The sequence below is a fragment of the Clostridium sp. CAG:265 genome, from assembly GCF_000436575.1.
Lineage (GTDB): Bacteria > Bacillota > Clostridia > Clostridiales > Clostridiaceae > Clostridium > Clostridium lentum.
This window is the reverse complement of the sequence record NZ_FR886613.1, coordinates 1-40,596: the sequence shown is the minus strand read 5'-3', so window position 1 is coordinate 40,596 and position 40,596 is coordinate 1. Positions and strand designations below refer to the sequence as shown.

Here is a 40,596-nt window from a genome sequence, read left to right as displayed (position 1 = left end):
GCACGCAGGGGGTCAAGAGTTCGAATCTCTTTATCTCCACCAAAAAGCTACGAATTATTTCGTAGCTTTTTTTGTTTTATTAAGAATTTTGATTGAAATTAATATGTCGTAAATTGAATAAAAAAATGTTTTGAAATTTATACAGATTAGTTAAATATAATATATAATTATATTAAGGTACGTATACACTAATATAAAGATAAATAATTATGAAATAATTTTACAATTATTTTTATAAAGAATTAGGGATGTGAATATATGGAAAAAAGGACTGAATTGGAGAAAATGATAGTTGAGTTAAAATTAGCAAAAAGAGAATTAGTGTTATTGGGAAAAAGTACAAATATAGTAGATGAAAAAATAAAGAATATAGAAAAGAAATTAGCCAGTGAAAATATAATGTAAGTTGGATAGTTAAAATAAAACTAGATGGTCATTAAAAATATATTTTTAGATATGTGTAATATATAAATAATCAAATGCATAATAATTGATGATAAGAGTATATTGGGATAAGTATAAGGAGGAATCGTAGTGATAAGAACTGTGGTTTGTGAAAAGGAAGGATGTAGTGGAAATATTTTTTCTATAGAATCAGAGGATGGACGATTGAAATTGATATGCAAAAATTGCTTAAGTGAATACTATTTAGATACAAATTATTATGATTTTATTATGTTATCAATTTGTTCCAAGTGTAATAATGATGGTTTTAAAATTTATAGAGATACAGAAAGTAATAATGTTTACCTTAAATGTTCAAAATGTGGCTCACCTCCAGAAAAAATATATATAGATGTGGATGGAAATCAAATATCATATGAAACAAAAGTATTAAATGATGTTAAAGATATTTTATACAAAATTGAACAAAGGATATATGGAATGGAAATAAAGATACAAGATTTGCAAGGAAGCCAAAATATATTAGAGGAATCTTTAGCATATATTAATAAATATTTAGTTGAAAAGAATTAATAAGTTATGTTATGTAACAAATGATTTAGAGAATAGGGAGAAGTAATGAAACAGAAACAGAAAAAGCAAAAGAAGAAATTAATTTCATGGATATTATTATTAGCATGGATGGCTTTTATATTTTATATGTCACAACAAACAGGACAAGTCTCATCAGGGCAAAGTGGAAAAATAGTCTTATTATTATCTAAAATAGGTATTGAAATATCAAAAGATAATATAAGTAATATAACATTTATTATAAGAAAGTCAGCACATTTTACTGAATACTTTATTTTATATATTTTGTTATTTAATGTAATTAAACATTATATTCATACTAAGAAGATAATATTATATTCTATTATGGGAGTTATAATTTATGCTGTTTCAGATGAGCTTCATCAGTATTTTGTACCAGAAAGAAGTTCAACAATTAAGGATGTTTTTATAGATAGTTGTGGTGGAATTGTAGCTTCTATAGTTAATAATTTATTTTATAAGATCAAAAATATGATAAAAATTTAATCTGTGAAACTATCAATAATTAAAAATTGCATTATTGATAGTTTTTTTAATAAAAGAATATAATTATAAATAACTATATTGTTAAAAAATATTTATAATAAGTTGTAAATATCATATTATTAATCATATTATTTAACATATAAATGGGAAAAATGCATAATTTTAATAAAAAATGTTTGATTTTATTACTATATCAATATATAATAAAAACATAGTAAATGAAATTTTAATAAAACTAAATTGCAAAATTAAAATTTGATAAAACTTAGGAGGAGTATGGGATGAATGAGAACAAAAATAAAAAAGGTTTTCTAGGTGCTGTTGAGAGAGTAGGAAACGCTTTACCACATCCAGCAATTATTTTCTTATTATTATGTGTAATAATAGCAGTGGTATCACATATATGTGCTAAATTGGGCGTATCAGTTACTTATACAGGATTAGATAGAGCAACAAATGAAATAAAAGAAATGTCTTCATCAATTGTAAGTTTGCTTAGTCCTGAAGGAATAAGATATATGTTTACTTCAGCTGTAACAAACTTTACAGGGTTTGCACCATTAGGTACAGTGCTTGTTGCAATAATTGGTGTAGGTGTAGCTGAAGGATCAGGATTAATAGGAGCTTGCTTAACAAAACTAGTAAGTAGTACACCTAAAAGATTAATAACTCTAGTAGTTGTTTTTGCAGGAGTAATGTCAAGTATAGCATCAGATGCAGGATATGTAGTTTTAATACCTTTAGGTGCTGTTGTATTTATGAGTTTTGGAAGACATCCATTAGCAGGTATTGCTGCAGCATTTGCAGGAGTATCAGGAGGTTTTAGTGCTAACCTTATGGTTGGATCAACAGATGCTTTATTATCTGGAATTAGTACTGAAGCAGCTAAAATGGCAGATGCAACTGCAAAAGTAGGAATTACTGACAACTGGTATTTTATTATGGCATCAACAGTACTAATAACTATTTTAGGAACAATAGTGACAGAACTTATAGTTGAACCAAAACTAGGTAAATATAAAGGTTCTGTAACGGAAACATTAGAAGATTTAACTGTAGAACAAAAAAGAGGCTTAAGATTTGCAGGAATTGCCTTAGTATTATTCTTAGTAGGTATGGCATTATTAGTTGTACCAGGCAATGGAGTATTAAGAAATCCTAAAACAGGAGAAATTCTTACGTCACCATTTATGTCATCAATAGTTATAATTATTTCTTTATTATTCTTAATTCCAGGGATTGCTTATGGAATTGGTTCTAGAGAAATAAAGAATAGTAACCAAGTAGTTAATTTAATGAGTAAAAGCATGTCTTCTATGGGATCATACATAATATTAGTATTTTTTGCTGCTCAATTCGTAGCATACTTCAGCTATACAAATATTGGGACTGTAATAGCTGTTCAGGGAGCAGATTTCTTAAAGAATATAGGGTTAAAAGGAATTCCGTTAATATTATTATTTATACTTGTTGCAGCATTTATTAATATATTCATGGGATCAGCTTCAGCAAAATGGGCAATAATGGCACCAATATTTGTACCAATGTTAATGGAAATGGGTTATTCACCAGCTCTTACTCAAATGGCTTACAGAATTGGGGATTCATCAACTAATTTAATATCTCCATTAATGAGTTACTTTGCATTAATAGTAGCATTTGCACAAAAATATGATGATGAATCAGGAGCAGGAACTATAATTTCAACTATGTTACCTTATTCTATGGTATTCTTAATAGGATGGTCACTACTATTAGTAGTATGGTTTGTTTTAGGTCTTCCATTAGGACCAGGAGTAGGAATGGGAGTTTAAATTAATGATGAATTATGAGTAATGAATTAATGTACAAGCTATATAAATAGATTACAAATATTTTAAAGAATTATTTAGTATAAAAAAGAACTATATCAGATTAAAATGGAACCTATAAGATAGACACTTATAAAAGAGGTATATATATATAGGTTCTTTTTTATACGTAAAGATAATTTAGGGGTAAGGTATAAGGAGAAATATTAAATAATAAGTAATATAAATTAAAATGGATAAATACTATTAATTAAGGGAATAATTTTATAACAATAGAAAGTAAATAAAATACTTTTAGAAATATTATGAGGCTTGTACTATTTGAACATATTAAAACATAAAAATTTAATAGATATTTATTAAGTTAAATAGTTTTAATATAAATTATATAAATATTATATATAAGAAAGGCAGGTGAAAGATAGTACTTAGGGCAAGTATTATCTAAGATATCATGAAAAACTACAATTTTGAAAGTTTAAGAAATGTAGGTTTGATAGGACATGGTGCTACAGGAAAGACATCATTAGCAGAGGCATTACTATATTATACAGGCACTACTGATAGACTTGGAAAAAATGAAGATGGAACCACTGTAATGGATTACGAAGCAGAAGAAAAAAAGAGAGGTATTTCTTTATCAACTTCTGTAGCTTGTGTTGAATCTAATAATACAAAGATTAATATAGTTGATATGCCTGGATATTTTGATTTTGAAGGCGAAATGATACAAGGAATGAAAGCAGTAGATATAGCAACAATTGTAGTATGCGCTGTATCAGGTGTTGAAGTAGGAACGGAAAAAGCATGGAAGTATTGCAATAAAGTAAATATTCCAAGGGCATTTTTTATTAATAAAATGGATAGGGAAAATGCAGATTTTGATAAGACATTAGAACAAATGAAAGAAAAATTTGGTCTTAGCATAGTACCAATAGAATATCCAATTGGTAAAGAAGAAAATTTTACTGGTGTAGTAAATATAATTTCACAAAAAGCATTTAAATTAGACAATAAAACTAAAAAAATGGTAAGTATAGATATTCCTGCAGATCTTATTGATAAAGTAAATGAATGTAGACAAATGATAATGGAAACAGTTGCTGAGACTGATGAAGAATTATTAGAAAAATATTTAGAAAATGGAAAACTTAGTGATGAAGATATTTATTCAGGATTTATAAAAGGTTGTTCTGATGGAGAGATAGCTCCTGTATTATGTGGAAGTGCTACGAAAGTAGTAGGTATCAAATCAATGTTAGAAAATATTATAGGATGTTTCCCATCACCTAGATACTCACGTGCTCATAAAGCATTAGATATTGATACTGGTGATGAAATTTATATTAAGGTTGAAGAAGATAAACCATTTTCAGCTTATGTATTTAAAACTATAGCTGATCCTTTTGTAGGAAAGATTTCATTGTTTAAAGTAATTACTGGCAAATTAAATGGAGATGCTGTAGTAAAGAACACTAATAGTGGCAAGCAAGAAAAATTATCTCATTTATTCTTTATGAGAGGAAAAAATCAAATTGTTACTGATGAAATAATTGCTGGAGATATAGGTGCAGTAGCTAAATTACAATTCACATCAACTGGAGATACTTTATGTAGTCAAGAGATTAATATTAAATATGATAAGATTAAGCTTCCTGTACCAGTTATGTCAATGGCAATACTTCCCAAAACAAAAGGTGATGAAGAAAAGATTTCTTTAGCATTATCTAAACTTATTGAAGAGGATCCTGTTTTTAAAATTGAAAGAGATAAGGAAAATGCAGAGACAATAATTTGGGGTTTAGGAGAAACTCATTTGGAAGTAATAGCTAGTAGGATAAAGAATAAATTTGGAGCAGATGTTATTTTACAGACTCCAAAGATTCCATATAGGGAAACTATTAAAGGAAAGTCTGATGTTCAAGGTAAATACAAGAAACAATCAGGAGGACATGGTCAATATGGAGATGTTAAGATAAAATTTGAACCAAGAAATGATGGTGAATTTGATTTAGATTTTGTTGATAAAGTAGTAGGTGGAGCTGTTCCAAGAAACTTCATACCAGCGGTAGAGAAAGGATTAAGAGAATGTATGTCCAGTGGTGTCTTGGCTGGATATCCTGTTGTAGGAGTGAAAGCTACATTATATGATGGATCATACCATCCAGTTGATTCTTCAGAAATGGCTTTTAAAATAGCAGCATCTATTGCTTACAAAAAGGGGTTAGAAAGTGCAAAGCCAATCTTATTGGAACCTATAATGAATGTAGAAATTAAGGTTCCAGATGAATACATGGGTGATGTAATGGGAGATATAAATAAAAAGAGAGGTAGAGTTATGGGAATGGAACAAGTAGGTGATGAACAGAAAGTTATTGCGGAAGTGCCTATGGCTGAAATGTTTAATTACGCTACTTCATTAAGAGCAATGACTCACGCAAGAGGAAGTTATGTAAGTTCTTTTGGTAGATATGAAGAAGTTCCTGAATCAGAACTAATAAAGATATTAAATGAAGCAAAGAAATTAAAGGCAGAAGCTTAAAATAATAAGAGGTGGAGTATAATTTCACCTCTATTTTCTATTAAAATATATTACGAATGAATAAAATATAATTTATTTACATAAATTATTATTGAGTAAAAATATAGATGGACTAAAGTAGTAGGAGGATATTAAATATGCCTGACTATAGAATGGATATAAAGGGAAAGTTAGGACTAGGAGAATATAGTGATATATATGACTATATGGGAATAGTTGATAAAAATGATAATTTTACAATTACTTTAGATGCATCAAATAAACAGCACATAAATATAATTACTTCGATGCTAAGAGAAGGAAATTTTGTAATAATAGATCAAGGAATTGATACTCTTGGAGGTTATTATATTAATGCTAATAAGTATAAATAATATATCTCTAGAGCTTTAAGCTTTAGGGATTTTAAATTTGTAAAAATAAAAACATAAAGATTTAATTATATTATGATATTAATTAATTGGATATTGATGGTATAATTCAATTAGAAGTAAATTGAATTGAGGTGAAAAATGTGAAAGCAGAAATAATAGCAATAGGTTCAGAAATATTGTTAGGAGATATTGTAAATACAAATGCACAGTATTTATCTAGAGAACTTGCTACTTTAGGAATAGATGTATATCATCAGCAGGTAGTTGGTGATAATGAGGAAAGATTATTAAAGGCATATGATGAAGCATATAAAAGAAGCGAGCTTGTAATAACAACTGGTGGCTTAGGACCAACACAAGATGACATTACTAAGGAGTCAGCAGCAAAGTACTTTAACAAAAAATTAAAGCTTGATGAAAATACTTTAAAAGGTATTGAGAAATATTTTAATAAGCAAGGTCGTGAATTAAAAGGAAATAATATTAAGCAGGCATATTTTCCAGAAGGTGCGATAATAATGCCTAATAGCTGTGGAACAGCCAGTGGTGTAATTATAGAAGAGGGAAATAAGAAAATGATAATATTGCCAGGGCCACCAAAGGAAATGGAAAGTATGTTTAATGAGCAAGTACTTCCTTACTTAGAAAAGTTAACAGATTGTGTGCTTAGATCAAAGATGCTAAGAATTTTTGGAATAGGTGAAAGCTTCATGGCAGAAGAGCTAGCTTATCTTATTGATAATGGAAAAAACCCAACGGTTGCTCCTTATGCTAAAGGTGTAGATGTTAGCTTAAGGATAACAGCTAAAGGAGAAACTGAAGAGGAATGTTTAAATTTAATTGAACCAGTGGAGGCGGAAGTGAGGAAGACACTTAAAGACAAAGTGTATGGAGAAGGAGAAATTACCTTAGAGTATAAGGTAGCAGAAATGTTATGTAAAAGCAATTTAACCATTTCCACAGCTGAATCATGTACAGGGGGAATGATTGCTGCTAAGCTAATATCATATCCAGGAGTTTCACAGGTATTTCTTGAAGGTGCTGTTACATACTCCAATGAAGCTAAGGTGAGGAGACTTGGTGTTAAGAAAGAAACCTTAAATTTATATGGTGCAGTAAGCAAAGAAACTGCCAGGGAAATGGCAGAAGGTATATGTAGAGAAAGTGGATCAGATATTTCAGTAGTTACAACTGGTATTGCAGGACCAGGTGGTGGAACAAAAGAAAAGCCAGTAGGTTTAGTATATATAGGATTATGCTTTAAAGGGGAAACAGTAGTAGAAAAGTTTATCTTCCAAGGAGAGCGAGATAAGATTAGAGAAAGAGCTACTATGAATGCATTAAATCTATTAAGGCTAAAAATCATTGAAAAAGGATATTGTAGGGAATAAGAAAAAATAATCCCGTTAATCAAATGATTAAGGGGATTATCTTGTATATAAATAAAATGGGGGAGAGGCGATTAATTATGAAGCTTTATCCACTTCATTTATATTATTATCATATAAAACTATAAATATACATTATTGCAAAGTAGATTTACAGTTAGGGGGAATGTTTTTGAAAAAATTGAAGGAGGCTAATATATACTTTTTAGTTATATTGCTATTAGGTATTTTTTCGGCTTATCCATTATCATATATATTTAGTATTTTAAATATTACAGACTATAGAATGAAATTGTTTATTACACATTTAACCATATTTATAATGCCAGCAATTATTTATTTATTATTATCACCAAGAAGTATAAAAGACACTTTAAGGATTAATAAGCTTTATTTTAAAGATGCATTATTATTGATATTATTGGCATTTGTTTGCCAACCAATGGTCACATTGTTATCTTTAATATCACAATTAGTGTTTCCTAATAATGTTGCAATGGTGATTACATCTATTATAGATACTCCATACCTTTTATTCTTGTTATTGTTTGCTGTTATGCCTGCTATAACTGAAGAAATTACTATTAGGGGAGTGGTTTTAGCTGGTTATGATGATGAAAACATCTTTGTATCAGCGGTGGTTACAGGATTGTTCTTTGGAATTATGCATTTAGATGGACAACAATTTTTATATGCAGTAGCATTAGGGATTATATTAGCATTAGTTGTTAGAATTACTAAAAGTATATTTTCTAGTATGATTATTCATTTTATCATCAATGGTACATCTGTAACATTGTCAAAGTTAATGGAGTTATTGCCAGCAAGTGAAGAGGAATTGCAGGCAGTAAGTGAAGTTACTTTAAAAAATGTACCTAATTCAGTAGTTTTAGGAGCAATATTCTTTTATGCTATTTTAACTATAATTTGCTTTGTAGCTATATATTTTATTTTTAAAAAGCTTATATCATTAAATATAAAGAGAAATATACTAACAAGAGAAGAGGTAAGAGTAAAAAATAGTTTGATGAAAAGTATAAAGGATGTAGTAAACTTACCATTAGTCTTAATAATAGGAATATATATTATCTATATGAATTTTTTTAGTTAATTAAAATAAATTATATATTATTTAATTAATCAAATAGGTGAAGAAGTAGTATATTAAGCAGAAAAAAACAATATTAACAAAAATATTGACATAATTATAGGAATATAATATAATAAAATTGTTAAGGCTCGATAGCTCAGTCGGTAGAGCAGAGGACTGAAAATCCTCGTGTCCCTGGTTCGATTCCTGGTCGAGCCACCAGGTATGGCGCTATAGCCAAGTGGTAAGGCAGAGGTCTGCAAAACCTTTATTCCCCGGTTCAAATCCGGGTGGCGCCTCCATAAAACCTACAAGTTAATCTTGTAGGTTTTTTATTTTTTTAAAATAAAATAATAGATAGTTAATAGTTGATAACAGAAAAAAAATTGAAAATATAATATAAGGATTTTAATGAAAAATTATCAATTATAAAGTTATTAACATAAAAACAAAACATATCCACAGGCTCGTGAGAGTTTTGTGTGGATATGTTTTTTATTTTGGAAAGGCATATATTTTGATTAATAATATTATATGTAGAAGAAAAATATATATTTATAAGATAATAAAAATTTTTAATTGAACATATCTTTTTTATATAATATTATAGCTGCTCCGCCAGTTAGCAGAAGGGTAAAGATAATAATGGCATTAAAGGCTCCAGGATTGCTTTCCATATTGCCAGGGAAAGGAACATTCATACCAAAGATTCCTCCTATTATAGTTGGAATAGCCATTAATATAGTAACAGAAGCAAGGACCTTCATTACTATATTAAGATTATTAGAAATTACAGAAGCAAAAAAGTCCATGGTACTAGCTAATATATTACTATATATATCAGTCATTTCGATAGCTTGTTTATTTTCAATTATTACATCCTCTAATACATCTTGATCTTCTTCATACTTTTGCATTATTTCTAATTTAAGCATCTTTTCTAAGGTGATTTCATTTGCCTTAAGAGATGTAGAGAAATAAACTAGTGATTTTTCTAGTGAATGAAGTTGGATAAGTTCACGATTTTTCATAGACTTATGTAATCTTTTTTCAATCATAAGACTCTTTTTATCTATTTGTCTAAGATAAATTAAGTAATAAGTTGAGATTCTATTTAGAATTTGTAATATAAATCTAGATTTTTTATATGAAAAGAATGATTTAACACGTCCATTAATAAAGTCTGTAAGTATTCTGCTGTTTTTTAAGCATACAGTAATTATTTGCTTTTCAGTATGAATTATTGCCAGTGGATATGTATCATAAGTTAGAGAGTTATCCTCCATTTCTGTAAAGGGTATATCTACTACTACTAGTGTACAATTTTCTTCAAAATCTATACGAGAAGTTTCTTCATCATCTAGAGGTGCCCTTAGAAAAGTAAGAGGTACTCCAGTTTTTTTAGATACTAATATAAGTTCTTCCTCAGAAGGGGCAACAATATTGATCCAGCATCCTGGTTCAATAGAATCTAAAGCTTTCAATGTTGAATCAGATTCATTTAAGCTTTTATATATTTGAATCATAAATAACCTCCAGAAACATGTTAATTTTATTTATAGTATATCATAATAAAATTTACCGGTATATAAAAAGAGGCTTAAGGAAAGAATGCTTAAGCCTCTTTAAGAGTTATTTAAAAACATTATAAAATTCTTCTTTAACTTCAGATAAAAGATCGTTTTTTTCAATTAAATCAAAAGCGGTAAATGCTAAAGCAGCAGAAGCTTTAATACATTGATCCATAGCAAATTTACTAATGGTGCAATCACCAAAAGCTTTAGAGCCATATTTGATAGATGCATCTTCTGTAATTCGATAATAAGGATGAATGCAAGGAACTTTTCGGCTTACAGCTCCAATACTTAAACCAGAATGAACATTTTTAGGAGCACCTATAGTTATTTCTCCATTTTCTTTTAAGTTATGACTGAAAAGCCTATTTAAGGTACGATTAGTAAGTAGCTCTTCGTTTGGAGGCTCATATAAAGAAATAGTGTGTTTAACATGAATGAGATTTGAAACATCCTTCACTATTTCTCTTAGCTTATTTTCAGCTAAGGTAGCCATTTCAGTGTTATTAGCCCTTATATAAAACTTAGCTTCACTTTCTAGTGGTAACATTAAAGGTGTATAGCCACCTTGGGAAAGGATCGAATTTATTTCTACTTCTTTTGGGAAGCCCTTTAAGAGAGCATTTAAAATATTAAATGTTAAAAGTACTGCATCAAGGGAAGTATAAACATCATTATTTAAAAAGCTTAGTCCACTATTACCTATAAAGTTAATTTTTAAAGGTATAATTGCAGAAGATGTTCCACTTTCACAAGTAGTTAAATCAGGATGAGTCATCATTACCACATCTATATCATCAAAAATACCTTGTTTAACCATTATAGATTTTGTTCCACCTAGATATTCACCAGGGCAACCAATTAATATTGATGTTCCACCAATTTTATTAATAATGTTTCCTAAAGCTATAGAAGCTGCAATAGAGGTAGTTGCTACAAGATTGTGTCCTGTAATATGCCCTTCTTCAGGAACTGCATCATACTCACATAAAAAGCATATCTTAGGATATCCATTTCCTTTGCTGGCATAAAAAGATGTTTCCAAGTCTAAAAAGTTTTTTTGTATATTAAAATTATGAGTACTTAAAAAATTTGTTATATAGTCATAGCATTTAAATTCTTTATAGCTAGGTTCAGGATTAGTATATAAATATTTGTTTAATTCAAAAAGTTCATCATAATGCTCATGTAAATAGCTTATTATTTCTTGTTTCATAAATACTCCTCCATTAAATTTATTAATATTATTATTTTCCCTTAAACAGTATAAAATATTTATAAAAAAGTACTATTCATTGAATAAATTCTCTTAATGTGGAAAGAAATATAATATAAAAGTAACGGAGGGATGTATTATGGTAATTAAAAACAAAGATATTATTAAAAATAACAAAAAATGTATTGTATGTGATGATGATTGTGGTGCAGGAAAATTAACTATTTTAGGAAAGTGCATTTGTAATGAATGTGTAGATAAAATTACAATTATGGATATGGACAACCCAGAATATTATAAGATTAAAGAAAAAATAAAAAATAAACTTATAAAGCATTTATAATGAAAAATTACTATACATTAATAGTGCTTTATAGTAATATAATTATGACTCATTTTTATATAGTTCATTGAGGATTGTATAAATAGATGAGTTATTTTTATTTGTAATACTAATGACCATAATGTAATGATATTAGTATATTTTCTGGAGGAAATTATGGGGAAGATATTTTGTTTAATGGGAAAAAGTAGCTCAGGAAAAGATACTATCTTTAAAGAAATAAGCAATAAAAATGAGCTAAGTTTAAAGCCCATAGTCTTATATACTACTAGACCTAAGAGGACTAATGAAACTAATGGTGTAGAATATTTCTTTATTAATGAAGATAAATTAGAGCAATTTAAAAATGAGGGAAAAATTATTGAGTGTAGAAGATATGATACAGTACATGGTCCATGGTATTATTCAACAATAGATGATGGACAGATTGATTTAGAAGAAAGTAATTATATAGCTATAGTTACTTTAGAAGCATATAATAGTTTTAGAAGTTATTTTGGTACTGAAAAAGTTTATCCAATATATATAAATATTGAAGATGGATTAAGGCTTGAAAGAGCACTAATAAGAGAAAGAAATCAAAAAAATCCAAATTATAATGAGTTATGTAGAAGATTTTTAGCAGATTCTGTCGATTTCAGTCTTGAAAAACTTAAAGAATCACGTGTAAATAAAGAATACATAAATATAGACTTGCAAAAATGCATAGAAGATATAATAAGAGATATAAAGAGAGAAATGCAAAGCTAAAAATGAAGCTTTGTATTTCTCTTTAAGTTTACATTTTTAATTTTTGTATAAAATAGAAAAATATAGGGATATTAATAAAAAGAAAATAAATATATGTTGAAAGTGAATAATATATTATTAACTGGCCAAATATTATGATAAAATATAATAAAGAGAATTGAAAATGAGGTGGTTATTATGAAATTGGTCTTAGCTATAGTGCAGGATGACGATGCACTGGATTTAATCGAAGAATTAAATGATAAGGGATTTAGGGTAACAAAATTAGCAACAACAGGCGGATTTTTAAAATCAGGTAATACCACATTAATGATTGGGGTAGAAATTGATAAAGTAGATGTAGTAATAAACGTTATTGAAGAAGTTTGCAAGAAAAGAAAACAGGTAGTATCAACACAACCAGGATTATCAGGAGAAAATGGTATGTATATGCCTTTTCCTTTAGAAGTTGAAGTTGGTGGAGCCACTGTTTTTGTAATTGATGTAGATAAGTTTGTAAAGATATAAAAATAAAAAGAGGTGCTTTAATGAGAAATTTTATTGGATATAGTAGTCTTATAGAAAACTTTAAAAGTAGATGTAGTAATGGAAATCTTTCTCATGCACAGCTTATTTCAGGTGAAGATGGTATAGGAAAAAGTATATTAGCAGAGATATTAGGCAAGTTGATTTTAAATGGAGATATAAATAGGGAATATGTAGATATAATCAATTATAAGCCTATTAAAACTTCTTTTGGGGTTGATGATGTAAGGGATATTATAGATGAAGTAAATAAAAAGCCTTTTGAAGGTGATAAAAAAGTTATTATTATTCATCAAGGAAATAAGCTTACAATTCAAGCACAAAATGCATTGTTAAAAACTATAGAAGAGCCCCCAACAGAAGTATACATAATAATTTTATGTGAAAGTTTAGAATTAATCTTAGATACTATTAAATCTAGATGCGAAATATATAAATTAACACCTTTAACAAAAGATGAACTATATAAATATATGGCAATAAAAGGATATGAGTGTAGTGAGGAAGAAAAATTATCAGCAATAGCTTTCAGTGAAGGAATACCTGGAAGAATAGATAGATATTTTAGTGATACAGAGCTACAGGAGTTGAGAGATAAGATTGTGGACTTGCTTTTACAATTGACTAATAATGAAATAGAAGCAATTTTAGAAAAGGAAGAGCAATTGGTTTCATATAAACAAAATAAGGAAGAAGTAGTAAATGTATTATCTTCATTTATAAGAGATATATTAGTAAATAAAGAAGTTTATAATGAAAATTTAATTATAAATAGAGACAAAATTAGGTCAATAGAAAGATTAACTAATGAGATGTCTTTTAAAAAACTAAATAAAATGCTATTAGGTTTGCAGGAAGCCAGAAAGAATATTAAAAATAATGTTAGTTGGGCAATGACTGTAAGAATAATGCTTATGGACTTTATGGAGGGTTAAAATGATTAAAGTTATAGGAGTACGATTTAAGAAAGCTGGCAAGATATATTATTTTGATCCAGCAGGTTTAGATATAGAAAAGGGAAACTTTGTAGTGGTAGAAACAGCTAGAGGAATAGAATTTGGTGAATGTGTCATTGGGTTAAAGGAAATAAATGAAAATGATGTAATTGCACCACTAAAAAGTGTATTAAGAGTTGCTACTGTCAGTGATATAGAAAAACATAATCAAAATAAGGAAAAGGAAAAAGATGCTTTCAGTATATGTTTAAAAAAGATAGCTGAACATAAGCTTACCATGAAGCTTATAGATGTAGAATATACTTTTGATAATAATAAGGTAATATTCTATTTCACAGCAGATGGAAGGGTTGACTTTAGAGAGTTAGTAAAAGATCTTGCAACAATATTTAAAACACGTATTGAACTAAGGCAGATAGGTGTAAGAGATGAGGCTAAAATGCTGGGAGGACTTGGACCTTGTGGTAGACCAATGTGTTGTTCAACATTCTTAGGAGACTTTGCTTCTGTTTCAATAAAAATGGCTAAGGAACAAAATTTATCACTGAACCCAACGAAGATATCAGGAATATGTGGAAGATTAATGTGTTGTTTAAATTATGAGCAGAGTACATATGAAGATATTAGAAAAAGAATTCCAAAAGTAGGTTCTATTGTAAAAACAGAAGGTGGAACTGGTGTGGTAGTTTCTAATAATATAATTAAGGAAAGTGTAAAAGTAAAATTAAAATGTAAAAAGACTGAAGATGAAGTTTTAGAAGATTATAAAATTGAAAATATTGAACTATTAGAAGGAAGCTATGAAGATTCAGTTGATGATTCAGATATTAAATTAGAAGTTACATCTGAAGAAGATAGAAAATTGATGAAAGACTTAATGAAAGATAGATAGAATTCCAATTTAAAAGAAATTAATAACAATATTTAATATTTATATGAGAAAACAACAAAGCTGGTCTTTATAGACTTGAAATGAATAGTGGATATGATAAAATAGATATGTAGAGTTATTAAATAATGGGAGGTGTTTTTAAATGGCTTTTTCAATTCAAGATTCATGCATTAGCTGTGGTGCTTGTGCTGCAGAATGTCCAGTAGATGCTATATCTCAAGGAGATACTCAGTTCGAAATAAATGCTGATGTTTGTATTGACTGTGGTAACTGTGCAAATGTTTGTCCAGTTGGAGCACCAGTTCAAGAATAGTGTGGGGGGGACTGAAAATCCTCGTGTCCCTGGTTCGATTCCTGGTCGAGCCACCAGGTAAAAGCACTAACATATGTTAGTGCTTTTTTTAACGCTTAGGAAAGCATAAAAAAATAAGATAAAATACATTTTTTATCAAAAAAAGAAAAAAAGTATGATATAATATTGAAAACTATATCATATTAGGTTGAAAAGGAGAAAAAGAATGGATAATAAAGTTTTAGTAACTATAGCAGGAAGAGAAATTACAGAAAAAGATTTAGAGGCAATAATTTCAAGATATCCTCAAGATAAAAGAGCATATTTTGATTCAGAAATGGGAAGAAATCAATTATTAGAACAATTAGTTTCTTTTGAATTAATGAATAAATTAGGAACTGAAATGGAATTGGATAAGACTGAAGAGTATAAATCAGCATTAGAACAAATGGAAAGAGATTTATTAACTCAAATGACAATCAATAAAGTATTATCAGATGTTACTGTAACAGATGCTGATGCAGAAACTTTCTACAATGAACATGAAGAAGAATTTAAAACACCAGAAATGGTTTCTGCAAAACACATATTAGTAGATTCAGAAGAAAAAGCAAAAGAAATAAAAGAAAAGATTTCAAATGGAGAAATATCATTTGAAGAAGCTGCTGGACAATTCTCAACTTGCCCATCAGGGCAACAAGGTGGAGATCTTGGAGAGTTTGGTAGAGGAATGATGGTTCCAGAATTTGAAGAAGCTGCATTTACTTTAGAATTAAACACTGTAAGCGAACCAGTTAAGACTCAATTTGGATATCACTTAGTAAAAACAGAATCTAAGAATGAAGCAACAGTAGCTAAATTTGAAGATGTTAAAGAACAAATAATTGGAAACTTAATGCAACAAGCTCAACAAAGCAAATACGCTCAATTAATGAAAGAATTAGAAGCTAAATACCAAGTTAAAAGAGCTTAGTTAATCATTGATAATTAAAGAAGGAGTGCTTAGCACTCCTTTTTATAGTAGTTCTTTATAGCTATATATGTATTTGTCAGCTTTTTCTTTTAATATATTTAAATCTTTTTCAGATGCTTTATCATAAACAGCAGTAACATTCATGCCAGCTAGCTTGGCCCCACCTACAGCAGCTACGATATCTTCGTATACCATACAGTTGACAGGATTAACATTAAGCTTTTCAGCAGCTAGTAGGTATATGTCTGGATTATCTTTACCTTTTTTTACTTCATCTGTAACGGTAATAGAGTCAAATAAGTCATAAATTCCATTGTTTTTTAATGTAGCTTCTAATAATGGTTTTGAATTACTTGTAGCTAAAGCTATTTTAATGCCAGCTTTTTTTAAGCTATGTAAATATTCCATAGCACCTTCTTTTAGAAAAACATTATTAGAATACTCATTATAGGCCATTTCATGCCATTCATCCATTATAGCTTCTACTGAATCATCAATAGAAAATGTGGTTTTAAAATATTGGGCTACTTGTTTAAAGCTTAAATGAGTTATGTTATCTTTTAAATTTTCAGGAACAGTATATCCTCTTTTTTTCAAGAATTCCATATCTATTCTTTCCCATACCCACATAGAATCCACAAGTGTACCATCTAAATCAAATATTGCAGCTTTTATTGTATCCATATTAAATCTCCTTTATAAAATGCAAAAAAAAAGATAGGTTTTAGCCTATCTTGGTCGGGGTGACAGGGATCGAACCTGCGACCTCATGGTCCCAAACCACGCGCGCTCCCATCTGCGCCACACCCCGTAGTACATTTATTATTATAGTCCACAAAATTATAAGTGTCAACATGTAATTTAAAAATTGTTGAAGAAAATTTAAAAATAGCGTAATATGTTGTTTAAAAAGAGACAATATATAATAATATATGAAGATTTGGAGGAGAAATACTATGGGAATTGAAAGTATTATAATATTATTTGGAAGTATAGGATTTGTTTTAATGGGTTTTTTTGCCTTATATGTCAGCACTAAAGAAAATAGAACAACAAAAGAGCAAAAACAGTACATAAAAGTTAATGGGCTTCTAAATATAGCAATAGGGGCTATAGGTACTATTATTGGAACAGTATCAATATTTTATAAGGATAGTAGCAGGATAGCAATCATTATTTTCATAATTGCAATTTTTATAACAACAATAATTCAATTATTTATAAGTAAAAAGTATAAGATTAAGTAAAATCAATGAAAATATATGAATAGTAAAAATGAAAAATGACAGAAAAGTGATATTAAGGATGCTTTTATAATAGCTTTAATCCTTAAATATTAAAAATTACCATTGAATGGGGTTACCATAAATGATATAATAGTAATGAATCACTAAGTAGAGGGGGAAGGTCATAAGACCAATGAAATATGAAGAAAAAAGTATTATCGGCACTATTGACGGCAACATTAATATTTGGTATGGGAATGCCAACTTTTGCAACACCTAATGAAGAAGTGATAGAAAATCAAGCAAGATATGATGAATTGACAGATAAAATAGATGAAACAACAGCGCAAGTATACGCATTAAATGCAGAAATAGAATCCTTAATGGAAACTATAGAAAATAATAAGTCTGAAGTTGAAGAAATTAAAATAGAGGTTGAAAATACTGAAAAGGAAATAGAAACAACTAAAGCAGAAATAGAAAAAAATGAAGAAGTTTTAGGAAAGAGAATTAGAGAGTTTCAAAAGTCTGGTGGACAAGTTAACTATTTAACTCTTTTATTTAGTGCAAAAAGCTTTAATGAATTAATCAGTAAAATTGACTCTACAACAAGAATAGTTAATATTGATAAAGAACTTATATCTGAGTTAGAAGAAAAGAAAGCAAATTTAAATAAAAAAGTAACTGCATTAGAAGAAAGAAAAGCAGAAGTAATTAGGCTTACAGAAGAAAACGAAGCAGCACTAGCTGAGTTAAATACTAAGAAGGCAGAGCAAGAAAATGCTATTGAGCAATTAAATGCAGAACAAGAAGAATTTGAAAAGAACTATTTAGCAGTATCAGAAAGAAAATTAGTAGCTTATCAACAATCTGTATTAGAAACATCTAATGATAAGAATGAATTACAATCTGCTATAGATCAATTAACAAGCATAAGAGATAATCAAATAAAAAGTGAAATTGTAAAACAAGAAATATCAGATTCTATATACTATGGAACAATTAAATTAGAAGAAATAATAGAAGCAGAAGAAGCAGCTAAGGTAGCAGCACAACAACAAATTTCATCTCCAAATAGAGGGGAAATTACATTAGGAACTGCATCATCAGCTTATGGAAGTTCTATAGTGAGCTATGCATATAATTTCATAGGAGCTGAATATGTATATGGCGCAGCAGGTCCAGATATATTTGATTGTTCAGGATTTACAAGCTATGTATATGCAAATGCAGCAGGATTAAACATAACAAGAACTACTTATACTCAAATGGAAGTTGGGTCACCTGTATCTTATGATGAATTACAACCAGGTGATTTAGTGTTCACTTATGGTGGAGACCATGTTGGTATCTATGTAGGTGGAGGACAATATATTCACGCACCACAACCAGGTGATAGAGTTAAGGTAGGTAATATAACATCATTCTATTGTGCAAGAAGAGTATTATAATTAGTATTATGGACTAGGAAAGAGCTTTCTAGTCTTTTTATATTTAATTAAGTTTTCTAAAAAGCAGTTTTTGTGTATACTATATAGATATAATATAAGAAAGAATTAAAAGATATAGACACAATTTTGGAGGAACTATAATTTATGGATATAAGTATAAATAAGGATGAGAGAATTGATGATTTAGATTTAAAAGGTCTTAAGATTATACAGAAAGAAAAAGCTTTTAGATTTGGTATAGATGCTGTATTATTATCGGATTTTGCCAATGTTAAATCAAAGCATAGGGTAATAGATTTATGTACTGGTACAGGTATAGTACCTTTCCTTCTTTATGGAAAATATAATCCCAAGGAAGTTTGGGGAATTGAAATTCAAGAAGAAATGGAAGAAATGGCAAGAAGAAGTTCAAAATTAAATGGAACAGAAGATATAGTTAAATTTAAATGTGCTGATTTAAAGGATAAAAACCTTGTAAAAGAGTTAGGAAGGTTTGATGTATTGACGGTAAATCCTCCATATAAGTTAAATAATTCAGGTATAGTAAATCCAAACGATAAGTTAGCAATTGCTAGACATGAAATTCTTTGCAATTTAGAAGATGTAATTGTTGCAGCTAGAAGGTTACTTAAAGATAATGGAAGAATGTTTATTGTACATAGACCAGAAAGATTGGCAGATATATTTAGCTTAATGAGAAAATATAATATTGAGCCAAAGAGAGTAAAAATGGTACAGCCTAATGTAAATAAGGAACCTAATATTGTATTAGTGGAAGGTCAGAGAGACGGAGGAGCATTTTTAAAATGGGAAAAGCCTTTATATGTTTATGATGAAGAAGGAAATTTCAGTAGAGAGATAGATGAAATATATGGAAGGGTGAAATAATATGAGTAAAGGTAAATTATATTTAGTACCAACACCAATAGGAAACCTAAAGGACATTACTTTAAGAGCTTTAGAGGTTTTAAAAAGTGTAGATGAAATTGCAGCAGAAGATACAAGGCAAAGTTTAAAACTTTTAAATCACTTTGAAATTAAAAAGCCACTTTTTAGTTACCATCAGCATAATGAACAAGGAAAAAGTGAGCAAATAATAAATAAATTAGAAGATGGAATAAGTATAGCATTAGTTACTGATGCTGGTACTCCAGGAATATCAGATCCAGGGAGTGTAATAGTAAGTAAATGCATTGAAAACAATATAAATTTTGAGGTTCTTCCAGGAGCAACAGCAATTACAACAGCTCTTGTATACTCAGGACTAGACACAACAAAGTTCGTTTTTAGAGGCTTTATTCCAAGAGAAACTAAAGAAAGAAAAATTCTTATTGAGGAAATTAAAGATAAAAAAGAAACATTAATATTTTATGAATCACCACATAGGTTATTGGATACATTAAGTTTTTTAAAGGAGTCTTTAGGTAATAGAAATATTGCTGTATGTAGAGAACTTACAAAGTTACATGAAGATATATTTAGAGGAGCTTTAGAAGATGCATATAATAACTTTTTAGAGAATAAACCAAGAGGAGAATTTGTATTAGTACTGGCAGGAAAAAGCGAAAGTGAAATAAAGGCGGAGCTGGAAGAAGAATTTAGTGCTTTTACAGTGGAAGAGCATCTTAAGGATTTAATAAATAAAGGGATGGATAAGAAAGAAGCAATCAAGACTGTTGCTAAAATGAGAAACATTCCTAAAAAAGAAGTATATAAGATTGCCATAGATTTATAAAATTAAAAAGCTAGTGAAATTCACTAGCTTTTTTATGTACAATTATTTGTTATCTGTCTTTAATTCGTTTAAGCAATTTTTGCAGATATTTTTACCTTTGTAGTTAACTACATCTCTAGCATCTCCACAGAATATACAAGCCGGTTCATATTTCTTTAATATAATTTGTTCTCCGTCTACGTATATTTCTAATGCGTCTTTTTCTGCTATATCTAAAGTTCTTCTTAATTCTATTGGAATAACGATTCTTCCTAGTTCGTCTACTCTTCTAACAACTCCAGTTGATTTCATTTATAAATTCCTCCTAAAACAAGTTTCGACATTTTGTAGATTTATCTTACCAAATATGTAATATAAAGTCAATATAATTAATATAAAAAATATTAAATTATAGAAAATAATTGATATTTTTTACTTACTAATAAACTATACTACCATATATTTGAAAAGTCAAGTTTAATTTTCAAAATAAATAGTTAAATTTTTCGTGATTAAAATGACTTGTATACTGAAATAGTAAATGTGTTACATAAATGATTTAAAAATATTAAAAAATAGAATATAAAATAAGAAAATAATGTAAAAATAAATTTATTGCATCTGTATACATAAATTGTAAAAGTTTACTAGTAAAATATCAATAATAAATAAAAAAATCAATAATAAATTGGAAATAAAAAAGAATAATCAAAATATAGATATAAATATTAAAAAGAGTGAAAAAACTTATTAAATAGGTAAATAAACTTGTAATAAGTTTATATTTACTATATAATGGAGATAGTAATATAGAGAAAGATAGGTGAAGATGCGTGATGAAAAAGATGGATATGGATTATATACAGCAAGTAGCGGATCAAATAGAAGATAACATAATGATATCTTACGATGATTTACCTAAGTATGATCTTTTTTTATCTCAAGTTATTGATTTTTTGAATGATAAGTTTATAGATGATAAATATACTAATAACATAGTGCAGAACTATATAAAAAGTGAAGTAATAAGTAAGCCGGAAGATGGTAAAAAGAGGGGCTATACAAAGATACATTTAGTTCAGCTAGTATTATTAAGTTATATGAGACCAATACTTACTACTGAAGAGATTAAAAAGGTGTTTAGCTTAGCTTTCAATGAAATTAATGACAGATCAGATGATATAATATCTTGGGAAACTGCTTACAAGATATTTTCAGAGACACAAAGTCAGAGCATAAGAGAAGGTATCGCAGAAGATATTGTAGATGAAGAAAAGTTAAATAACATTATAAGAGACCTTAACCTAAATGAAAAAGATGAAAATAGCATAAGGACTTTCGTAGTGGTTATTTCATTAATAGCTCAAGCAAGTGCTATAAAGAAGCTAGTACAAAAGATAGTAAATGAATACCATTCATAAAAGACTACATATATATTTATAGTAGTCTTTTTTTCTTAAAAAGGAGATACTAGAAAGAGATTATAAAAAATATAATGTTATTAATAGAATTAATTATTTTTAAGATTTAGGAAGGCAAAGGTTATGGCACAAAAAGTAGTGATAATGGAATCTGTAAGAGGCATAGTGGAATACGTGTTAAAAAGTGGTAGCCTAGATGATAGATTTATGTCCATAAGAAGAGCTATGGAAGGAACTATAGCTCATGGAAGACTTCAAAAAGATAATGAAAATATTTATGAAAATTATCAAAAGGAAGTAAAGCTTCAATGGGGATTCGTTAGAGATGATATTGAGCTTATAATTGAAGGACGCACTGATGGAATTATAAAGGAAAGAGATATTATTGTAATAGAGGAAATAAAATCTACATATAAAAGCTTAATATATATAGAAGAAGATTATAATGAGCTACATTGGGCTCAAGGAAAATTTTATGGATACATATATTGCAAGGAAAATAATTTAGCGGAAATAAGAATACGTTTAAGCTATTATAATTTGAATACAGATGAAGTAAAGAGCTTTGAAAAGAAATTCAAACTTACAGAATTAGAAGCTTTTGTTTCAGAGTTAGTTGAGAGATATATGAAGGCTGCTTTTTTAAAAATAGCCTTAATAGAAGAAAGGAATGAAAGCATAGAGAAAATGGAATTTCCTTTTCTAACTTATCGAAAGGGTCAAAGGGAGCTAGCAGTAACTTGTTATAATACCATCAGGAATAACGGTATATTATTTGCTCAAGCGCCTACAGGTATAGGTAAGACAATATCAACAATATTTCCAGCTATAAAGGGGCTAACAAACAATATGGGAGATAGGATAGTGTATTTGACTTCTAAGACTATTACTGGAGTAGTTGCAGAAGAAGCATATGCTATGCTCATAAAGAATGGATTAAAGATAAAGGTAGTAAGTATAACAGCAAAGGAAAAAGCTTGCTTAAATGATGAAGTAAAATGTAATGCTGATGATTGTAAGTTTGCAAGAGATTATTTTTCTAAAGTGGATGATGTTATTGAAGATATTATAAGCCATGAAAACATAATATCAAGAGAGGTAATAAGAAAATATAGTGAAAAATATCAAGTGTGTCCCTTTGAATTATCATTGGATCTTACAGAATGGTGCCATGCAATAATATGTGATTATAATTACGCTTTTGATAATAGAGTAAGGTTAAAAAGGATTTTTGAAGAAGATAATAAAAGTAATGTTATATTAGTTGATGAATGTCATAACTTAATTGATAGAGCTAGAGCAATGTATAGTGGAGAAATTCTTAAGAGTGATGTAGTGCAAATAAATAAGATTTTAAAGGGAAAGGTTCCAGCTCTTTATAAAGCTTCAAATTTAATAAATAAGGAACTGATAGAGATACGAAGGGAACTTGAAGAAAACAGCCTAAGGGTAATATATAAAAATATTCAGTATAAAGAACTCATTAAGGCAATGCAGTTATTTATAAGTGTAGCAGATGAGTATTTGGTAAAAGGGAAAGGTACAGATGGATATGATGAAGTAATGGACTTTTATTTTAAATGTAGAAGTTTTGTTAGTATAAATGAATTGTATTCAGATAAGTATAATACAATAATAGAGAAAGCCAAAAATGATTTGAAAGTTAAGATATTTTGTATTGATCCCTCTGATAATATTAAGAAGATAATAAGTTCTTCCTATGCAACAATATTATTTTCAGCTACTTTATGGCCTATGAAATATTATATAGATTTACTAGGTGGAGATGATAAAAGTTATAGATTAAGATTAGATTCACCTTTTAAAAAAGAAAACTTAAAAACATTTATTTCGCCCTTAAATATGAAGTATAGCATGAGGGAAAATAATATATCTAAATTATGTGAATTAATTTATAGATTTAATGAGGAAAGTCCCGGAAATAATATAGTTTTCTTGCCATCATTTGAGTATCTTAAGAAGGTAGCTGAAAGCTACGAAAAAATATATAGTAATAATGAAAATATATTAGTACAAAAAGAAAATATAAATGAAGTAGAAAAGGAAGAGTTTTTAGCAAACTTTAGAGAAAATTCTAAGGTGTTGGCATTTGCAGTTGTAGGTGGCATGTTTTCAGAAGGAGTAGACCTTCCAGGAAAAAGGCTGAGTGGAGCTGTTATAGTTGGCGTAGGATTTCCTAAAATATCTATAGAAAATGATATAATAGCAAGTTATTTTGATGAAAAAGGATTTGACTATGCATATACTTACCCAGGAATAAATAAAATTTTGCAATGTGCAGGAAGAGTTATTAGAACTGAAGAGGATAAAGGAAGTATCTTATTAGTAGATAATAGGTACCTAAGCAAAAAGTATAAAGATATGCTACCAACAGCTTGGCAAATTGAATCATGGTAAAATAATGAATTAAAGGATATAATAAATATTATTTATATTAAAGAGAAAAAAGTAGTGGTGATGTAATGAAAAAAGAAGAAGTTAAAAAAAGGAGATCAGCCTTTGACTTTATAATATATTTTATTATTAAAGTAAATAATGATGATATTTTTGCTTTAGGAGCCCAGTTAGCTTATTATTTAGTTTTATCATTTTTTCCTTTTTTAATATTTGTTATGACTCTAATTGGATATATCAATTTAGATTCCATGAAGATAATAGAGGGATTAGCAAGAGTGCTTCCAAGTAATGTGGTGGAGCTTACTTCAAGTGTAATAATTGATGTTGTTGAAAAACAACATGGAGGGTTGTTAGGGGCATCTGCTACATTGACTATATGGTCTGCATCTTCAGCTTTTAGAGCAATTTTAAAAGGTGTTAATAAGGCATATAATATTAAAGAAAATAGATCATTTATAAAAAGGTGTATAATTGCTATAATATGCACTATAGCATTGGCATTTACAATTATGCTTACTTTAGCAACTTTAGTATTTGGAGATGTTTTAAGTAAATATATATTAAAATATATTCCATATAATGACTTTATTCATAAGTTGTGGGATTTATTGAGATATTCCATTGTTATAGTGGTAATGATAATTATTTTTGCGGCAATATATCGATATACACCTTCTAAGAGAACTGATTGGAGCGAAGCTATACCAGGAGCTGTTTTTGTAACATTAGGATGGATAGTGGTTTCATTAGCATTTTCATTTTATGTAAATAATTTTGCCAATTACTCACGGATATATGGAAGCTTGGCAACAATCTTTGTTTTAATGACGTGGTTATATATAAGCTCCATAATTATAATAATAGGTGGGGAAATAAATTCAGTCCTAGGTATAAGAAAAGACCAATTAGATAAGAAATTTTTATAAAAAACTTCTCATGAATTATGAGGAGTTTTTTATATATTTATATAAAGAGTTTTTACTAAATGAATAAAAGAGAAATTAATGGTTATACTGTTAGATAAAGTATTCAGGAGGTGTTATACATGAATAAAATTGTGTTATTAGGTAAGCTTATTAAGGACCCTGAACTAAAAACAATTGAAAATGGGGAAAAAAGCTTCACCAGATTTATAATTGCTGTGGATAGGAATTTTAAATCTGCCGATGGAACAAGGAAGGCTGATCTTATTCCAGTTACTATATGGGGAAGGAAAGCCGAAGTTATATGCAAATATATGACTAAAGGAAGCTACATAAGTTTAAGTGGAAGACTTCGTACAGGAAGCTATGAAGATAAGGAAGGAAATAAGAAATACATAGCAGAAGTTGTTGCGGAAGACTTCAAGTTCGTAGGAAATAGGAGAGTAGATAAAGAAAGTTCTGATGCCATAGGCAATGAACAATAATATCTTATATAAAGTTTTCTGTAATGTTTATGACATTATAATAAAGGAGTAAAAGAATAATTAAAGTCTCATAATTTTATAAAATAATATAGTGTACGTTTTGCTAAATGTATACATATAATTATGAGGCTTTGTTTTTTACAAAAAAACTTTAAAATTCAGATTAACTTTCTAAAGGACGTATTATCGACAACGTTTATTTTTAAGAGAAATGATAATGGGATATTATTAAATAATAATATGGGTAAAAAAGTAAAAAATAAAGTATAATGTAGAAAATAAAAGAAAAATTTATTTCTTTACAGAACAATCTTTGACACATTTTAATACATTAATGTGTTATCTTTGATGTATGGAAGTTATGTTAAGGGGGAGATAACTTTGGTTGTAAAAGAATGTTTTGATATCACAGTGGAAAAAGAAAATTGTAAGATGAATTACTTCTATAGAATGACTTTTGGAAGATTTAAAGGTAGACAGGCATACGGTATAGAAGTAGAAAGACAAGACGTTATAAATGGAGGTTTGGTTAATATAGAAAGAAATAGTGTAAATAATATTTCTACCGATAAGGAAAAGGTTAAGAGATTATTTGATTTAGTATCAAAGAATAATGTTTCACCTATACATTTAATAGATGTCATAGGAGAATATGTTGACGAATACGTAAGTGATTTTAATTAAAGGATACAGCATAGGCGGAGGCAACTATGATCTTAGGAATTGGCACAGATATAATAGAAATAGAGAGAATTAAAGTAGCAATTGAAAGAACACCTAGTTTTTTAAGTAAGGCATTTACTGAAAAAGAAAGAGAACTTTTTAAATCAAAGGGAATGAGAGTAGAGACAATAGCAGGGAATTTTGCAGCTAAAGAAGCACTTAGCAAAGCTTTAGGAACAGGATTTAGAGGTTACAACCTTAAAAATTTTGAAATATTAAGGGATAACTTAGGAAAACCTATAGTTAATATTTCTAAAGAAGTTAGAGATAAAATTGGTGATAGAAAATTAAACATAAATGTTTCTATATCTCATAATAAAAGCAATGCCATAGCTTTTGCAATTGTGGAGGAATAAATATGTACATAATGTTTAAGGAAATAGTAAGATGACCTCTGGAGGAATGGGTGATAATAACATCACTGGTTGCTCAAGGTCATAGCAATATGGATTCAGCGTTATTAGGTACATATATTCATGGATTAGCAGCCAATATTATTCTTAGAGATAGATATTTTATTATAGCAGGACATTTAAATAGAAAGTATTCCCTTTGTGATGGAAACTCTATAAGTTAAATTATGAATAAAAAACCAAGTTGCATAATAATAGTATAATGAAGCAGGCAATTTGGGAGGAAATATGAAAAAGAAAATAATTATTATATTATTATTGGCAGTTCCTTTTATATCTATTTTATTTATCATTTTTTTCAGGGGTTTTTTAATGCCTTCAAATGAAGAAATAATTGAAGGATTAAAAAATATTAAGGCATATGAGGCTAAAGTACAATATGTTATGAAAAATGATAAGGGTGAAGAAATTGAGGAAACTAAACAATGGTATTCTGCAGATAAGGGGGTGAGGGTAGAATTTGGTGATGAGGTAACTAAGATATACAAGGATGAAAAAATATATGTCAAAGATACTATTAATGATAATGAATATGAATTAGGGCAAGATATGGATATAGTACATCCATTAGCTTTTATTAATAATATTTTAGCATATCCTATAAGGGAAGGAAGTATATCAGAGGGGCAAGAAGAGTGGGGAGATACCATATATATAAAAGCTGACGTGGAATTGTTTTTAAATAATATATATTTTAATAAAGCTACTATCTTTATTGATAAAAAGAATAGAGTACCAATAGGAATTGTAGTTTATGATAGAGAAGATAGATATGTATTAAGGATAATCTATGAACAGTTTGAAGAAGTAGAAAAAATAGATGATTCTTTATTATGATATAGAATAGAAAGTAGTTAACTTTAAAGGTTAAGTTTGTCTAGATAAACAAATGAACTTTTGTCTCTTTATTATAAAAAAGCAATAAGTATTAAAAAGATATTTACAGAAGAAGTGGAAATATTAAATCGATTAATAAACATACATAAATAAAAAGAAAAAATAATTAAGATAAATAAAATTTAAATAAGCCAGGTTATATTAATAGAAGTCGAATTATATATTGATAATACTTTCCATAGGAGAGTACATAAATCTTATTGTAATTTATTTAAAAATAATGAATTAATTAGATAAAAGTTTTAGAAAAAGCATAATATTTTATAAAATATACAAAAAAAGGCGAAAAGTTAAAAATAATATTATTTTCTATTTACAGACTAGCACAAATTGAAATATAATTTTCTAAAGGATAAAATTATGTACTCTTAGGAGGACAAGTATGTCAGATAAATTTGAAAATCAAATCTTTAGAAAAATAAATGAAGATTTTGATAAAAAAAATAGGAAATATATTAAGGAAAATTTAATAAAATATGATGAGAAGAAATATGAAGGAGAGTTTCTTGAATTAATGAGGATAGGGTATGAAGAAATGTCAGATATTAATTTAGAACTTTCAAAGGCTATTGATTTCTCAAAGGGAAATGTACAATATAAATTTGACGATATTTGCGAATATGAGAAATGGCTTTGCGGAGTGTGAGAATTTAAATGGCGACTATAGTAGTAAAAAGAGGGGATATTTTTTATGCAGATTTAAGTCCAGTTATAGGCTCAGAGCAAGGTGGAATTAGGCCAGTTATTATAATACAAAATGATATAGGAAATAAATATAGTCCTACTGTTATTGTATCAGCAATAACTTCACAAATTAATAAGGCTAAACTTCCAACTCATGTGGAGATTTCTTCAGTTGAATATGGATTAAACAGAGATTCAGTAGTGTTATTAGAACAAATAAGGACTCTTGATAAAAAGAGACTGAAAGAAAAGATTGGACATATGACAGATATTGATATGAAAAAAGTGGACAAAGCATTGCTAATTAGCTTAAATTTAGATAAGTAGTAGTAAAAGATAATGAAAAGGCAGAGTTAAAATGACTCTGCTTTTGTTGTATAAATAATACATATAAACAGTAATTGTACATATAAAAATAGGTAGGGTGAGATTAAAGTGATACACAATATAAATTAAATAATAATAAAAGTATACACTAATCAAAATAATAGTATATACAAAGAGTGATTCATATGATAGTATAAATTTAAAGAATAAAATGACGTATTAATACAAAGCTTAATTTATATGATCTGTATCATTTATTATGAATAATTAATAATTTATATATTAAGAATTAATTGAGGAGGATACACAATGGCAAAGAGTTTAGACGAATTAAAATCAATATCTACAGAAATTAGAAAAGACATAGTGAAGATGCTTACTGAATCAGCATCAGGGCATCCAGGAGGATCATTATCAGCTACTGATATTATGACTGTATTATTTTTTAAGGAAATGAATATAGATCCTAACAATGAAAAGGATCCAAATAGAGATAGATTTGTTTTATCAAAAGGCCATGCTGCCCCTGTACTTTATAGTACTTTAGCTAGAAGAGGATATTTCCCAGTAGAAGAATTATCAACTTTAAGAAAGTTTAAATCAAGATTACAAGGTCACCCAAGTATTCAATATTTACCAGGAATTGATATGTCAACAGGATCATTAGGACAAGGGATTTCTGCAGCAGTAGGAATGGCTTTAGCTGGAAAGATAGATAAGAAGGATTATAGAGTTTATACAATATTAGGTGATGGAGAATTAGAGGAAGGTCAAGTATGGGAAGCTTCAATGTGTGCAGCACATTATAAGTTAAATAACTTAACAGCTTTCATTGATTTTAATGGATTACAAATTGATGGAGATATAACAAAAGTTATGAATCCTTGTCCAATAGATAAAAAATTTGAAGCTTTTGGTTGGAATGTTTTAGTTATTGATGGTCATAACTATGAAGAAATTATAGATGCTATAGAAAAAGCAAAAGAGTGTAAAGATAAGCCTACGGCAGTAGTTTGTAAAACAATCAAAGGAAAAGGCGTATCATTTATGGAAAACCAAGCTGAATGGCATGGTATAGCACCTAGCAGAGAGCAATGTGAAGCAGCATTAAAGGAATTAGGAGGGGAAAATTAATGAGTAAAAAGATTGCAACAAGAGAAGCATATGGAAAAGCTTTAGCAGAATTAGCTAATACTAATGAAAATATAGTGGTTTTAGATGCAGATCTTTCAAAGTCTACAAAAACTTCAGAATTTAAGGCTATATGTCCAGAAAGATTCTTTAATATGGGAATTGCAGAAGCAAATATGGTGTCAGTGGCAGCGGGGCTTTCTACTTGTGGAAAGATTCCTTTTGTAAGTACATTTGCTATGTTTGCAGCAGGAAGAGCATTTGAACAAATAAGAAATGCAATTTGCTATCCAAGATTAAATGTAAAAGTGTGTGCTACTCATGCAGGTATAACAGTTGGAGAAGATGGTGCATCACATCAAACAGTGGAAGATTTATCATTAATGAGATCAATACCTAATATGGTAGTTATTTCACCATCAGATGCTGTTGAGACAAAAGCAGCAATAGAAGCAATAGCAGAGTATAATGGACCTTGCTATGTAAGATTAGGTAGAGCGCCTGTTAATGTTATAAATGATGAAAATAATTATAAATTTGAAATTGGTAAAGGTGTACTTTTAAATGAAGGTACAGATTTAACAATAGTAGCTACAGGAATAATGGTGGATGTTGCTTTAGAAGCTAAGGAAATCTTAGCATCACAAGGAATTTCTGCAAGAGTTATTAATATCCATACTCTAAAACCGATTGATTCAGACATTTTAGTAAAGGCTGCTAAGGAAACAGGAGCAATTGTAACAGTTGAAGAACATAGCATAATTGGTGGGCTAGGTTCAGCAGTATCAGAAGTTTTAGATGAAGTTTGTCCAGTGCCAGTAGTGAAGGTTGGTATTAATGATCAATTTGGTCAAAGTGGAAAACCAGATGAATTATTAGAGTACTATGGATTAACAGCTGCAAATGTTGTTGAAAAAGTTAAAAGAGCTATTGAATTAAGAAGATAGTTTAAAATCTTATTGATATAGATGGCAGATCAAAATGAAATATTTTTGATTTGTCATCTTTTTATAATTAAATATATAAATTTAAGATTAGTTTTATAAGTAAAACCATGATTTTAATTACAATTTCATAATTCGTATATCATGAACTAGTTTTTATAAAAGTTTATGATATAATTGTTCATTGGAATAATATTCAATGTAAATGGGATAAAAAGAGGTAAAAGAGGAAACATAATTATAGTAATTTAAATAATAGGAGTATATTATGAACAAATATAATTTAAGAGATTTTATATTAATCACTTTTGGTGTATTTCTTGTAGCAGTATCGGTAGTATACTTTTTTCAACCTAATAACATTGCTGCAGGAGGCTTAAGTGGTATAGCAATAATAATTAATAATTTCGTTCCAGAAATACCTATAGGACTATTGGTATTAATGATGGATTGTATTTTATATATAGTTGCTTTTTTGGTGATAGGAAGTAAATTTGGTGGAAAGAGCATTTATGCTAGTCTTACTTTGTCAGGATTTATGTGGCTTTTAGAAAAAGTATTTCCTTATGAAGCAACTAATGATCTTATGCTAGCAACTATCTTAGGAACAATAATTTCTGCATCAGGCTTAGCAATTGTATTTAACTGCAATGCATCTACAGGTGGGACTGATATTTTGGCAAAGATATTACATAAATTTTTACATTTTAATATAGGAAAATCACTGTTGATAGTGGATTTTATAGTTACATTAGCAGGAGCAATGACCTTTGGAGTACAAAAGGGATTATATGCAGTATTAGCAGTAATAATAAGTGGCTTTGCTATAGATAAAGCCATTGCTGGTTTTAATATTTGTAATGAAGTTACAATAATAAGCAAGGAAAGTAAAAAAATAAGTGAATTTATTTTAAATGATTTAGAAAGAGGTTGCACTTTTATTAATGGTATAGGAGGATTTACTGAAAAGCAAACTACTATACTTTACACTGTTATAGGTAGAAGTGAATTTATTAAGCTTAAGAGATATATTAGCCAAATAGATAAGAGTGCTTTTATAACTGTCAGTGAAGTAGCTGAAGTTATGGGAGAAGGCTTTAAAGAAATTAATGGAGAATAATTAAAGGTTAGGGTGGTACAAATGAAAAAAATAAGGGAGTATGCATTAACAACATTAGGAATAGTATTAACAGCAATTGGACTGGAATATTTCTTATTTCCAAATGATATAGCAGCTGGTGGGGTTTCAGGTATAGCTCTTGTAATTAATGGAATTACAGGTTGGAATATAAGTATAATGGTATTCATATTAAATATTATTTTATTTATTGTAGCTTTTGTGGTTTTAGGAAAAGGATTTGGTGGAAAAAGTCTGTATGCTACTGTGATACTTTCTGTAGTTATGGAAATAATTGAGAAAGTGTTTAACCCTGTAATGTTAACAGAAAACATGTTTTTAGCTAGCTTTTTTGGTTCAGCACTTTTAGCAATGGGATCAGCAATAGTATTTCATCAAGGTGCATCAACAGGAGGAACCAGTATATTGGCAGCTATAATAAGCAAATTCACACCTTTAGGTGTTGGAACAGCATTATTATTAAATGATTCAATTATATGTCTTTTAGCAATTAATGTTTTCGGTATAGATAAGGGACTATTTGGTTTCTTTAGTTTAATATTAATAGGACTTCTTATTGATAAGTTTATTGATGGGTTTAATACATGTAAGCAAGTGTTTATCATCACTAGTAAAGCTGATATGGTAGTTAACTTTATAAATAAAGATATAAATAGAGGGTGTACAGTGTTAAATGGAAAAGGCGGATATACTTATAGTGAAGTAAATATTGTTTACACTGTGCTTAGTAATAATCAATTTATTACATTAAAGAACTTTATTAAGGAAAATAATCCAGAAGCATTCATTACAGTAAATGACTCAAAAGAGGTGTTAGGATTAGGATTTAATGATAATTACTAAAAAATTGGATAATGATAAATAATTAGGTACATTGTTGGTCAATAGGATTTTCTGTGATATAATCAATTTAGAGTTTTTGAGAAAAGAATGATACGAGGTGTTTTAATGATAGAATTTAATAATGTATCCAAGATATATAACAACAATGTAAAAGCGTTATCAGATGTAAGTGTTAAAATAAATTCAGGAGATTTTGTATTTTTAGTTGGACCTTCAGGGTCAGGAAAGTCAACTTTTATAAAAATGCTATTAAAAGAAATTGAACCTACAATGGGAAATATAACTGTTGCAGATAGGAATTTATCAGAAATAAAAAGAAATCAAGTGCCATATTACAGAAGAAAGATAGGTATGGTGTTTCAAGATTTCAGACTTATACCAACATTAAATGTTTATGAAAATGTTGCTTTTGCCATGAGAGTTGTGGAAGCATCTCAAAAGGAAATAAGAAAGAGAGTACCAATGGTTTTATCTCTTGTTGGATTATCTCATAAATATAAAATGTTCCCTAATGAATTATCAGGGGGAGAGCAACAGAGAGTATCATTGGCTAGGGCTATAGTGAATAATCCATCTGTACTTATAGCTGATGAGCCTACTGGTAATCTAGATCCAGATACAGCAAAAGAAATTATGGAATTATTAGAAGATATAAATAAATCTGGTACAACAATAGTTATGGCTACTCACGCTAAGGATATAGTTGATAATATGAAGAAGAGAGTTATAGCTATAGAAAAAGGTTCTATAGTAAGAGATGATAGAAAGGGGATGTACGAAAATGAAAATTAATACAATAAATTATTTTATAGTAGATGCCCTGAAAAGTATAAAACGTAATATAACAGTTAGTTTTGCTGCAATGTTAACTGTATTAGTAACATTTTTTGTATTAGGTACATTTACTTTAGTTGGTTTAAATTTTAATAAGACTATAGAAGATGTAGCTGATAAGATAGAAATAAAAGTTTATTTACAAGATGATATAAAGCTTGTAAATAAAAGGGAAGTAGAAATTAAATTATCGGAGCAGGATGGAGTAAAAGCAGTAACTTATGAATCAAAAGATGAAGCCTTTACAAAACTTAAGAAGGATTTAGAAGGAAATAGTGGTATGCTTGAAGGATATAGCCTTGAAAATAATCCACTAGCAAGTTCATATATAGTTACTCTAGAAGATGCATCATATGCAAGTAATGTAACTAAAGCAGTAGAAGATATGACAGGTGTGGAATCTGTTACTAATCAACAAGAATTAATTGAAAAAATAAGCAGAGTAGTTGATTTTGTACAAATATTAGGAGTAATATTATTCTTTGTATTTATTGGAGTATCAATATTCTTAATAATGAATACAATCAAATTAGCTGTATATTCAAGAAGAAGAGAAGTAGGAATAATGAAGTTTGTTGGAGCAACAGATTGGTTTATAAGATGGCCATTTGTTATTGAAGGTATAATCATTGGAGCCATTGGTTCATTGCTTGCAACAGCAGTACTATACTTTATCTATAGAGGTGTATTTGGATTTATAGCAAGTAACCTTTTAATAGCTAACTTAGTTCCAGTATCATTTGTATTAACAACTTTATTAGGAGGATTCTTATTAGGTGGAATAGTAGTTGGAGCTATTGGAAGTATAGCTGCACTAAGAAAATTCTTAGTTGTATAAAAACTAAATATTGAAAAATAAATTAATAAGGAGCTGTATGATATTTATAGCTCCTTATTTTTATTAAAAAATAAAAAAAATATAGATAAATAAAAAAGAAGCTTAACATTTATTTAAATTAATATTATTATTATATAAGATATAGATATAAAAAGCATAAAGCTATTGAACATACATTGAAAGGAAGTAGGACAATGGAAAATTTTAAGAGAGAGGAAAAAGAGAGTAGGAAAGATAAATTTAAATGGTTAAAGGTTGCTGCCATAGCTGTATTATTTGTAGGAACAGGAATTGGAATGTTTTATGGAGGTAATATTGCAGCAACTAAAGGATTTATTTTAACTGGAGTTCCTGAAAAAGCTGCTGGGGACTTAGGAAAGATAAGTGATGCAAATAAATATAGTGACTTATTTGAACTTAGAAGCCTGCTTATGGCAAAATATGATGGAGACATAGATGATACTGTACTTTTAGAAGGTGCTATGAAAGGAATGGCATCTGCTTTAGGTGATCCATATACTGTTTATATGAATTCAGATGAATATAAGAATTTTATAGAATCAAATAATAATTTTTATGGAATAGGAGCACAAATTGGTGTAAGAGATGAAAAGGTGGTAATAATATCACCAATTGAAGGTTCACCAGCTGATAGAGCGGGAATAAAGGCAGGAGATGTAATTTTACAAGTTGATGATTATGAAGTTACTGATGCCAATAGTGAAGAGGTAGTATCAAGAGTTAGAGGAGAAAAAGGTGTTTCAGTAAAGTTAATTATAAAAAGAGGAGAAGAGACTTTACAATTTGACATAGTAAGAGAAGAAATTCAAAGTGAATCAGTAAAAGGTGAAATATTAGAAGGTAATATTGGGTATATTCAAATTACTACTTTTAGTGATGAAGATGTAAGTGTTAAATTTACAGAAAAGCTCAATGAATTAAAAGAAAGTGGAATGGAAAGATTAATATTAGACCTTAGAGGAAATCCAGGAGGATATTTAGATAAATGTGTTGAGATAGCATCTAACTTTATTCCAAAAGGAGAGATGATTACTTATACCATAGATAAATATGATAATAAGCAAGTTTCTTTATCTCAAGGTGGAAATACAATTGGTATGCCATTAGTGGTATTAGTAAATGGTGGAAGTGCCAGTGCATCAGAAGTTGTTACAGGAGCATTAAAAGATAATAATGTAGCAACAGTTATAGGAACTACAACATTTGGAAAAGGTATAGTTCAACAGCTTATTCCTTTTGTACAAAGTGACGGAGATACTGGAGCTATTAAAGTAACAACATCAAAGTATTATTGTCCTAATGGAGAAAATATTCATGGTAAAGGTATTGAGCCAGATATTAATGTAGAATTAAGCGAAGAAGTGTTAAGTCAAGAGTATAGTAGGGACATTGATACACAATTCCAAAAGGCATTAGAGGTAATAAGACAAAAATAGTAACTTAGGAGGCTACAAATGGAGCTGATAACATATAGTCTAAGAACTGTAGCAAAAGCAATAATTGAACCAACATATTTACTAATGCTTATAGTATTTGGAATAATATTTTATTTAAAAAATAAAAAGACTGCAATTATACAACAAATGACAATAGGAGAAGTAATTGATACTCCCCTAGAATTAACATTATCACAAATAGTGATAGGTATATTAGCAGGAACAATAGGAAGTGTTATATTAGCTATATTAGGTATTAGTTTTGGCAATAATTCAGGTATAGAATTTATTTTTATAACATCAATAGTACTATTGAGCATAAGGCCTAAGCTTGTATGCTTTGCTTATTCTGGAGCATTACTTGGAGCAGTGAGTATGATATTAAATATAATATTAAATAGCATTGGTATGAAGTCATATATCAATGTAAATATACTTTCATTAACTAGTTTTATAGCGGTTTTACACATTATGGAGGGCATCATTGTAATGGTAGATGGAAGTAGAGGTTCAATTCCGGTATTCAGTAATAGGGAAAACAAAATAGTTGGTGGATTTTCATTTAATAGATACTGGGCTATACCCATAGCTGTGATGATAATGATTAGTGGAGAGTCTTCAGGAACAGGAATAATTTCAGCACCAACATATAGTTGGTGGCCTATTATTAAAGATTTTAATTTAACAGCAATTTTAGCTACAGCATCTTTAATGTTTGCTCCTTTTTATGGTGTAATAGGTTATAGTTCTGTTACCTTTACTAAAAGAAAAAAGGAAAAAGTACTAGGAGCAGGGATAGGAATATTATTATATGGAATATCATTACTTATTGTTTCACAATTATGTAGTATTGGATTAGTTGGAGAAATAATAGCATTAGTTTATATGCCATTAGCACATGAGTTATTGATTAAATTTGAAAGAATGAAAGAAAAAAATGGAGAATACTTATATGTAAGTGGTGAGGATGGTATATCAATACTTGAAGTAGCACCTAATTCTGTGGCTTTTGAAGCAGGAATTAGAAGAGGTGATAAAATTTTAGCTGTAAATGGTGAAGCTGCAACTTCAGAGGTAGATATATTAAATGCTGTTAAAGAAGCTAAGTCTACTTTACCTATTAAAATAAAAAGTAGATACGGTAAGATAAATGATTATATATTACAATTAGGGAATAGAAGGTTGGGAGTATTATTAGTTCCTCGTATGATAAAAGATGAAAGTAGAATTGATATAAGCAGTGATGAATTTAAAAGAATATTAGAGCAATTAAAAATCAAAAAATAGTGATTGCATTTGCAATTGCTATTTTTTTATAGCTTAAATTTAGATGTTAATAAATTTTACAAAATGTTAATAATAAGTAGAATAGATATATAGTATTAATTATGACGGAGTTGATAAAAAAATGAATAAATTTAAGATACATTCAAAATTTAAACCAATGGGGGATCAACCTAAAGCCATTGATTCACTAACAGGTGGAATAGAAGAAGGACGAGAATTTCAAACACTATTAGGGGTTACTGGTTCAGGAAAAACCTATACCATGGCCAATATTATCGAAAGGGTTCAAAAACCAACTATAGTATTAGCACATAATAAAACTTTAGCAGCTCAATTATGTTCTGAATTTAAAGAATTCTTTCCAAACAATATAGTTGAATATTTTGTATCATATTATGACTACTATCAACCAGAAGCTTATGTGGCTTCCACTGATACATTTATAGAAAAAGATGCATCTATAAATGATGAGATAGATAAGCTTAGACATGCTGCTACATCAGCGTTATTAGAAAGAAGAGATGTAATTATTGTTGCATCAGTTTCTTGTATATATGGATTAGGTAATCCAGAAGAATATAAAAAGCTTACAATATCTTTAAGACCAGGAATGGAAAAAGATAGAGATGAAATTATAAGAAAGCTTATAGATATTCAATATGAAAGAAATGATATAGACTTTTCTAGAGGTACATTTAGAGTAAGAGGTGATTCTTTAGATATAGTTCCATCATCATCATCTAATAATGGAATAAGAATAGAGTTCTTTGGTGATGAAATTGATAGAATAAGAGAATTTGATGTGTTAACAGGGAAGATAATTGGAGATAGAAAGCATGTATCAATAACTCCAGCATCTCACTTTGCTGCTTCACAAGAAACAATAGATAAAGCAATTAATGTAATAGAATATGAATTAGAGGAAAGATTAAAAGAGCTTACATCACAAGATAAACTTGTGGAAGCTCAAAGGTTAAGACAAAGAACAAACTATGATATTGAAATGATTAAGGAAATGGGATATTGTAGTGGTATAGAAAATTATTCTAGAATTCTTGATGGAAGAGCGCCAGGAACGCCACCACAAACATTGTTAGATTATTTCCCAGATGATTACTTAATGTTTATTGATGAAAGCCACGTTACATTACCACAAGTTAGGGCAATGTATGCTGGAGATAAATCAAGAAAAGATAACTTAGTAGAGTATGGATTTAGACTTCCATCAGCTTATGATAATAGGCCATTACAGTTTAAAGAATTTGAGAATAAGATTAATCAAGTTATTTTTGTTTCTGCTACACCAGGCCAATATGAGGTAGATCATTCAACTAATATAGCAGAGCAAATAATACGTCCAACTGGACTTATAGATCCTGAAATAGAAATAAGACCTGTAAATGGTCAAATTGATGATTTATATGAAAGTATCTTAGAAACTACTAAGAGAGGATTTAGGACATTAGTTACTACATTAACTAAAAAGATGGCAGAAGATTTAACTAAGTATCTTACTGATATTGATGTGAAGACAACATATATGCATTCTGATATAGATACAATTGAGAGAATGGAAATAATTAGAGACCTAAGACTTGGTAAGTATGATGTGCTTGTGGGAATTAACCTTTTAAGAGAAGGGCTTGATATACCAGAAGTTGCTTTAGTGGCAATTTTAGATGCTGATAAAGAAGGATTCTTAAGATCAGAGACATCTATGATACAAACAATAGGTAGAGCAGCTAGAAATGCTGAGAGTAAGGTTGTTATGTATGCTGATAGCATAACTGGATCTATGGATAGAGCCATTAAGGAAACAGAAAGAAGAAGAAAGATTCAAATGGATTATAATAAGGAGCATGGCATAATACCTAAGACCATTAAAAAGGATGTAAGAGACGTTATTGGAAGTATAATGGTTACAGAAGAATCTGAAACTTATGAAGTTGATAGCACAGGATTATCTGAAAATGATAAGGTTAAATTAATAAAGGAATATACTGATGAAATGAAAGATGCTGCTAAGAATCTTCAATTTGAAAGAGCTGCAGAACTTAGAGATATGATTAATGATTTAAAGGAAAAATAATTTCCTAGGAAATTGCATTAAGTATTTTTATGAAAGTCATTTAAAAATCTCATAATTAAAATAATTGTATATATGATATACTGTGTTTGAACTGTTTTGAAAACTTAATGAATAGATATAGTTTCAATATATCCATTCATCATAAATTTCATAACAAATATATATTGAGGCTATCGCTAACGGATTTTTTTATCCGCTATTGCGACAGCCTCTTTAGTAATACTAATTTATAGAGATATAATTTTTTGATATAATTTATATAATTATTTGTTATAGAGGATGGAGAATTTATGAATGCAAGTAACAAAATATTAGTAGTTGAAGATGACTGGGATATAAATGCGCTGTTATGTAAGATACTAAGTCAAAATGGATATGATGTAAGAGGGGCATATTCGGGATCAGAAGCAAAGATGTGCATTGAGAAAAGTCAATATGATCTTATAATTTTAGATTTAATGTTACCAGGGATATGCGGAGAAGAGTTAATAAAGGAAATTAGAAAGAATTATTTAATGCCAATAATAGTGGAGTCAGCTAAGATAACTCCAGAAGATAAGATTGGAGTATTAAAAATGGGGGCTGATGATTTTATTAGTAAGCCATTTGATATAAATGAAGTTTTGGCTAGAGTAGAGGCACAATTAAGAAGGTATAAAGCATTTTCTAGTTCTAAAACAAATAGCAATAATAAATTAACTCATAAAAATTTAACTTTAGATATAGATAGTAGACAAGTACAGGTAAATGGAATAAACATAAATTTAACAGTTAGAGAATTTGATATATTAGAACTATTAATTAGTAATCCTAACAAAGTGTTTACAAGGGCAAATTTATTTGAGGCAGTTTGGAAAGATGAATTCATTGGAGATTATAATACTGTTAATGTACATATTAGTAATTTAAGAGCCAAGATATCTAAGATAGATAAGGAAAATGAATATATACAAACAGTATGGGGAATTGGATTTAAATTAAAGTCTGAATAGTTAATATTTGTAGGAAAGAAAATTACAATAGGAAATAATATATTTAAAAAATGTAATTATACAATTTAAATAGTGGTTGGTAGAAAATTTAATGAGTTCTACCAACCATTTTTTAAAGTACAGGAAAGTATAAAATTTTCGATGGCTGAA

43 protein-coding genes and 3 tRNA genes are annotated in these 40,596 nt (G+C 28.7%); 41 read left to right on the top strand and 5 right to left on the bottom strand.

All coding sequences use genetic code 11. From position 1 onward, the window contains the following. The first annotated feature begins 258 nt into the window (after nt 1-258). The 10 genes from Q5O29_RS06380 to Q5O29_RS06335 all read left to right on the top strand — a co-directional run bounded on the left by Q5O29_RS06380 (nt 259) and on the right by Q5O29_RS06335 (nt 8,992). Nucleotides 259-405: a hypothetical protein gene (locus tag Q5O29_RS06380; protein ID WP_022212136.1), complete on the top strand. Its 147-nt coding sequence runs from the start codon at nt 259-261 to the stop codon at nt 403-405. A 129-nt stretch (nt 406-534) separates the two neighbouring features. Then, the gene (locus tag Q5O29_RS06375; RefSeq protein ID WP_022212135.1) at nt 535-978 is read left to right on the top strand and encodes a hypothetical protein; all 444 of its coding nucleotides are present in this window, start codon (nt 535-537) and stop codon (nt 976-978) included. Between the two features lie 45 nt (nt 979-1,023). Further along, nucleotides 1,024-1,485, top strand: a complete 462-nt coding sequence (locus Q5O29_RS06370) for a VanZ family protein (RefSeq protein ID WP_022212134.1) — start codon at nt 1,024-1,026, stop codon at nt 1,483-1,485. 281 nt (nt 1,486-1,766) lie between these two features. Further along, complete coding sequence (locus Q5O29_RS06365; protein ID WP_022212133.1) at nt 1,767-3,299, top strand: AbgT family transporter; 1,533 nt, start codon at nt 1,767-1,769, stop codon at nt 3,297-3,299. A gap of 451 nt (nt 3,300-3,750) precedes the next feature. Continuing rightward, nucleotides 3,751-5,838, top strand: a complete 2,088-nt coding sequence (fusA, locus tag Q5O29_RS06360; RefSeq protein WP_022212132.1) for an elongation factor G — start codon at nt 3,751-3,753, stop codon at nt 5,836-5,838. A 137-nt stretch (nt 5,839-5,975) separates the two neighbouring features. After that, nucleotides 5,976-6,212, top strand: coding sequence for a hypothetical protein (locus Q5O29_RS06355; RefSeq protein WP_022166988.1), 237 nt, complete (start codon nt 5,976-5,978; stop codon nt 6,210-6,212). A 140-nt stretch (nt 6,213-6,352) separates the two neighbouring features. Beyond that, nucleotides 6,353-7,603 (top strand): competence/damage-inducible protein A, encoded by a 1,251-nt coding sequence (locus Q5O29_RS06350; RefSeq protein ID WP_022212131.1) that lies wholly within the window; start codon nt 6,353-6,355, stop codon nt 7,601-7,603. Between the two features lie 163 nt (nt 7,604-7,766). Further along, complete coding sequence (locus Q5O29_RS06345; RefSeq protein ID WP_186835654.1) at nt 7,767-8,711, top strand: CPBP family intramembrane glutamic endopeptidase; 945 nt, start codon at nt 7,767-7,769, stop codon at nt 8,709-8,711. A gap of 125 nt (nt 8,712-8,836) precedes the next feature. Beyond that, nucleotides 8,837-8,912: transfer RNA gene (locus Q5O29_RS06340), tRNA-Phe, on the top strand. 5 nt (nt 8,913-8,917) lie between these two features. Further along, a tRNA-Cys gene (locus tag Q5O29_RS06335) sits at nt 8,918-8,992 on the top strand. 273 nt (nt 8,993-9,265) lie between these two features. Here Q5O29_RS06335 and Q5O29_RS06330 read toward each other — a convergent pair. Together Q5O29_RS06330 and Q5O29_RS06325 are read right to left on the bottom strand one after the other, a co-directional pair. Continuing rightward, nucleotides 9,266-10,216, bottom strand: a complete 951-nt coding sequence (locus Q5O29_RS06330) for a magnesium transporter CorA family protein (RefSeq protein ID WP_022212129.1) — start codon at nt 10,214-10,216, stop codon at nt 9,266-9,268. A 106-nt stretch (nt 10,217-10,322) separates the two neighbouring features. Next, nucleotides 10,323-11,480, bottom strand: a complete 1,158-nt coding sequence (locus Q5O29_RS06325) for a hypothetical protein (protein ID WP_022212128.1) — start codon at nt 11,478-11,480, stop codon at nt 10,323-10,325. 139 nt (nt 11,481-11,619) lie between these two features. Here Q5O29_RS06325 and Q5O29_RS06320 point away from each other — a divergent pair, with 139 nt between their 5' ends. The 7 genes from Q5O29_RS06320 (at nt 11,620) to Q5O29_RS06290 (ending at nt 16,211) form a co-directional block, all read left to right on the top strand. Beyond that, a complete protein-coding gene (locus Q5O29_RS06320) occupies nt 11,620-11,823 on the top strand; it encodes a sigma factor G inhibitor Gin (RefSeq protein WP_022212127.1) in 204 nt (67 codons plus the stop codon). Between the two features lie 156 nt (nt 11,824-11,979). After that, nucleotides 11,980-12,573, top strand: coding sequence for a guanylate kinase (locus Q5O29_RS06315; RefSeq protein ID WP_022212126.1), 594 nt, complete (start codon nt 11,980-11,982; stop codon nt 12,571-12,573). A gap of 177 nt (nt 12,574-12,750) precedes the next feature. Beyond that, the gene (locus tag Q5O29_RS06310; RefSeq protein WP_022212125.1) at nt 12,751-13,080 is read left to right on the top strand and encodes a cyclic-di-AMP receptor; all 330 of its coding nucleotides are present in this window, start codon (nt 12,751-12,753) and stop codon (nt 13,078-13,080) included. A 20-nt stretch (nt 13,081-13,100) separates the two neighbouring features. Further along, nucleotides 13,101-14,033 carry a DNA polymerase III subunit delta' gene (locus Q5O29_RS06305; RefSeq protein WP_022212124.1) on the top strand — a complete coding sequence of 311 codons (933 nt, stop codon included), beginning with the start codon at nt 13,101-13,103 and terminating at the stop codon, nt 14,031-14,033. Nucleotide 14,034: 1 nt separating this feature from the next. Then, on the top strand, nt 14,035-14,946 hold the full coding sequence (locus Q5O29_RS06300) for a stage 0 sporulation family protein (protein ID WP_022212123.1): 912 nt from the start codon (nt 14,035-14,037) through the stop codon (nt 14,944-14,946). A 142-nt stretch (nt 14,947-15,088) separates the two neighbouring features. Then, nucleotides 15,089-15,259: a DUF362 domain-containing protein gene (locus tag Q5O29_RS06295; RefSeq protein WP_022168234.1), complete on the top strand. Its 171-nt coding sequence runs from the start codon at nt 15,089-15,091 to the stop codon at nt 15,257-15,259. Nucleotides 15,260-15,464: 205 nt separating this feature from the next. Beyond that, the gene (locus tag Q5O29_RS06290) at nt 15,465-16,211 is read left to right on the top strand and encodes a peptidylprolyl isomerase (RefSeq protein WP_022212122.1); all 747 of its coding nucleotides are present in this window, start codon (nt 15,465-15,467) and stop codon (nt 16,209-16,211) included. Between the two features lie 42 nt (nt 16,212-16,253). On the opposite strand, the gene Q5O29_RS06285 is transcribed toward Q5O29_RS06290, so the two are convergent. Beyond that, entirely contained in the window at nt 16,254-16,895 is a 642-nt protein-coding gene (locus Q5O29_RS06285; RefSeq protein ID WP_022212121.1) for an HAD family phosphatase, read from the bottom strand. A 51-nt stretch (nt 16,896-16,946) separates the two neighbouring features. Then, nucleotides 16,947-17,022 (bottom strand) — tRNA-Pro (locus Q5O29_RS06280). 145 nt (nt 17,023-17,167) lie between these two features. Between Q5O29_RS06280 and Q5O29_RS06275 the strand changes: the two genes are divergently transcribed. The 4 genes from Q5O29_RS06275 (at nt 17,168) to rsmI (ending at nt 20,623) form a co-directional block, all read left to right on the top strand. Then, nucleotides 17,168-17,458, top strand: a complete 291-nt coding sequence (locus tag Q5O29_RS06275) for a hypothetical protein (protein WP_022212120.1) — start codon at nt 17,168-17,170, stop codon at nt 17,456-17,458. A gap of 179 nt (nt 17,459-17,637) precedes the next feature. Continuing rightward, complete coding sequence (locus Q5O29_RS06270) at nt 17,638-18,888, top strand: NlpC/P60 family protein (RefSeq protein ID WP_022212119.1); 1,251 nt, start codon at nt 17,638-17,640, stop codon at nt 18,886-18,888. Between the two features lie 144 nt (nt 18,889-19,032). After that, nucleotides 19,033-19,776, top strand: a complete 744-nt coding sequence (locus Q5O29_RS06265) for a tRNA1(Val) (adenine(37)-N6)-methyltransferase (protein ID WP_022212118.1) — start codon at nt 19,033-19,035, stop codon at nt 19,774-19,776. Nucleotide 19,777: 1 nt separating this feature from the next. Then, nucleotides 19,778-20,623 carry a 16S rRNA (cytidine(1402)-2'-O)-methyltransferase gene (gene rsmI / locus Q5O29_RS06260; protein WP_022212117.1) on the top strand — a complete coding sequence of 282 codons (846 nt, stop codon included), beginning with the start codon at nt 19,778-19,780 and terminating at the stop codon, nt 20,621-20,623. A 42-nt stretch (nt 20,624-20,665) separates the two neighbouring features. Here the strand turns inward: rsmI and Q5O29_RS06255 are convergent, their stop codons facing one another. Further along, nucleotides 20,666-20,914, bottom strand: a complete 249-nt coding sequence (locus tag Q5O29_RS06255; protein ID WP_022166495.1) for an AbrB/MazE/SpoVT family DNA-binding domain-containing protein — start codon at nt 20,912-20,914, stop codon at nt 20,666-20,668. Between the two features lie 524 nt (nt 20,915-21,438). Here Q5O29_RS06255 and Q5O29_RS06250 point away from each other — a divergent pair. The 20 genes from Q5O29_RS06250 (at nt 21,439) to Q5O29_RS06155 (ending at nt 40,446) form a co-directional block, all read left to right on the top strand. After that, complete coding sequence (locus Q5O29_RS06250; protein WP_022212116.1) at nt 21,439-22,023, top strand: DUF1836 domain-containing protein; 585 nt, start codon at nt 21,439-21,441, stop codon at nt 22,021-22,023. A 123-nt stretch (nt 22,024-22,146) separates the two neighbouring features. Further along, complete coding sequence (locus tag Q5O29_RS06245; RefSeq protein WP_022212115.1) at nt 22,147-24,441, top strand: ATP-dependent DNA helicase; 2,295 nt, start codon at nt 22,147-22,149, stop codon at nt 24,439-24,441. A gap of 65 nt (nt 24,442-24,506) precedes the next feature. After that, nucleotides 24,507-25,367 (top strand): YihY/virulence factor BrkB family protein, encoded by an 861-nt coding sequence (locus Q5O29_RS06240; RefSeq protein ID WP_022212114.1) that lies wholly within the window; start codon nt 24,507-24,509, stop codon nt 25,365-25,367. A 119-nt stretch (nt 25,368-25,486) separates the two neighbouring features. Then, nucleotides 25,487-25,849: a single-stranded DNA-binding protein gene (locus tag Q5O29_RS06235; protein WP_022166491.1), complete on the top strand. Its 363-nt coding sequence runs from the start codon at nt 25,487-25,489 to the stop codon at nt 25,847-25,849. A gap of 381 nt (nt 25,850-26,230) precedes the next feature. Beyond that, nucleotides 26,231-26,533, top strand: a complete 303-nt coding sequence (locus tag Q5O29_RS06230) for a DUF6514 family protein (RefSeq protein ID WP_022212113.1) — start codon at nt 26,231-26,233, stop codon at nt 26,531-26,533. 26 nt (nt 26,534-26,559) lie between these two features. Further along, nucleotides 26,560-26,928 carry a holo-ACP synthase gene (acpS, locus tag Q5O29_RS06225; RefSeq protein ID WP_022212112.1) on the top strand — a complete coding sequence of 123 codons (369 nt, stop codon included), beginning with the start codon at nt 26,560-26,562 and terminating at the stop codon, nt 26,926-26,928. 50 nt (nt 26,929-26,978) lie between these two features. After that, entirely contained in the window at nt 26,979-27,149 is a 171-nt protein-coding gene (locus Q5O29_RS06220; protein WP_022212111.1) for a hypothetical protein, read from the top strand. A gap of 64 nt (nt 27,150-27,213) precedes the next feature. Next, nucleotides 27,214-27,822: a germination lipoprotein GerS-related protein gene (locus tag Q5O29_RS06215; protein WP_022212110.1), complete on the top strand. Its 609-nt coding sequence runs from the start codon at nt 27,214-27,216 to the stop codon at nt 27,820-27,822. Nucleotides 27,823-28,264: 442 nt separating this feature from the next. Then, on the top strand, nt 28,265-28,528 hold the full coding sequence (locus tag Q5O29_RS06210; RefSeq protein ID WP_022212109.1) for a hypothetical protein: 264 nt from the start codon (nt 28,265-28,267) through the stop codon (nt 28,526-28,528). An 8-nt stretch (nt 28,529-28,536) separates the two neighbouring features. Then, a complete protein-coding gene (locus Q5O29_RS06205) occupies nt 28,537-28,893 on the top strand; it encodes a type II toxin-antitoxin system PemK/MazF family toxin (RefSeq protein WP_022212108.1) in 357 nt (118 codons plus the stop codon). A gap of 309 nt (nt 28,894-29,202) precedes the next feature. Further along, the gene (locus Q5O29_RS06200) at nt 29,203-30,027 is read left to right on the top strand and encodes a transketolase (RefSeq protein WP_022212107.1); all 825 of its coding nucleotides are present in this window, start codon (nt 29,203-29,205) and stop codon (nt 30,025-30,027) included. Next, nucleotides 30,027-30,971 carry a transketolase family protein gene (locus Q5O29_RS06195; RefSeq protein ID WP_022212106.1) on the top strand — a complete coding sequence of 315 codons (945 nt, stop codon included), beginning with the start codon at nt 30,027-30,029 and terminating at the stop codon, nt 30,969-30,971. Before Q5O29_RS06200 ends, Q5O29_RS06195 begins: the two co-directional genes overlap by 1 nt. A gap of 265 nt (nt 30,972-31,236) precedes the next feature. Beyond that, nucleotides 31,237-32,088, top strand: a complete 852-nt coding sequence (locus Q5O29_RS06190; RefSeq protein WP_022212105.1) for a YitT family protein — start codon at nt 31,237-31,239, stop codon at nt 32,086-32,088. Between the two features lie 21 nt (nt 32,089-32,109). After that, nucleotides 32,110-32,949, top strand: coding sequence for a YitT family protein (locus Q5O29_RS06185; RefSeq protein WP_022212104.1), 840 nt, complete (start codon nt 32,110-32,112; stop codon nt 32,947-32,949). Between the two features lie 105 nt (nt 32,950-33,054). Continuing rightward, nucleotides 33,055-33,741: a cell division ATP-binding protein FtsE gene (gene ftsE / locus Q5O29_RS06180; protein ID WP_022212103.1), complete on the top strand. Its 687-nt coding sequence runs from the start codon at nt 33,055-33,057 to the stop codon at nt 33,739-33,741. Next, complete coding sequence (ftsX, locus tag Q5O29_RS06175) at nt 33,731-34,621, top strand: permease-like cell division protein FtsX (protein ID WP_022212102.1); 891 nt, start codon at nt 33,731-33,733, stop codon at nt 34,619-34,621. Before ftsE ends, ftsX begins: the two co-directional genes overlap by 11 nt. Before the next feature lie 194 nt (nt 34,622-34,815). Further along, a complete protein-coding gene (locus tag Q5O29_RS06170) occupies nt 34,816-36,078 on the top strand; it encodes a S41 family peptidase (RefSeq protein ID WP_022212101.1) in 1,263 nt (420 codons plus the stop codon). An 18-nt stretch (nt 36,079-36,096) separates the two neighbouring features. Next, entirely contained in the window at nt 36,097-37,365 is a 1,269-nt protein-coding gene (locus Q5O29_RS06165) for a PDZ domain-containing protein (protein ID WP_022212100.1), read from the top strand. A 121-nt stretch (nt 37,366-37,486) separates the two neighbouring features. After that, entirely contained in the window at nt 37,487-39,454 is a 1,968-nt protein-coding gene (uvrB, locus tag Q5O29_RS06160; RefSeq protein ID WP_022212099.1) for an excinuclease ABC subunit UvrB, read from the top strand. Nucleotides 39,455-39,744: 290 nt separating this feature from the next. Then, nucleotides 39,745-40,446, top strand: coding sequence for a response regulator transcription factor (locus tag Q5O29_RS06155; RefSeq protein WP_022212098.1), 702 nt, complete (start codon nt 39,745-39,747; stop codon nt 40,444-40,446). The last annotated feature ends 150 nt before the right edge of the window (nt 40,447-40,596 follow it).

Bases quoted from the DNA above. Each gene is read 5' to 3' on its own strand.
- Q5O29_RS06190 (WP_022212105.1), top strand. From the start codon at position 31,237: ATGAACAAATATAATTTAAGAGATTTTATATTAATCACTTTTGGTGTA.
- Q5O29_RS06165 (WP_022212100.1), top strand. From the start codon at position 36,097: ATGGAGCTGATAACATATAGTCTAAGAACTGTAGCAAAAGCAATAATT.
- Q5O29_RS06255 (WP_022166495.1), bottom strand. From the start codon at position 20,914: ATGAAATCAACTGGAGTTGTTAGAAGAGTAGACGAACTAGGAAGAATC.
- Q5O29_RS06250 (WP_022212116.1), top strand. From the start codon at position 21,439: ATGAAAAAGATGGATATGGATTATATACAGCAAGTAGCGGATCAAATA.
- Q5O29_RS06200 (WP_022212107.1), top strand. From the start codon at position 29,203: ATGGCAAAGAGTTTAGACGAATTAAAATCAATATCTACAGAAATTAGA.
- Q5O29_RS06295 (WP_022168234.1), top strand. From the start codon at position 15,089: ATGGCTTTTTCAATTCAAGATTCATGCATTAGCTGTGGTGCTTGTGCT.
- acpS (WP_022212112.1), top strand. From the start codon at position 26,560: ATGATCTTAGGAATTGGCACAGATATAATAGAAATAGAGAGAATTAAA.
- Q5O29_RS06315 (WP_022212126.1), top strand. From the start codon at position 11,980: ATGGGGAAGATATTTTGTTTAATGGGAAAAAGTAGCTCAGGAAAAGAT.
- Q5O29_RS06305 (WP_022212124.1), top strand. From the start codon at position 13,101: ATGAGAAATTTTATTGGATATAGTAGTCTTATAGAAAACTTTAAAAGT.
- Q5O29_RS06210 (WP_022212109.1), top strand. From the start codon at position 28,265: ATGTCAGATAAATTTGAAAATCAAATCTTTAGAAAAATAAATGAAGAT.
- fusA (WP_022212132.1), top strand. From the start codon at position 3,751: ATGAAAAACTACAATTTTGAAAGTTTAAGAAATGTAGGTTTGATAGGA.
- Q5O29_RS06300 (WP_022212123.1), top strand. From the start codon at position 14,035: ATGATTAAAGTTATAGGAGTACGATTTAAGAAAGCTGGCAAGATATAT.
- ftsE (WP_022212103.1), top strand. From the start codon at position 33,055: ATGATAGAATTTAATAATGTATCCAAGATATATAACAACAATGTAAAA.
- uvrB (WP_022212099.1), top strand. From the start codon at position 37,487: ATGAATAAATTTAAGATACATTCAAAATTTAAACCAATGGGGGATCAA.
- Q5O29_RS06325 (WP_022212128.1), bottom strand. From the start codon at position 11,480: ATGAAACAAGAAATAATAAGCTATTTACATGAGCATTATGATGAACTT.
- ftsX (WP_022212102.1), top strand. From the start codon at position 33,731: ATGAAAATTAATACAATAAATTATTTTATAGTAGATGCCCTGAAAAGT.
- Q5O29_RS06245 (WP_022212115.1), top strand. From the start codon at position 22,147: ATGGCACAAAAAGTAGTGATAATGGAATCTGTAAGAGGCATAGTGGAA.
- Q5O29_RS06365 (WP_022212133.1), top strand. From the start codon at position 1,767: ATGAATGAGAACAAAAATAAAAAAGGTTTTCTAGGTGCTGTTGAGAGA.
- Q5O29_RS06310 (WP_022212125.1), top strand. From the start codon at position 12,751: ATGAAATTGGTCTTAGCTATAGTGCAGGATGACGATGCACTGGATTTA.
- Q5O29_RS06265 (WP_022212118.1), top strand. From the start codon at position 19,033: ATGGATATAAGTATAAATAAGGATGAGAGAATTGATGATTTAGATTTA.
- rsmI (WP_022212117.1), top strand. From the start codon at position 19,778: ATGAGTAAAGGTAAATTATATTTAGTACCAACACCAATAGGAAACCTA.
- Q5O29_RS06240 (WP_022212114.1), top strand. From the start codon at position 24,507: ATGAAAAAAGAAGAAGTTAAAAAAAGGAGATCAGCCTTTGACTTTATA.
- Q5O29_RS06290 (WP_022212122.1), top strand. From the start codon at position 15,465: ATGGATAATAAAGTTTTAGTAACTATAGCAGGAAGAGAAATTACAGAA.
- Q5O29_RS06275 (WP_022212120.1), top strand. From the start codon at position 17,168: ATGGGAATTGAAAGTATTATAATATTATTTGGAAGTATAGGATTTGTT.
- Q5O29_RS06185 (WP_022212104.1), top strand. From the start codon at position 32,110: ATGAAAAAAATAAGGGAGTATGCATTAACAACATTAGGAATAGTATTA.
- Q5O29_RS06205 (WP_022212108.1), top strand. From the start codon at position 28,537: ATGGCGACTATAGTAGTAAAAAGAGGGGATATTTTTTATGCAGATTTA.
- Q5O29_RS06155 (WP_022212098.1), top strand. From the start codon at position 39,745: ATGAATGCAAGTAACAAAATATTAGTAGTTGAAGATGACTGGGATATA.
- Q5O29_RS06215 (WP_022212110.1), top strand. From the start codon at position 27,214: ATGAAAAAGAAAATAATTATTATATTATTATTGGCAGTTCCTTTTATA.
- Q5O29_RS06330 (WP_022212129.1), bottom strand. From the start codon at position 10,216: ATGATTCAAATATATAAAAGCTTAAATGAATCTGATTCAACATTGAAA.
- Q5O29_RS06170 (WP_022212101.1), top strand. From the start codon at position 34,816: ATGGAAAATTTTAAGAGAGAGGAAAAAGAGAGTAGGAAAGATAAATTT.
- Q5O29_RS06320 (WP_022212127.1), top strand. From the start codon at position 11,620: ATGGTAATTAAAAACAAAGATATTATTAAAAATAACAAAAAATGTATT.
- Q5O29_RS06355 (WP_022166988.1), top strand. From the start codon at position 5,976: ATGCCTGACTATAGAATGGATATAAAGGGAAAGTTAGGACTAGGAGAA.
- Q5O29_RS06195 (WP_022212106.1), top strand. From the start codon at position 30,027: ATGAGTAAAAAGATTGCAACAAGAGAAGCATATGGAAAAGCTTTAGCA.
- Q5O29_RS06235 (WP_022166491.1), top strand. From the start codon at position 25,487: ATGAATAAAATTGTGTTATTAGGTAAGCTTATTAAGGACCCTGAACTA.
- Q5O29_RS06380 (WP_022212136.1), top strand. From the start codon at position 259: ATGGAAAAAAGGACTGAATTGGAGAAAATGATAGTTGAGTTAAAATTA.
- Q5O29_RS06270 (WP_022212119.1), top strand. From the start codon at position 17,638: ATGAAGAAAAAAGTATTATCGGCACTATTGACGGCAACATTAATATTT.
- Q5O29_RS06285 (WP_022212121.1), bottom strand. From the start codon at position 16,895: ATGGATACAATAAAAGCTGCAATATTTGATTTAGATGGTACACTTGTG.
- Q5O29_RS06370 (WP_022212134.1), top strand. From the start codon at position 1,024: ATGAAACAGAAACAGAAAAAGCAAAAGAAGAAATTAATTTCATGGATA.
- Q5O29_RS06345 (WP_186835654.1), top strand. From the start codon at position 7,767: ATGTTTTTGAAAAAATTGAAGGAGGCTAATATATACTTTTTAGTTATA.